The organism is Reinekea sp. G2M2-21, from assembly GCF_015687175.1.
Lineage (GTDB): Bacteria > Pseudomonadota > Gammaproteobacteria > Pseudomonadales > Natronospirillaceae > Reinekea.
This window is the reverse complement of sequence record NZ_JADPQG010000009.1, coordinates 115,344-173,014: the sequence shown is the minus strand read 5'-3', so window position 1 is coordinate 173,014 and position 57,671 is coordinate 115,344. Positions and strand designations below refer to the sequence as shown.

General features: G+C 48.1%; 49 protein-coding genes and 1 pseudogene (2 of these 50 cut by a window edge). 23 read left to right on the top strand and 27 right to left on the bottom strand.

Translation table 11 applies throughout. From position 1 onward, the window contains the following. Positions 1-345, top strand: partial view of a M3 family oligoendopeptidase gene (locus IYN85_RS23295; protein ID WP_196161366.1) — the final stretch only. The gene continues 1,413 nt to the left of window position 1, outside the view; only the last 345 of its 1,758 coding nucleotides appear in the window; its start codon lies off the left edge, out of view; its stop codon occupies positions 343-345. A gap of 1,148 nt (positions 346-1,493) precedes the next feature. On the opposite strand, the gene IYN85_RS23290 is transcribed toward IYN85_RS23295, so the two are convergent. From IYN85_RS23290 to IYN85_RS23280, 3 genes are all read right to left on the bottom strand, one after another. Continuing rightward, the gene (locus IYN85_RS23290; protein WP_196161365.1) at positions 1,494-3,170 is read right to left on the bottom strand and encodes a carbohydrate-binding protein; all 1,677 of its coding nucleotides are present in this window, start codon (positions 3,168-3,170) and stop codon (positions 1,494-1,496) included. A gap of 69 nt (positions 3,171-3,239) precedes the next feature. Then, the gene (locus IYN85_RS23285) at positions 3,240-6,065 is read right to left on the bottom strand and encodes a glycoside hydrolase family 9 protein (RefSeq protein WP_196161364.1); all 2,826 of its coding nucleotides are present in this window, start codon (positions 6,063-6,065) and stop codon (positions 3,240-3,242) included. Between the two features lie 368 nt (positions 6,066-6,433). Beyond that, the gene (locus IYN85_RS23280; protein WP_196161363.1) at positions 6,434-7,006 is read right to left on the bottom strand and encodes a PadR family transcriptional regulator; all 573 of its coding nucleotides are present in this window, start codon (positions 7,004-7,006) and stop codon (positions 6,434-6,436) included. Positions 7,007-7,716: 710 nt separating this feature from the next. Here IYN85_RS23280 and IYN85_RS23275 point away from each other — a divergent pair. Continuing rightward, positions 7,717-8,946, top strand: coding sequence for a cyanophycinase (locus IYN85_RS23275; protein ID WP_196161362.1), 1,230 nt, complete (start codon positions 7,717-7,719; stop codon positions 8,944-8,946). 401 nt (positions 8,947-9,347) lie between these two features. On the opposite strand, the gene IYN85_RS23270 is transcribed toward IYN85_RS23275, so the two are convergent. Then, the gene (locus tag IYN85_RS23270; protein WP_196161361.1) at positions 9,348-10,220 is read right to left on the bottom strand and encodes a hypothetical protein; all 873 of its coding nucleotides are present in this window, start codon (positions 10,218-10,220) and stop codon (positions 9,348-9,350) included. After that, positions 10,202-12,061, bottom strand: a complete 1,860-nt coding sequence (locus tag IYN85_RS26050) for a TIGR00341 family protein (RefSeq protein WP_196161360.1) — start codon at positions 12,059-12,061, stop codon at positions 10,202-10,204. Before IYN85_RS26050 ends, IYN85_RS23270 begins: the two co-directional genes overlap by 19 nt. Before the next feature lie 153 nt (positions 12,062-12,214). On the opposite strand from IYN85_RS26050, the gene IYN85_RS23260 reads away from it, so the two are divergent. From IYN85_RS23260 to IYN85_RS23220, 9 genes are all read left to right on the top strand, one after another. Beyond that, a complete protein-coding gene (locus tag IYN85_RS23260) occupies positions 12,215-13,966 on the top strand; it encodes a sensor histidine kinase (RefSeq protein ID WP_196161359.1) in 1,752 nt (583 codons plus the stop codon). Further along, the gene (locus tag IYN85_RS23255) at positions 13,950-15,311 is read left to right on the top strand and encodes a sigma-54 dependent transcriptional regulator (protein WP_196161358.1); all 1,362 of its coding nucleotides are present in this window, start codon (positions 13,950-13,952) and stop codon (positions 15,309-15,311) included. Before IYN85_RS23260 ends, IYN85_RS23255 begins: the two co-directional genes overlap by 17 nt. Before the next feature lie 317 nt (positions 15,312-15,628). After that, positions 15,629-16,618: a TRAP transporter substrate-binding protein gene (locus IYN85_RS23250; RefSeq protein WP_196161357.1), complete on the top strand. Its 990-nt coding sequence runs from the start codon at positions 15,629-15,631 to the stop codon at positions 16,616-16,618. 65 nt (positions 16,619-16,683) lie between these two features. After that, complete coding sequence (locus IYN85_RS23245; RefSeq protein ID WP_196161356.1) at positions 16,684-17,364, top strand: TRAP transporter small permease; 681 nt, start codon at positions 16,684-16,686, stop codon at positions 17,362-17,364. 7 nt (positions 17,365-17,371) lie between these two features. Next, positions 17,372-18,985, top strand: a complete 1,614-nt coding sequence (locus IYN85_RS23240) for a TRAP transporter large permease (protein ID WP_196161355.1) — start codon at positions 17,372-17,374, stop codon at positions 18,983-18,985. A gap of 202 nt (positions 18,986-19,187) precedes the next feature. Continuing rightward, positions 19,188-20,111 (top strand): hypothetical protein, encoded by a 924-nt coding sequence (locus IYN85_RS23235; protein ID WP_196161354.1) that lies wholly within the window; start codon positions 19,188-19,190, stop codon positions 20,109-20,111. Positions 20,112-20,158: 47 nt separating this feature from the next. Next, a complete protein-coding gene (locus tag IYN85_RS23230; protein WP_196161353.1) occupies positions 20,159-20,896 on the top strand; it encodes a 5-oxoprolinase subunit PxpA in 738 nt (245 codons plus the stop codon). Beyond that, complete coding sequence (gene pxpB, locus IYN85_RS23225; RefSeq protein WP_196161352.1) at positions 20,886-21,572, top strand: 5-oxoprolinase subunit PxpB; 687 nt, start codon at positions 20,886-20,888, stop codon at positions 21,570-21,572. The genes IYN85_RS23230 and pxpB overlap by 11 nt, the downstream gene beginning before the upstream one ends. Further along, positions 21,569-22,498, top strand: coding sequence for a biotin-dependent carboxyltransferase family protein (locus tag IYN85_RS23220; protein WP_196161351.1), 930 nt, complete (start codon positions 21,569-21,571; stop codon positions 22,496-22,498). Before pxpB ends, IYN85_RS23220 begins: the two co-directional genes overlap by 4 nt. Positions 22,499-22,584: 86 nt before the next feature. On the opposite strand, the gene IYN85_RS23215 is transcribed toward IYN85_RS23220, so the two are convergent. Beyond that, positions 22,585-23,913: a TolC family outer membrane protein gene (locus IYN85_RS23215; protein ID WP_196161350.1), complete on the bottom strand. Its 1,329-nt coding sequence runs from the start codon at positions 23,911-23,913 to the stop codon at positions 22,585-22,587. A 176-nt stretch (positions 23,914-24,089) separates the two neighbouring features. Here IYN85_RS23215 and IYN85_RS23210 point away from each other — a divergent pair, with 176 nt between their 5' ends. The 4 genes from IYN85_RS23210 (at position 24,090) to parE (ending at position 28,162) form a co-directional block, all read left to right on the top strand. Continuing rightward, positions 24,090-24,695 (top strand): NUDIX domain-containing protein, encoded by a 606-nt coding sequence (locus IYN85_RS23210; RefSeq protein ID WP_196161349.1) that lies wholly within the window; start codon positions 24,090-24,092, stop codon positions 24,693-24,695. Beyond that, positions 24,692-25,141, top strand: a complete 450-nt coding sequence (locus IYN85_RS23205; RefSeq protein WP_196161348.1) for a DUF1249 domain-containing protein — start codon at positions 24,692-24,694, stop codon at positions 25,139-25,141. Before IYN85_RS23210 ends, IYN85_RS23205 begins: the two co-directional genes overlap by 4 nt. Positions 25,142-25,284: 143 nt before the next feature. Further along, positions 25,285-26,076 carry a 3',5'-cyclic-AMP phosphodiesterase gene (gene cpdA / locus IYN85_RS23200; protein WP_196161347.1) on the top strand — a complete coding sequence of 264 codons (792 nt, stop codon included), beginning with the start codon at positions 25,285-25,287 and terminating at the stop codon, positions 26,074-26,076. 175 nt (positions 26,077-26,251) lie between these two features. Beyond that, on the top strand, positions 26,252-28,162 hold the full coding sequence (gene parE, locus IYN85_RS23195; protein ID WP_196161346.1) for a DNA topoisomerase IV subunit B: 1,911 nt from the start codon (positions 26,252-26,254) through the stop codon (positions 28,160-28,162). Between the two features lie 211 nt (positions 28,163-28,373). Here parE and IYN85_RS23190 read toward each other — a convergent pair whose 3' ends face one another. Beyond that, complete coding sequence (locus tag IYN85_RS23190) at positions 28,374-28,745, bottom strand: hypothetical protein (protein WP_196161345.1); 372 nt, start codon at positions 28,743-28,745, stop codon at positions 28,374-28,376. A gap of 183 nt (positions 28,746-28,928) precedes the next feature. On the opposite strand from IYN85_RS23190, the pseudogene IYN85_RS26535 reads away from it, so the two are divergent. From IYN85_RS26535 to IYN85_RS23170, 3 genes and pseudogenes are all read left to right on the top strand, one after another. Continuing rightward, positions 28,929-29,839: pseudogene (locus tag IYN85_RS26535) on the top strand (type ISP restriction/modification enzyme). Between the two features lie 498 nt (positions 29,840-30,337). Continuing rightward, complete coding sequence (locus IYN85_RS23175; RefSeq protein ID WP_196161342.1) at positions 30,338-31,243, top strand: alpha/beta fold hydrolase; 906 nt, start codon at positions 30,338-30,340, stop codon at positions 31,241-31,243. 204 nt (positions 31,244-31,447) lie between these two features. Further along, positions 31,448-32,535 (top strand): IS3 family transposase gene (locus tag IYN85_RS23170; RefSeq protein WP_230390932.1). Its coding sequence is split into 2 segments (ribosomal slippage): positions 31,448-31,703 and positions 31,703-32,535, totalling 1,089 coding nucleotides; the frame shifts between segments, so codons are not numbered across the junction. Between the two features lie 234 nt (positions 32,536-32,769). Here IYN85_RS23170 and IYN85_RS23165 read toward each other — a convergent pair. The 4 genes from IYN85_RS23165 to IYN85_RS23150 all read right to left on the bottom strand — a co-directional run bounded on the left by IYN85_RS23165 (position 32,770) and on the right by IYN85_RS23150 (position 38,648). Continuing rightward, positions 32,770-34,536, bottom strand: a complete 1,767-nt coding sequence (locus IYN85_RS23165) for an MAC/perforin domain-containing protein (RefSeq protein ID WP_196161341.1) — start codon at positions 34,534-34,536, stop codon at positions 32,770-32,772. A gap of 809 nt (positions 34,537-35,345) precedes the next feature. Continuing rightward, positions 35,346-36,287, bottom strand: coding sequence for a hypothetical protein (locus IYN85_RS23160; protein WP_196161340.1), 942 nt, complete (start codon positions 36,285-36,287; stop codon positions 35,346-35,348). 166 nt (positions 36,288-36,453) lie between these two features. Further along, complete coding sequence (locus IYN85_RS23155) at positions 36,454-37,374, bottom strand: pseudouridine synthase (RefSeq protein WP_196161339.1); 921 nt, start codon at positions 37,372-37,374, stop codon at positions 36,454-36,456. 29 nt (positions 37,375-37,403) lie between these two features. Beyond that, positions 37,404-38,648: a TIGR03862 family flavoprotein gene (locus IYN85_RS23150; protein ID WP_196161338.1), complete on the bottom strand. Its 1,245-nt coding sequence runs from the start codon at positions 38,646-38,648 to the stop codon at positions 37,404-37,406. A 637-nt stretch (positions 38,649-39,285) separates the two neighbouring features. Between IYN85_RS23150 and IYN85_RS23145 the strand changes: the two genes are divergently transcribed. After that, a complete protein-coding gene (locus IYN85_RS23145; protein WP_196161337.1) occupies positions 39,286-39,741 on the top strand; it encodes a hypothetical protein in 456 nt (151 codons plus the stop codon). 31 nt (positions 39,742-39,772) lie between these two features. Here the strand turns inward: IYN85_RS23145 and IYN85_RS23140 are convergent, their stop codons facing one another. Together IYN85_RS23140 and IYN85_RS23135 are read right to left on the bottom strand one after the other, a co-directional pair. Next, positions 39,773-40,330, bottom strand: coding sequence for a hypothetical protein (locus tag IYN85_RS23140; protein ID WP_196161336.1), 558 nt, complete (start codon positions 40,328-40,330; stop codon positions 39,773-39,775). A gap of 109 nt (positions 40,331-40,439) precedes the next feature. Beyond that, positions 40,440-41,897: an MFS transporter gene (locus IYN85_RS23135; RefSeq protein ID WP_196161335.1), complete on the bottom strand. Its 1,458-nt coding sequence runs from the start codon at positions 41,895-41,897 to the stop codon at positions 40,440-40,442. A gap of 291 nt (positions 41,898-42,188) precedes the next feature. Here IYN85_RS23135 and IYN85_RS23130 point away from each other — a divergent pair, with 291 nt between their 5' ends. Then, positions 42,189-42,737 (top strand): MarR family winged helix-turn-helix transcriptional regulator, encoded by a 549-nt coding sequence (locus IYN85_RS23130; RefSeq protein WP_230390931.1) that lies wholly within the window; start codon positions 42,189-42,191, stop codon positions 42,735-42,737. Between the two features lie 107 nt (positions 42,738-42,844). Continuing rightward, positions 42,845-44,158 carry a cytochrome P450 gene (locus tag IYN85_RS23125; RefSeq protein WP_196161334.1) on the top strand — a complete coding sequence of 438 codons (1,314 nt, stop codon included), beginning with the start codon at positions 42,845-42,847 and terminating at the stop codon, positions 44,156-44,158. Positions 44,159-44,292: 134 nt separating this feature from the next. Here the strand turns inward: IYN85_RS23125 and IYN85_RS23120 are convergent, their stop codons facing one another. The 14 genes from IYN85_RS23120 to IYN85_RS23055 form a co-directional block, all read right to left on the bottom strand. After that, positions 44,293-44,682, bottom strand: coding sequence for a VOC family protein (locus IYN85_RS23120; protein ID WP_196161333.1), 390 nt, complete (start codon positions 44,680-44,682; stop codon positions 44,293-44,295). Between the two features lie 45 nt (positions 44,683-44,727). Continuing rightward, positions 44,728-45,540: a helix-turn-helix domain-containing protein gene (locus IYN85_RS23115; protein ID WP_196161332.1), complete on the bottom strand. Its 813-nt coding sequence runs from the start codon at positions 45,538-45,540 to the stop codon at positions 44,728-44,730. 181 nt (positions 45,541-45,721) lie between these two features. Continuing rightward, on the bottom strand, positions 45,722-46,129 hold the full coding sequence (locus IYN85_RS23110) for a VOC family protein (RefSeq protein WP_196161331.1): 408 nt from the start codon (positions 46,127-46,129) through the stop codon (positions 45,722-45,724). 71 nt (positions 46,130-46,200) lie between these two features. Then, the gene (locus IYN85_RS23105; RefSeq protein ID WP_196161330.1) at positions 46,201-46,620 is read right to left on the bottom strand and encodes a helix-turn-helix domain-containing protein; all 420 of its coding nucleotides are present in this window, start codon (positions 46,618-46,620) and stop codon (positions 46,201-46,203) included. A gap of 705 nt (positions 46,621-47,325) precedes the next feature. Further along, complete coding sequence (locus IYN85_RS23100; protein WP_196161329.1) at positions 47,326-47,904, bottom strand: DUF4377 domain-containing protein; 579 nt, start codon at positions 47,902-47,904, stop codon at positions 47,326-47,328. 92 nt (positions 47,905-47,996) lie between these two features. Further along, positions 47,997-48,311 carry a hypothetical protein gene (locus IYN85_RS23095; RefSeq protein ID WP_196161328.1) on the bottom strand — a complete coding sequence of 105 codons (315 nt, stop codon included), beginning with the start codon at positions 48,309-48,311 and terminating at the stop codon, positions 47,997-47,999. A gap of 89 nt (positions 48,312-48,400) precedes the next feature. Next, on the bottom strand, positions 48,401-49,603 hold the full coding sequence (locus IYN85_RS23090; protein ID WP_196161327.1) for a hypothetical protein: 1,203 nt from the start codon (positions 49,601-49,603) through the stop codon (positions 48,401-48,403). Positions 49,604-50,063: 460 nt separating this feature from the next. Continuing rightward, positions 50,064-50,432, bottom strand: coding sequence for a hypothetical protein (locus IYN85_RS23085; protein WP_196161326.1), 369 nt, complete (start codon positions 50,430-50,432; stop codon positions 50,064-50,066). Between the two features lie 70 nt (positions 50,433-50,502). Further along, the gene (locus IYN85_RS23080) at positions 50,503-51,087 is read right to left on the bottom strand and encodes a hypothetical protein (RefSeq protein ID WP_196161325.1); all 585 of its coding nucleotides are present in this window, start codon (positions 51,085-51,087) and stop codon (positions 50,503-50,505) included. Between the two features lie 74 nt (positions 51,088-51,161). Continuing rightward, entirely contained in the window at positions 51,162-51,611 is a 450-nt protein-coding gene (locus IYN85_RS23075) for a hypothetical protein (RefSeq protein ID WP_196161324.1), read from the bottom strand. A 614-nt stretch (positions 51,612-52,225) separates the two neighbouring features. Further along, a complete protein-coding gene (locus IYN85_RS23070) occupies positions 52,226-53,452 on the bottom strand; it encodes a hypothetical protein (protein ID WP_196161323.1) in 1,227 nt (408 codons plus the stop codon). A gap of 580 nt (positions 53,453-54,032) precedes the next feature. After that, positions 54,033-54,521, bottom strand: coding sequence for a JAB domain-containing protein (locus tag IYN85_RS23065; RefSeq protein WP_196161322.1), 489 nt, complete (start codon positions 54,519-54,521; stop codon positions 54,033-54,035). Positions 54,522-54,637: 116 nt separating this feature from the next. Then, positions 54,638-54,976, bottom strand: coding sequence for a hypothetical protein (locus IYN85_RS23060; RefSeq protein ID WP_196161321.1), 339 nt, complete (start codon positions 54,974-54,976; stop codon positions 54,638-54,640). 1,431 nt (positions 54,977-56,407) lie between these two features. Next, the gene (locus IYN85_RS23055) at positions 56,408-56,950 is read right to left on the bottom strand and encodes a TetR/AcrR family transcriptional regulator (protein WP_196161320.1); all 543 of its coding nucleotides are present in this window, start codon (positions 56,948-56,950) and stop codon (positions 56,408-56,410) included. 131 nt (positions 56,951-57,081) lie between these two features. On the opposite strand from IYN85_RS23055, the gene IYN85_RS23050 reads away from it, so the two are divergent. Together IYN85_RS23050 and IYN85_RS23045 are read left to right on the top strand one after the other, a co-directional pair. Then, positions 57,082-57,534, top strand: a complete 453-nt coding sequence (locus IYN85_RS23050) for a DUF2269 family protein (RefSeq protein WP_196161319.1) — start codon at positions 57,082-57,084, stop codon at positions 57,532-57,534. A gap of 5 nt (positions 57,535-57,539) precedes the next feature. Continuing rightward, a protein-coding gene (locus IYN85_RS23045) for a DUF1295 domain-containing protein (RefSeq protein ID WP_196161318.1) crosses the window boundary here: on the top strand, positions 57,540-57,671 show its 5' portion. Its footprint extends 606 nt past the window's final position; the window shows 132 of its 738 coding nt (coding positions 1-132); it begins with the start codon at positions 57,540-57,542; the stop codon falls past the right edge of the window.

Sequence of the window (57,671 nt, the reverse complement as noted above, 5' to 3'; positions counted from 1 at the left end):
TCTTTAATGTCCGACGCATGGGCAGCCTGGTATGAAGACAGCGTCTCAGAATATGACGATATGTTTTGGGCCAGTAAACTGCATTTCTCCATCGCCGAAATTGGTTTTTATAATTATCCGTACCTGTTCGGTTATCTGTTTGCGCTGGGCGTGTATGCACAAAAAGACAAACAAGGCGAAAACTTCCGGCTCGCATACCGAGCGCTGCTGCAGGATACCGGCCGGATGACCGCCGAACAGTGCGTCGAAAAACACTTACAGCGTGACATTCGTGATGCCGATTTCTGGCGTGATTCCTTCGCGATAGTCGACAACGCCATGGAGGCTTTTGCGAAGGTTATTTGATGTCTTTTAGTCGTTGAACTTTTTCAGTTCAGTTGGAAATGTTAAAGCAGTAAGCAATGGAGAGTATACGTTTCAACAGGAGTCACTCGTGACTTCATTGTTTCTGCTTTGGCTGCAATGACAGATACATCGCAACGAATTCAAAGGCACTGTCCCGAGTCGCACTAACTAAGCGCTTGCGCTTATCTCTTCGGCACATGCACCATTCAGTGACTCGGTTTCAATGTGAATCTTTCACCGATACGGGCCGCACCAGTCCGACGATTCGGAATTAGCCCTTAACAACCAAAGCCACCTCAAAAAACAAACATTCACTCTCGTCAATGTCTTCTTCGACAGGTCGTTCTTGACAGACATGGTTATCTATAATTCTGTGTCACAAATAGTACAAACTAAACAATCGAAAGCCATTGCCGACGTTGGCGTATATAACCACTCCGTCGCATCTGTTTTGGCTGACTTAATTGGCACGTCGCAACGGGTTCAAGGGCATGGATGCCCTTGTAAGCGCCGCGCGTGCAGGGACGCACGCTCAAGCGACCGTTCGAAGAAAGTGACAATTAAGGAAGAGCACCAAAGCGGGCGACAGAAGGGGGGTTAAAATCGATTAAAAGCGAAGCCCCAATGGGCTTCGATTCGATTTTAACGACTTCACCTCTGGTGAAGGCCGGATCAAGGGGATCTCCCCTTGGAAAGAAAAATCCTCCAAGAAATCTTTTGGTTAACACGGAACCATGGTCTTCGAAACAGATTTAATACTTGAAGTAAAAAACTCAGCGAAACCAAGTCACACATTGATGCAAATTCCATTGAACAAGCTTAAGTAAGTACCATTCGGATCGCCCCTTGGGGGAAAATCCTCCATGAACTTTATTCGTCTGGCAGTAAAACCGGAATCGCGAGAGCGGACTAGCCCTTAACCACTTACGTTTTAATCTTCTGGCAAGACCAAACTTCAACATATGACATTCAGACCGCTCCTTAGAAAGAGCACCTGAAATAATTCAATAACCAATCATTAAAATTGCACCAACACATTCCCGATTCATTTCCAAAAACTAGACAATGAAATCATCGACATAAAAACGATCCTTTCATGTTCGCCCATAAAAAAAGGGAGCCGTTGCTCCCTTTCAAATCATGTCATATTAGTTTTGATACACCCGAACGTAATCGACATACATGCGTGTTGGACCAAAGTTAGCGTGATCCGGATCGCCAGGCCAGTTACCGCCGACCGCGAGATTCAACAAGAACCAGAACGGCTGATCGTAAACATATTCACCATACTGTTGAACCTGAGCTTTGGTGACGCTGTAGAAGTTGAGATTATCGACAAACCAACGTATACCATTGGCATCCCATTCTACCGCGTAGACATGGTAGTCCTGATCGATACTTGCAGCGTGGTCCAGATGGCCGGTAATGGGTGTATTACCTGAGTAGCCAGGACCGTGTAACGCGCCAGAGGTGATATTGTTGGTGTTGACATGCTCCATGATGTCAATCTCACCACCCTGTGGCCATCCCTGGGTATTGAAGTTATCACCTAACATCCAGAACGCTGGCCAGATGCCTTGCACACGTGGCAATTTCATACGAGCTTCCATCCGCCCATATTTGAAACTTTTATTAAATCGTGTGGTGATTTTTCCTGAGGTATAACCGCAGTTACCACCGTGCCAACATGGGCCGCCTTCTTCTTTGCGTGCTTCAATCACCAAGACATTACTTTGCGCTTGCGCATCGTACTGAATGCTCAGGTTCTGACCGTTGGAATACCATTGCAGTTCGTTATTACCAAAACCGTGGCCGCCGCTTTCAATGTTCCAAACGGAGGTGTTTAACGTGTCGAATTCGTCACTCCAGGTGACGGTCGGTGGTGGCGGCGGTGGCTGAACACCCGTGGATTCAATTTCAATCCAGTTCAGGTTAAAACCACCGGTCTGTGCAAACACACCCAGGGCGTAATCACCTGCCGCCAGGTTGGTCGTAATTTCCACGGTTTGCCAATTCTGCCAGCCTCCGGTGGCGGGAATAGTGACGGGGCCTACGGGCAGTGAACCTGCGTTGAAGTCGACACTGACGGTCGCACCCGCAGGGCTGGCGACGCGCAATTTAATAGTGTACTGACCCGCCGCCAATGACGTAGCAGGGTACGCCAACCATTCACCGGCTTCCCACCAACCGACGTTGTAACCGCCGTTGGTGTCGGTAGTGGCTTCAATATCGACCGCGTCTGAACGATACGCGCCACCCAAGTTCGCTGCAGTGGTGTCTTCAAAGTCGATATAGTCTTCGGCTTCCAGTTTGACAGCAGATCCCCCGGTTGAAACAGGTTCTACGCTCAGCCAGTTTATATTTACTCCGCCGGTCACCGCATAGACACCCAGGTCGTATACACCGGCATTCAGTTCAACGGTTTGCTCCAGCGTTTGCCATTGTTGCCAGCCCCCGGTCGCGGGCACATTGAAACTGCCAAGTACTTGTTCGCCGCCATTCAGGTCAACACTCAATTGTGCACCGGCACTACTGGCGACACGAAGACTGACTTTGTAGGTACCACTTTGAGCAATATTCAGCCCCGTATACGACAACCACTCTGATGTATCGATCCAACCGACATTGTAACCACCACCTACGTCGCTGGTCGCTTCAATATCCACATTGTCGTTTCGATAGGCACCGCCTGTATTACCGGCCGTGGTATCAAAATAGTTGCTGTAGTCCTCAGCCTGAAACGTTTGCGCACCGGCCAGTCCTGCGGTGAGAACACCGACAAGAACCAGACTCAGTCCTGGTTTCTTTGTTGTTTTTATTTTCATTGTTTTACCTTGTTGCTTTACGTTGGGAAGAAACGAGCAGCGACAACACAACACTGCCCGCAATAAAAACTACGGTATCGCTGTGCACTGCACCTCGCCAAACTGTCCACTGTGGTTACCCTGGAAACCAAAGGTAATGGATTGATTCGGCGCCAGTTGTTGGTTGTAACTAACGCCCGATGCCTGTACGGATAAGCCGGACGTCGCACTGCTAAACTCCGCATTCCAGCCATTGACGAAAATAACCGGCTGGCTAAAGGTGAGTTCTACGCGCCACTGCGTTACGGTGTCGGTACCGGTATTTGTCACAGTGATCGGGTTCAGCACAAAGCCTGAATTCCACACGTCCTGACCGGAAACTGCGCATTGAATATCACCACCCTCTACCGGTTCCTGAATATTTAGAACGATGGCATCCTGAACGCTCAGTTCATTGCCTTGATCGTCCAACGCCACCACAACAATGTTCATCACGCCTGGGACAGACGGTGCCGTCACCGGAATCATGGTTGCCGTGGAGCCAGCCACCACCAATGCTTGGTCAACATAAACGTTCACGGCGCTGATAAATCCGGTTTGCAGCACGAGTGTCACAGTCGCGTCGGTATTGACGTCACTGCCAGTCACGGGGGATGTAATCGACACGAACGGCACCTCAGGTGCCTCCACATTAACAGACGCCGTGGCTACATTGGATTGCGCGCCATCGTTGTCTATCGCGACAAACTTAAAGCTGTCGTTGCCGACATAATCCGTGTTCGGGGTATAGGTCGCTGTAGCGCCACTGACAACGACAGTCCCATTAGACGGTGCGTCGGTGACGGCAAAACCCACCACAGAACCATCACTGTCGGAGCCTGACAGAGTGATATCCACCACCGTATTGAACGATGTAGAGGCCGACACATCGCTGGCACTCGGTAAACAATTCACGTTGGTATCGCCACCACACCCGGCGGAAGGTTCCTGACCAAACACCAAACTGTCACCGTCGTATAACGCAATTTTTGGCGCGGTCACATGAGCGTTGCTGTAGTTATCCCAGGACGGGTCATTGCTGTTGTCCCACTCCGGTGCGTTTGAATTGGACGGCAAAGCCAACCGGAACTGCACTTCTTTTTTCGAGGCCGACTGACCACCAGGGTAAATGTCCACTCCGGAAAAGGAGACATCTGTGTAATAGAGGTTGTCTGTTGGATCGCCCCACACTTGCAATTGCGATGCCCCGCTACCCTGGTTGTAGGCGGTACTGACAGTGACGTCGGACAGCGAATAACCCGCCGCGAAGACTTCACTCAGATCAACCCAATAACGGAAATGCAGCTGATCACTCGATCGCGCAGGCCAAGCCGTGTGATTGTGCACGCGGGCGCTGATTTCAATATGACGGCTGCCTTGCGAGTTCACCTTGGCATCAACAAAGAACTCCTGGTCTTTTACTTCCGCTGCCGGAAATTGAGAATCCGGAATGGGTGTGCCACCGTATTCACCCGCCAAACGCGCCAGTGCTGACGTAAAGCCAGCGTTATAGTCAGTCGCGACTTCGTTTTTGGTGTAATCGCTGCGGCTGTCAGCGTAGGAGTCATCCGCACCTGGTCCGCCCACCAGCGCGCCGACCAGCAAGTGCCGGTTTTCAACGGGCGAGCTGATGCTGTCGTTCCAAGAACCATGTGCCGTGCGATGGTGAGGTTTGGTCGGATGGTTCGCACCATAACCGATCTGATAGCTAATGTTATTCGGGTTGTCCCCCAGAATATAATCGATCTGACGCTTAGCAAACTGATGATAGGTTTGCGCTTTGGCAGCTTTTTTACCGGCAGTCGTCAGATGGTCAGCGTATACCAGGGCCAGGAAAGCGGTATTCGCCGCGTATCGGTTAGCTCCCCAGGTATCCAGCCAGGCGAGCCCGCCTGGGGTATAGGTTATGCGCTGGCCTTGATAGCCAACGGTCCAATAATCCAGCCAACGTTCCGCGTCGGTTTCGTATTCAGCGCCCTCTGTTAATGCGGCCAGAAGAACATAACTGCCGTAGCTTTTGTCGTCCCAGGCCTGGCCCCATTTGTAAGACTTCAACGTCGATTGATTTTCAGTATTCAGGAATGCGTATTCGGATTTTGCTTTGTCCAAATAGGTACTGTTACCCGTTGCCCGATAAAGCCATATCGCGCCCCAGACCAACTCGTCCTGATAACCACTCCATGAATTATAAAAAGCCTGAGCATCGGTGATGGCATCCGAATACTTGCCCCGGTACTGATCGGCAAACGCATACAGCTGTTCGGCATGTTGACGTAATTGAGCAGCATAGGCAGGCTCGTCACCTGCAAACACCATCGAAATGGCGGCCAACGCGGCGGCGGTTTCTCCGGCCAGGTCCGAACCCGGGTTTTGTGCGTCGACTTTGTATGACGGACGCGCCATGCGCATCACTTCAGCAGATCCCCACCAGGAGTGATCGGTGGAACCTTTACCCACCTGGCCGTACAACTCGTTAGGACCGGTATGGGCCTTGAGAAAGTAATCCGCGACAAATCGCAGGTTATTCTTAATGTGGTCCAGTTGATTCGTTTGCAAATAGGCATCACGGTAGTCAACCACACCCCAAGCCAACATGGTGGCGCTGGCGGCCATCGGGAAGCCAAACTTCACGTGGTCGCCAGCGTCGTACCAGCCACCGGTCAGGTCAACTCCGTTGTCCTGTCCGTCTGACAACCCGGAAGGACCCCGCCACTCATTGCGGTTCCAATCCGGCAGTACACCCGATTGTTGAGCTTCGTAAAAGTAAATCGATTTTTGCAGAGCTTCTGCGTAATTTTCAGCGGCATGGACACCCAAAGCGGGCAGACAGCCAAGACACAGTGTAAGCGCTTTCATTTTGATGCTATATTGCTTCATCTTTTTTGTTTCCTAATGGCGTAGTTTTTATGGTTTATTAACATCGCAGATGGAGACAACTGAGCGGTATTCAGCCGGTTATTTTTATTAGTGCTAAATTACCTTTTTAAAATATTCGATCGCCAAAACCAATATTAAGGTCGACCTAATATTCTAAACTAGACTAAAATACCGATTAAGGAGTGAACAATAAATAAGCAAAGCTGAATTTTTTGAACTGCATCACAAGCCGGTTGTCAGGACACACGAAACTCGTTGGTCCCTGCTTCACTGAGCGCAGAAAAACGGGTTTATTTGATAATGGATAGCGAGGGGTATAGCAGGGGTCAAGCGCCCCTGTCAGAAAAGCCACTATGACACGCAGATAATCAGTTATTAATATCGAAGATATCCAAAAGTTGTTGGGCGCTGTCACTGTTCTCCAACACCTCGTATACCGCCTTCATATATTTCAGTTCAACTTTAATGTGGTCCAGAGACATATTGGATAAAATAGGTGAAAGATCATGCAACATAGGGTGCGTTTTCCTCTTTTCGCGAATGATCCTTCGTTGACGGGACACTTCCTTTTCCAGGTATTCAATGTGAGCGGCCAGCGTTTCTAGCGCCATTTCCCGCGGCAGTGCGTGCAAAAACGACAATCCCAACGTTCGCGGGTCATCATTAAATCCACTCAGAAAATCACGAATTTCCTGATGCAATAACTCGCGCCCCTTGTCGGTGATCGTGAAATTATTGCGGATCGGACGGTTACCGACTTGCTCTTCATTACCCCGAATAAAGTCGTACTTACTTAGCCAACCTAATCGGTTGTAAATGGAACTGACATTAATGTTCGCCCATTTATTCAGCTCATGTTCCTCAATAAACATTTTAATGTCGTAGCCATGCTGCGGATTTTTTTCGAGCAAACCTAAGATGATCAAGTCGTAGCGATTCATATGAGTCCAATTAGCCTTATAGTTTTTATGTTATTACTGCGTTGACGTAAAGCGTTCAAATCAATTTGGCGATATTAACACTCCTTGTCTCATGATTTCATCATCCTTCGTAACCCGTCACCACAAGCGTTGTGATGTATTCAACCATTACACCATGCAGAACAGATCATCGGCGATCACTGAATAGGCTGAACCGCCTGCATTGGAAATGACTGATCAACAGTAAGCAATGAAACCTGGAACAGATTCTGCTTTGTTTTTATCTCAGAACAAAATTAACCTTTGAATGAAATTTTTTGCACCAATAAGTCACTTTTAGTAGCAATGAATTTCCTTACGAGTGCAACTGTTACGACATGAAACGTAAACAACACGAGTCACATCATCATCTCGATGAGGGCCACACGCTCAGCGAGTGGTTCGACGAATAGCCTTCCCTTAGCGAAACTTCGGTTTCGATCTTCTGTTACTTTTGGTCCCGCTGACATTGAATGCCTGTTTTGCGTTCGACGTTTAAACGCGAAATGAATTCTCTTTCAGTCTGACCAAACTCAAAGTCTGCGCACAGCTTTTATATTCTCCAAACTATTTTTTTGGTGAATAGGTAGTGCCTGTGCGCTAACAAAAAAACAGCGTTGGCTGGATCGCGCTGATAAGAAAAAAAGTGCCAATACTGGCAACAGGTAAGAGAGAACACTATGAATCTATCTATGAAAAAAACAATTGCAGGAATCGGTTTAAGCATTGGCCTGGGTACGGCCATCGGAGCCGAGCCCACACTTTTATTGATCGGTGGTGCTTTGAATGAAAACGCCGATATCATTTCGCGATTTGTCAACCTCAGCGGCGGTAATGCCGGTGCCGTTGGCGTGATTACCGCCGGCTCTTATCCGTATGATCTGGACTGCCAACAATACGGCACCAGTACCAGCGGCGGGTGCAACGACCCTACTGTGAGCAATTCGAAAATGAACGCTAACTATTATGTCGATCTGTTTCAATCTTACGGTATCGATGCCTATTGGATCCCTGTGGATGCCGCCACCATTAACAACGCGAATGACCCCGCGGTGGTGAACCTGATTGCCAACGCGACCGGTTTGTTTTTCAGCGGTGGTGACCAAAGCCGTTACCTGGAGAGCTTCATCCACAATGGTCAAGACTCCGCCGCAATGACCAAAATCCGCCAACAATACAACAGTGGCAATGCCGTGATTGCCGGCTCCTCAGCGGGCACTGCCGTCATGGGCGATGTCATGATCACCGGGGGATTGTCATACAACGCATTGCGATATGGGGCCTATCAATTGGGCACAGAAGTCGACCCGGATGACCTCACTTACACGCAACCGGGCTTTGCTTTGTTTAACTATGGGCTGATCGACACACACTTTAGTGCGCGTGGACGCGCGGGTCGCATCGTTGAATTAGCCTATGATCGTAACATCGATACCGCCTGGGGCATCGATGAAGAAACCGCGTTGTTGATTGTCGGTGCCAATGGCACCGCAGCAGATGGCGAAGTGATCGGAGTGGGTGGTGTGCATCGTTTCGATCTGAGTCAATCCTATACCGGCAACAGCAACAGTTATGAACTGTACAACGTGGTCTGGACCCACGGGACGGATCAGGACCTTATCGATCTGCACACGGGGCTGCTGAGCAATACGCGCGCGCAACCGTCTGCAAGCGGTCGTGCATCCATTTCCCGCGATGTGTTTTCCAGTACTTCCCCGAGAGAAATGATCGGCATGGGAATCTCGCTCGCGCTGAGCAGCGACCGTAGTGTGATTGGTCAAACCAGAGAGCGCAGCCCGCGCTATGCGGTCCGCCTGTCGAAGAGTGCCGATTTTTATGCATTTGGTTCCAGCAATACTTCTTTCGATGGTATGCGACTGGATATGTACAACAAAAGCGTCACGCCGGTGTCACTGCCATAACGGATCTGGGGGCGCCCACATTGGGCGTCCTGTGTCGCCCAGGGCAAAGCGGAAAAGTGAAGGCGTCGTAGTACTGCGCCGAACATTTTTTAAACGACGGCTGCAGCGATTCGCTTCTTTGTTTTTTGCATGCCCCACTAGTGTCCTGAGTCTAAAGTTCGTATCGTTTCAGAGCTCATGGGAAGCGCTAGTACAAGGCGCTCTTTGTAGAGAATATCGAGATCTTTTCAAGAAGATCAACGCTGTAATCGTGTTTTCCATGAGCTCCATTTGGGCGCGTCATTCAAGCTCTCTAGCGTTGTTCTGTCTCTTGCCAATGGAATAACCATTAACTGCGAGACACGCCTAGCTATAGAACTTGAATGGCACGCTGAATTCATGCGAACTTCTGACTCAGGACACTAACTTGATTTGCGTTTCAACCAAATGCCCAACGCGATATGCAGCAGCCCCGTAAAATACAGAAAGCCAATAACCGGTAAGCCAACCGCGTAATTCGAAAACTGCGCTTTCAAATCCAGTTCGCTGAATGGCTCAGGTAGCGGATAGTTATGCGCCACCAGCAACACGAACAGAGTGATGGATGCACCAATCAAAAAGCTTAAGCCTGCCGCGAACCAACGCATGGACGTTGGATACAACCACAACGACACCAGATAACACAGCAGCACAGGCAGACCATAGGTTTGCATCATCGCGGCAATCATAAACAAGCCACTCACCTTCAAAAAGCAGGCAAAACTGACGATGTAAATCAAGACACCAAGTACGGTAAAACCGAGAATAGCGACACCTTTGCGGACACCGCCCGATTGAGCGACGGCATTGCGGGCTTGAATTTTTTCAATGTCCTCGGCGGTTAATTGATGCAGGAAAAAACGATGGGTAAGCGGTTGGTACAACGGCAAGATCATCAAACCGGTCAGCACCGCACTGGGGATGGCCGCTAACGGATGCGCGGTAAAAAAACAACTGATGACCATCACGGGTAGCAACCCATAGAGTAAAATTTGTCGTCCTGCGTTCTGCCCGCGCAACATCATCACACCCGACATGCCATACAATACCGCCGACAACAGAGTAACCGAGACAGACACCCAAACCGGAATACCATTATCCTGCAGCAATGCCAGCGCGCGTTCACTAAGCGCGAGATAAACACCTCCCGCCAGACTGAACAAACTGCTGACAACGAACAACCAGCTGATGATCGTAACCGCTCTTGGGCGAGGCATGACGTCTGTTTTAGCGATATTCAATAGAGCGTAATCCAATTCACTTCCAATTCAACGGCCATCTCTAACTCTTCCTCGATGGCCGATTTCAACCGTCGAATCTTCACATTATCCAACAACCCGGACGACACCACTTCCAAATAAATCCGCGCCGGTACCCGAGTGCCCAACACCTTGACAGAGCGGATTTCCAAATCGGATGTGGGCAAGTGTTCAATACCCCAAACAATCGACGCCTCTTTGGCAAGCTGGTGGAAACTGACAGCCAGCGGAATACTGACCAACGCAACCGAAATCAACGCAGTCACAATACCTTTGCGAGCACGTGAAAAAGGCGCAAAGCCGAGCAGCAAAAAGGTCGCGGATGCGGAAAATACGATACCAGCAAGGTTGGTCACAAACAGCAATAACGCCCCGCCGGCGACCCGAAAAGACAGCCAGCCCAGCCCGATGCCGACAACCGCCAGAGGCGGCACCAGCGCGACCGCAATGGCAACCCCGGCAAGACTTTTTGCTGCCTGTGCACGGGCATAGGCATAGGCACTGGCAATTCCGGAAATAATGGCGATCCCCAGGTCCAAAAGCGTTGGCCGCAAGCGTGCGGAAATTTCGCTGGTCTCTATTTGCAACGGCAACCAAAACGACAATAACATGGCAAAACCAACAGCCATGGCAAAACCAATAAACAGGGTTTTTGCGCTGGCCACCATCAGGTTTTCGTCTTGCCGCGTAAACGCCATGGCCAACGAAACAATGGGCGCCATCAGCGGCGCGAGAATCATGGCACCAATAATCACCGGTGCTGAATTCGCGTACAGACCAAAGCTGGCGAGCAAGGTCGACAGCACCATAAAGATCAGAAAGGTACTGCTCACTTTGGCATTTTCACGCAACTGCTGGTATAGCTCGCGGAAGTCTTCAGTGGCGGCGTGAGTAATCCACGGAAGCGGATCACCCGACAACGCGGTTACGGACTCCTGCGCCGATGGCAGCTGTTTAATCTTGCGGGTTTCTTTATGACGCGCACCGGTATTTAACAGGGGCGATGTGGCATCCACCGCCAGCCGCAGACTTTTCTCGTGTACCTCAAAAACCGCTCTGCGCTCAGTCAATGTCTGTTCGTCCAGACGGCATTCAAATTCAACCGGGCTTTCAACCAGCAACTGTTTCGAGCGTAACACGCCGATAAAGCCGGGTTGCTTAGTGGCACGGGAAAGCGATGCTAACACCACATGGTTCAGCATTTCCTGAATACTTTTTGGCGCAACGATCAGCGAATAAAACAGACCGTCATTTGCGTAATTTTCCGTCAGCAAATTTTTTGACAACCCAGAATTCAACACATGCGCCGTGGTCGTAATACCGACGGCAGCGGTTTCGATTTGTGTTTCGTTGGCGGTCGTCAGTTTAAAAGGCTGAGGGCGATAGTCCCGCAAGTGACGCAACTGATGCCACGTGCTTTGCAGCCGTTGCCAGAGGTTTTTACTGTGCCCCCCAGGTTGATAATTAAAGGCTTTACCGATCACGGCCTTATTCAGCACCAATTGATCGTTACAAAACAACAGGTCGACATTAACCACGGTCCGTTGTTGAAAATCGTCAGGCAGTGGGCCGCTTTTAGATGGCAAACAAAAACCCCGGCAACCGTGACGTGATTGCAGATGTGTCAACAGATGCACAACCGCTTCGGTCTGCCGGTTAGCGGTCAGCAGCGCCCTCAGTTCCGGGTCATCCAGGTACACCACCCAGTGGTCAAAATCAGCCAGAAACGACTGATCCTCCGGCCAGCGCAACACACATAGGGTGTGAGAATCGGGCAATAGCCGAGCCAGCAACTCACTGCTGGCGTCGGCAGAATTAATAATCAGGCAACAGTTCACACATCTTTCCTTGTGGTCTAAACAGCCCTAAGGATACCTCAGTTTTCGAACATGTTCCCATGTGCGATGCCGAAGGATATTAAAACCCTACGACTAATTATGGTCGACGGCGCCCCGGGGCGGTCTGCTATAGTGGTCAGAAAAAAGAAGATCATGGCAACAGACGCGATACGACAAATTGACAGCCGCCAGCAATATTGGCAACGCAATAAGGGCCTGTGGGTCATTGCATTTTGTTTGTGTGTGCTCACAATTTTGAGCCTGCATCAGGTGCTCTATCAGCGCGGCTTCCAACGCATTCTGAACTCCGCCGCCGAACAAGCACGCCAAGAGCTGGTGCTGCAAATTGAAATTCTCGAAAGCCACCTCGAAAAATACCGGCTGTTGCCGGTGTTAATGGCACGTCATGGCGAGAAAATCGACATTCAACGCACAGATGTGAGCACCACCTGGTTGAAGCAATTGGCCTATGTGACCGGCGCGCATGACGTTCTGATTCTGTCGGATGGCGGCGATTTGCTGCATTCGGCTCGGCATGATGTCCGCCACTACCCACAGCTGAGTGCCACCAACCTGGTGATCGCCCCCAAAGAAGCCCGACTCGGACGACAATACCTCTATCTCGATGCCGAAACCCAGCTATACGGTTTTTCCTCAACCCTGACCCGCAACACAACCGAGCGCTACATTTTGGTGTTTATGGTGGATCTCGCGCAGGTGTTTGAATCCTGGTCGTTGTCAGGCACCGCCATATTGGCGTTTGATGACGGCGGTGCCATAGCTTTGGCAAGCGAACGGAATTGGATTGGCCGCACCCGAACCGATGTCGACCGCTTTGGGCAAAACCCGGATTACGTAATGGCCGCGACCGATCTGGAAACCATGGGCTGGCATATATTGGCGTATCAACCCATTGAACGAATCTTCCTGGTGCGCCAGATGTGGTACGCCAGCGCCCTGGCGGTGCTGTCTATTGTGATCTTTTTTACACTGTTTATCCGGCGCCGAGAGCTGCAGGTGAAAGCTGTCTTGCGGGACCGCTTGTACGCCGCCGAACTGGAACGGCAAATTAATTTCCGTACTGCGGAATTGCAAAGCGCCAACGAGAACCTTACCGAAGAAGTCAGCGAACGTCGGCGTGCCGAGCAACAGCTAAAGGCCACCCAAAAGGAGCTCATACACTCGGCAAAACTCGCCACCATCGGGCAAATGAGCACCACCTTAAGTCACGAATACAACCAGCCGTTGGCCGCGATGCGCACCTACGCTGACAACGCCCTGCAATTCATTCAACGCGGCCGCACAGAACCCGTGGAGGAGAACCTTCAGCGCATTATTGCGCAGACCGATCGTCTCGGTGATTTATCTAAAACGCTGATGAGTTTTGCTCGCAAACCCGATGACGAATTTGATCAGGTCAACCTGTCGGCCTGCATCAGCGAAGCAATTATGCTGATCCAGCCGCGCCTGAGCAAAAGCGACATCCAGATTGACAATCAGGTGGCCGCGAACACACTGGTGACCGGTCGCACGGTTCAGGTCAGTCAGATTCTGGTCAATCTGCTGATCAACGCCATTGATGCAATACGGTCACGTTCGGGCATGGGTGGTGAACAACGTATCCGCATCCGCAGCCAGTCGGATACGAAATCGGTGTGCATCCAGATAGAAGATTCCGGACCAGGCATTGAACACGACAAACTCGACACGATATTTGACCCATTCGTCACCACTAAAGGCAATGGCCAGGGGCTTGGGTTAGGACTTTCCGTAGTCAAGGACATAGTGCGCGATCATCATGGGCAGTTAACCGTAACCCGTTCCGACCTCGGTGGTGCCAACTTTCAAATCACGTTGCCCCGCTGGCCGGGTACCCAGGGAGATGCCAATGACACTCAGTCTTGAACAGCTGCAACAGGACGCCACGCTCTGGTTAATCGATGATGATCCGGACTTGCTGCATGCGCTGCAGCAAGGGTTGGAGTTGAGCGGATTTCATGTGCAGGCATCGACCGAACCGGGTGATCTGCTGAACCGCGTTTCGACCGATACCTATGGCGTCATCATCTCGGATATTCAGATGCCCAACGCCAACGGCATGGAGCTGTTGTCCGCAATTGCGGAGCTCGATGCGGCACTGCCGACTATTTTAATGACAGGCCACGGCGACGTACCGCTTGCTGTAGAAGCCATTCAAAAAGGCGCCTATGACTTTTTGGAGAAACCCTTTCCGGTGCAGCGCCTGGTTGACGTGGTTAAGCGGGCTTTGGAAAAACGGCGCCTGGTGTTGGAGAACCGCAGTTTGCGGCAATCCCTGGACGACCATGACCCGCTCAGTCAGCGCTTGGTTGGTCGTTCCGAAGGTATTGTTTATTTGCGGGAACAGATTGAGGCATTATCAGACACCAATGTCGATGGTCTGATTATTGGCGAAACCGGCAGCGGCAAAGAAGTGGTCGCCCGCGCCATTCACGATTTTTCAGCGCGGAAAAAGGCGCCTTTTGTGGCCATCAACTGCGCCGCCATTCCGGCAGACATGATTGAAAGTGAACTATTCGGGCATGAAAGTGGCGCGTTTACCGGCGCCAGTAAAAAACGCATTGGCAAACTGGAACACGCGCAAGGCGGAACCGTGTTTCTCGATGAAATCGAATCCATGCCTTTGGAGCTGCAAGCGAAAATATTACGGGCCATTGAACAGCGCAGCATCGAACCTCTTGGCAGCAACAAAACCGTCCATCTGGACGTGACTTTTCTCGCCGCCACCAAAGAGGATCTGGACATTCTGGCGAGCGAACAGAAATTCCGCGCCGATCTGTATTACCGGCTGAACGTCGTGACCTTCACTATTCCGCCGCTGCGTGATCGTCGCGAAGACATACCACTGTTATTTTTTCATTTGGCGCGAATTGCGCGCAGTAAATACCGACGTGACATTCCAAACCTGTCGCCGGAGCTGGTGGAACAGCTCACGCAATACCATTGGCCCGGCAACGTTCGTGAATTACGCAATTATGCGGACCGTTTCGTGCTGGGCATGTGGAATGGGTTTGTGCAATCGACACCCACCTCCGCCAGCGGCGATCTGGCCACACGCCTGCACAACTTCGAACGGTCGGTCATCGAACAGGAACTGGTCCGCCAGGGTGGTTCGCTAAAAGCCACATACACGGCTCTCGGTTTATCGCGTAAAGGACTGTACGACAAAATTAAACGCCTTAACATTGAAGTGGATAATCTGGACGGCTAGTCCGGAAAATTCTTCATTGGTCGAGAGCGGTGGGATACCGCGCGAATCCGCATGGGTAGTTTGCTACCCATCGCCAAGCGATCGATGTGTTATTTGCTACCCATCGATGACGTTCAGGTAGCACCGCCGCACACGCGCACCCCTTGTTACCAAACCTTTTCAGCCATAAACCGCTCGCCTGGCACTCACTTTGCAATAACCGTCGCAGGCTAGTCCGGAATGTTCATGACAGTCAAGAGCTGCGGAAAGCAGTGATAGGGTGAAATTTCCGGGCTAGAGCCTCTTACACAACAATAAATACAAGAAGGGTAAATCCAATGCGTAAAATAAATTCAGTCCTGTCAGGGTTAGCAATGATCGCAAGTGCATCTTTTGTCAGTGCGAACTGCGATCCAGGCGAAATCGTCGCTAAATTAAGTCACGTCACCGGGGGGACAACACACCCTAAAGTCGTCGCGGCAAATAACTTTGCTGAACGGGTCAATAAAGAACTGAATGGCAAAATGTGCGTGGAAGTGTATCCAAACAGCACGTTATTCGGCGACAGCAAAGAATTGGAAGCGTTGCTGTTAGGGGATGTGCAACTACTCGCTCCGTCGCTGTCTAAGTTTGGCTCCTACACGGATAAATTTGGCGTGTTCGATCTGCCGTTTATCTTCAAAGACATTGATGCCGCGATTTCCTTCACGCAATCCAAAGAAGGCAAAAACCTGCTCAATGACATGGAAAATGTTGGCTTTGTCGGCCTGGGTTACTGGATGTCCGGCATGAAATATTTCTCAGCCAACAAACCTCTGATTTTACCGAGTGACGCGGCAGGTTTGAAATTCCGAGTACAAACGTCCGACGTTGCCAAAGCGATGATCAAAGCAATGGATGCCTCACCACAACCGATGGCCTTCGCGGAAGTGTACGGTGCGTTGCAGACCGGCGTGGTCGATGGTCAGGAAAACACCTGGTCCAACATCTACACGCAAAAATTCTATGAAGTTCAGGACAGCACCACAGAGACCAATCACCAGCTGCTGGCCTATTTGTTCATGACGTCAACCGAATTCCTGGACAGTCTCGACAAGCAAACGCGGGCAACCTTCATAAAAATTGCCGATGACGTGACGATGGAAGCCAACCTTGCGGTAAAAGCAGCTGAAGCGAAAAACCGTCAGAACATTCTCGACGCCGGTGGCAAAATCAACGTACTGACGCCGGAACAGCGCCAAAAGTGGGTTGATGCCATGAGCCCTGCCTGGAAGCAATTTGAGAAGCAAATTGGCGCGGATCTGATCAAAGCAGCCGCCAGCCACTAAGCCCTGACCTGGCCGGAATCTAATTGGATTCCGGCTTTCCTCATTTTTCTGTTAAGGAGCTGGCTATGGCGGCGTATTGGCCACATTTGTACCTACTCATTCTGGTCGCGGTTCTGTGGATTCTGGAACTGCGCTTTTATAAATTCATGCACCACATTGAAGAGCACTTTCTGATCACCATTGTCGCACTCATCACACTGGTGTCCTTCGGGCAGGTGATTGCCCGTTACGGTTTCAATACCGGTTGGTCGGCCGCCCTCGAATTCAATACGGTACTGTTTTCCTGGTTGATTCTGTTCGGCATGAGTTACGGCATAAAAACCAACCTGCACCTGGGTGTTGATATCGCGTTGAAAGCAATGCCCAAACGTCTGGAGAAAACTTTCAGTTTATTCGGCGCCGTTTGTGTCATGGCTTACGGCCTGATGTTACTCGACAGTGTCTGGCTGGAAATGCTGGGTGTCGATGTCCGCGGCGGTGCCATCGAATATTGGGCCAAGATGTACAAAATTGGTATCGGTGCCGAAGAATTACGCTACCCCGTGTGGGCGCAGGAAATTTTTGGCATTCAAGAACGCTTTCACCGCTGGGTTATCTTGCTGGCTCTGCCACTAGGGCTTGCCATGTTGGTGTTGCGCGGTGCGCAGGCTTTTGTCGATATCGCCACCGGCAAACGCGCGATGTTAATCAGCGCACACGAAGCGGAAGAACTCGTCGAAGAAAACAAAAACATCCTGTCAGACTGAGGTCATTATGGAAGCATTACTGTTATTTGCGCTGGTACTCGGTCTGCTGTTTGCCGGTGTACCGGTGGGTATTTCACTGGGCTTGTCGTCCATACTGTTTATCACGTTTATTTCTCACGACTCGTTGTCGTCCGTGGCCATTACTCTGTTTGGTGTTGGCCAACACTACACCCTGTTGGCGATTCCGTTTTTCGTATTGGCCTCGTCCTATATGTCGAACGGTGGTGTGGCCAAACGGTTAATCACCTTTGCTATCGCTTCAGTCGGGCATTTCCGTGGCGGATTGGCCATGGCGTCGGTTCTGGCCTGTATGATGTTTGCGGCGCTATCAGGTTCATCTCCGGCAACGGTGGTGGCGATTGGCAGTATCGCTATTGTCGGCATGCGCCAAGTCGGCTACAGCAAAGAATTCGCGGCGGGGGTCATTGCGAATGCCGGTACTCTCGGCATTCTGATCCCTCCGTCCATCGTCATGGTGGTATACGCTGCGGCCACCAACGTCTCAGTGGGACGTATGTTTCTGGCGGGAATTATCCCGGGCTTGATTGCCGGGACCATGCTGATGCTCGCCATTTACATCGTCGCCCGTCGGAAAAATCTTCCCGCCGAAGACTGGAAAGGTATTGTGCACTGGTTGAACTCAGCCAAGAACGCCGGCTGGGGACTGTTTCTGGTCGTGATTATCATGGGTGGCATTTACGGCGGCGTCTTCACGCCAACGGAAGCCGCAGCCGTTGCGGCCATCTATTCCATGTTGGTGGCGCTGTTTATTTACCGCGACATGGGACCACTGAAAGAACACCCCTGGGTTAACGAGAATGACAGCCCATTGGCGCAACATGGTTTCAAGGTGACTGTTTACGGCCTGTCTTTCTTTGGTCTTATCGCTATTCTGACGTTCTTTGCCACTGGCAACAGCGATGAGGGCTTTAAAACGCACTATTGGTTCGTTATTGGCGCACTGAGCCTCGCCATTGCGAGCAGTTATCACCTATGGCGCCGCACACCGAATGACTCACTGGCAACGGTGTTAGGCGGCGGTGCCACCATCTGGGCAAGAAACCTGTCGTTAATCTTCCGGAAGTTCATCCCAACCCTGTTCGCTGGCGAGTCCCGTCAAGTCATGATTGATGGCACCCGAACCACAATCATGCTGATGTTTATCATCGCCAATGCCCTGCTGTTTGCGCATACCTTATCGGCCGAACGGATTCCGCAGATAGTGACAGAATGGATGATCGGTATCGGTTTTAACTGGTTTACATTCCTGATAGCCGTCAACATCCTGTTGCTGATCGGAGGCCAATTTATGGAACCCTCCGGTTTACTGGTTATCGTAGCCCCAGTGGTATTCCCGATTGCCATGGAACTTGGCGTCGACCCAATTCACCTAGGCATCATCATGGTGGTGAACATGGAGATCGGTATGATCACCCCGCCCATCGGGCTAAACCTATTTGTCACGTCCGGTATTACCGGCATGAGCCTATCGCAGGTTGTACGCGCGGCCATGCCTTTTGTGGCGGTACTGATGCTGTTCCTGATTCTGGTCACTTACATTCAGCCCCTGTCTACCTGGCTGCCTTACTGGATGATGGGACCGGAAATCATCAACCGCTAACCCGCTGCTCAGATCAGCCCCATGCGCTCGGGGCTGGTCCGAGCCCCCCTCCTTCAGAGGTTCAAACCCTGTCTTTTACAAGCGCTCAACAATCGCGAAATCGGTAAGTGCTTTCGATTAAAATCAACTGGAAATCAGGCTATGACTTGGCCTGCGGGCGTTTTACCGCTATATTTCAGGTCAAATAACAAGATACTGGCTCATGAACGCTCCCGAATATGTTGCTGCCGTTGATTTAGGTTCCAACAGTTTTCATCTCGTGATTATGAAGAACGAGAACAATCGCCTGACGTCTGTCGATTGCCGCAGGGAATTGGTGCGCCTGGCTGCGGGTGTCGATTCTGGCCGAATCAATCACGAAACCAAAGGCCGAGCACTGCGCTGCTTGTCTCACTTCCACGATTATCTCAAATCATTCCCATCGGTTCAGGTTTCCGCCGTTGGTACCAGTGCGTTTCGCAAGTTGAACAACGATCAGAACTTTTTGCGCATGGCCGAAGCCGCTTTGGGCCAGCCTATCCGCATTCTCTCGGGTGATGATGAAGCCCGCTACATTTACCGGGGGGTGTCACAAGGTCAGCCAGAGCAGAAGCGATTTGTTTTGGATATTGGCGGCGGTAGCACAGAAATGATTTACGGTGAAGGGCGCGACCCGGTCGCCGTTGCCAGCCTGGAACTGGGTTGTGTGACCTTAACGTCAGAATTCCTCGATTACGACACGCTGCCACAAAGCCAGCTCAATGCCTGTATGCAGTACGTGGATGATCAATTGGACACCATCGCCGACCGATTCGAAGGGCTGCAATGGGACGACGCCATGGGTTCTTCTGGAACCATCAAGGCGGTCAGCTGGGCCATGCACAATCTCGGTATCGCAGAAGAGGGTATCATCGCCCGTAATCAACTCGACCGTCTGCTGCCGGTATTAACTCAAGCAGGCAATCAGCAGCAGCTGTCTCACCTGCTAGAACTGAATCCACGCCGAATTGCGGTATTTGGTGCCGGCTATATCATCATGCACCGCATCTTTCATAAATTTGATATTCAGAAAATGCGCATCTCCAATAAGGCGATCCGCGAAGGCCTGATCGAAGAACTCATTGCCCCACCCTACACCGTCGATTGACATAATCCTATGCGGGGGCACCGCTAACGCCAAACCAGGAAATGTCCATGAAACTCAATTGCGATCTCGGCGAAAGTTTTGGCCACTGGACCAAAGGTCTCGATGAACAGGCCATGGCTCAGATCGACCAGGCTAATATCGCCTGCGGTTTTCACGCCGGAGACCCTATCGTCCTGGCCAACACCCTGCGCCTGGCAAAACAATACAACGTTGAAGTGGGTGCGCACCCCAGTTACCCGGATTTAGCCGGTTTTGGTCGGCGCAGTATGGCGTTGTCGGCCAACGAACTGCGCCAGACACTGCACTATCAGATTGCCGCCATCATCGGCATGGCTTCGGTACAAGACCTCACAGTCAGTTATGTAAAACCGCACGGAGCGCTGTACAACGACATGATGAAAGACCGTGACATTCGCGCCACCGTTATGCGCGCAGTGGCCGATTACCCACAACCGCTAGCACTGATGCTACAGGGCACACCCAACTTTGAAGACCACCAGCAACAGGCACGGGAAGTGGGCGTGGAATTATTGTTTGAGGCTTTTGCCGATCGATGCTATGGCGATGATGGTTTGCTGCTGAACCGGCAGCAGCCCGGTGCGGTACTCGACGAATCGGCCATGTTAAAACAGGTCGACGGAATCGTTGCCCGCCAAGAAATTATCACTCAAAACCAACAGCGGCTATGCTTTCCCATAGACAGCTTATGCGTGCATGGTGACAACCCGACCGGTGTCGCCCAACTTACCCGAATACGCCAGGTGGTTCACCCTAATGACCATTAACATTGCGTCCGAAAATTCCGTCATTCTGTATCTCGATGATCCAACCGATCCTAAAAACATCACCCGATTAAAACAAATCAACCAAGCCATTCAGTTATCGTTGGGGCCCGACCTCACTACCAGTATCCCGTCCTATCATTCGATACTGGTTACCTTTAACGCCTTAACCACAGATCATGCTCAGATCATTCAAAAACTGAATACACTGCTCAACGACATACACCACCGACCAACGCCGTCGTTGAACAACAGCCAGCTCGTTCGTTTGCCTGTGTTCTACGATGCCACAACCGGTCCTGACTTACCTCTTATCGCCGAACATCACGGTATTGCCATTGAAGATGTCATTACCCGCCATTGCATGACGATTTATCAAGTCTATGCCATCGGCTTTGCACCGGGTTTCGCCTACCTTGGGCATGTGGATGAACAGATCGCGATGCCACGTTTGACCACTCCGCGTGCCACTGTGCCACAAGGGTCCGTTGGGATCGCGGATAGACAGACCGCCATTTATCCAGCCTCGTCGCCTGGCGGCTGGAATATTATCGGCCGTTGCCCTTCAATATTGTTTAATCCTGATGCTGATCCAGTCATGCCTTTTAATGTCGGTGACCGTGTGCAATTCATGCCTATTAACGAACAGGAATATCGTTATCTGGGAGGTGAATTATGAATACATTTCGAGTGAGTAAACCGGGGCCGTTAACCACCATTCAGGATCAAGGCCGTTTTGGTTACGCCCATCTGGGTTTAACTGAAGGCGGGCCAATGGACAAACGCTCCTTTGCACTGGCGAATCGATTAGTGGGCAATCCGGTAGATGCGGCCGCACTCGAAATCACTCTCGGCGGGCTAAAATTGGAATGTCTGCGTGACACCGCCATTGCAGTCACCGGCGCCTTTTGCCCTTTTTCTATCAATAACCAACCCAAAGCACTGTGGCAAAGCCATCCGGTCCGCAAAGGCGATGTCATCAGCATCGGATTTGCTGCCTTAGGTGTGCGGGCCTATTTGTCTGTGTGTGGTGGACTGCGTGAAGCCTCCTGGTTTAGCAGTCAGGCAACAGTTATACGGGAAGGACTTGGCCAGGCGCTTCTGAAAGAGCAGATTCTCGACGCGGAACCCTGCAGCTTGATGCCTCGCTTCAAGCTGGATTACCGCGCCCAGCCGAGCCTGCGTAAGTATGCTGTGATGCAGTTCGTACCCGGTTATCAATGGGCTGCTATCACCGAACAGGAACAACAAAGAATACTCAACTGTGAGTTCTTTGTTGGCAAACAAAACGATCGCATGGGCTATCGGCTCGAAGGTGAAAAGATCAACACACAGCTGCCCCAGTTAACATCGGAAGGCATCTGCATCGGTGCCATCCAAATTACCGGCGACGGCGATCCGATAATTCTAATGCGCGATAGACAAACCATTGGCGGGTATCCAAAAATCGGTTCGGTGATCAGCTCAAGTCTGGATACGCTGGCGCAGTTGACCCAAGGCGCCCGTATCCGCTTTGAAATTATCAACGCGGAACAATCTGTTCAGCAATACCGACAGTACTGCCACGACATGGAGCAACGACCGCTGCAAACTCTGCACTACTGACAATTCGCCACAACACATTCGCTGTTGCAAACAGGCACAAAAAAAGCCCGAGTGGTTCCCCATCGGGCTTTTTTAATGAAGGTCTGTTAGTCAACCAAGTATTTTTCAATGCTTTCCAGATCAGCCAACGATAACTGACCGGCTTGCTGTTTAAGCTTGAGCAAGTTCAACAGGTAATCGTAGCGGGCATTATTCAGTGCGTTCTGTGCATTAAACGCGGCCAACTGTGCATTCAACACTTCAACGATATTACGTGTGCCGACTTCATACCCAACGGTTGTTGCCTGCAACGCACTTTCACGAGATTTTAGGGCCTGCTTCTGTGCATCGACATTTTGCGCATCAGCGCGGACGGTTCGGTACAGGTTCGCCACCTGAACCGCGATACCTCGCTTGAGCATCTCAATGTTCTGCTCAGAAATGTTATTCGCAATACCCTGCTTGGCAATTCTGGCCTTGTTGGCACCGCCGTTATAGAGATCAGCATTAATCCGAATACCAAAACTGGCGCTCCAGTTGATTTCGTTTTCATTATCATACAGGGGGATATCCTGTCCAAAACCATCTGAGTAGTCGAAGCTAATGGAACCAGCGACAGAAGGCAGTAAGTTTTCTTTCTCAGCTTTTAAAGACAACTGGCCAACTTCCAAGCCGCGCTGGGCGATGATCACATCAGGGTGTTTGGCAACTGCATAGTCTATCCACTTCTGCTGTCCTTCCGCCGAAGGCGCTTCCACCGGTACATCCGCTGAAATACTCTTAACCCCGTCCGGAATAGAACCAGTCACGGTGTAAAGTTGCTGTAGTGCAATATCGTATTGCGACTCAGCTCGAATCAACCCAACGCGGGTTTGATCGAGTGTTGCGCTGGCATCCAGCACATCCGTAATGGTGACCAAGCCAACGTCATAACGTTGTTGCGTTTGTTCGTACTGACGCTCGACCGCTTCCAATTGCGCGGTGTAAACCGCTAGCGCATCTTTGGCGCGCAGAGCAGTGATGTACTTTTCGGCGACCGAGACCAACAGATTCTGTTCAGCCTGCACGGCCTGCAATTCTTTGATGGTCGCATTAACTTTGACAGCATCGTAGGCTGTAAAAGCAGCTAACACGAAGATGTTTTGATTTAAAGAAATGGAAGCCCCGACGCGTTGATTGTCAAAGTCAGGCAAGAAGGATTCCTTACTGGAATCACTGCCAACGCCATAAGTCGCACTGGCAGAGACTTTAGGCAGAACATTAGCAAAACCACTAATCACGTCCTGTTGTGCCGATTCCGCTTCAAATTGCGCAATCGCCAGCGACGGATCATTCGCCACTGCCTGTTCATAGGTTTCAATTAACGACTGTGAGGCTGCCGCGTGGGTCGTTACTGCTGCCAGGGCCAGGCTAGCGATCAAAGTTTTTTTCTGCATTTGTCCGTCTCGAAACTTGCAATACGTGGGGTAATGAACTCATTATGCCGGTGCCATATCACAGGCACTATAATTTGCACATTGTTTTACTAACTATTGACGGCGAATACTCGCCTATGCTGACTGGAAGCACCAGCGCCAAAAGTCACAACACCGAAACTAATGAGTAAGCATCTATGAAACGTGATACGGAAGGCTTTTCCTTCACGATTGAACATCAGGAACCTTTATACCGGGGTTTCTACCAAATGGATCAACTGACGATCCGGCATCAACGTTTCGATGGCGGACAGTTAACCATAAACCGCGAACTGATGGACAGGGCCGACGCCGTTTGTGTGTTATTGGTCGATTTACCGCAAAAGAAAGCCGTTTTCATTGAGCAGTTTCGAGTCGGAGCACTTCGTGACGGCAACCCTTGGCTCATTGAGTTGGTCGCCGGATTGATCGATAAAGATGAACAACCAGAGCAAGTCGCCAAGCGAGAAGCTTTCGAAGAAACCGGGCTCGAATTAGGTCGTTTGCGGAAAATCATGGAATACCTGCCATCTCCCGGCGGTACCAACGAACGTATTCATTTATATGTTGGGGAAGTTGACAGCGCTAAAGCCAGCGGTTTACATGGACTGGAAGAAGAAGGTGAAGATATCCGGGTATTCACAACCTCACTGCAAGAGGCTTATGAAATGATTAATGATGGCAGCATCCGAAACGCGGCCAGCATCATCGCACTGCAGTGGTTGCAGCTACACGAATCGACATTAAAAGATGAATGGGCATGAAGAGATACATTCCTGACATCGCCAAACATGGAGCGTTGTGCGAAGCCAATTTTGTACGTCTGCAACGGTTGTTGCAGGACTTCGCCAAACCCAGTTATCAATTCAGTTGGCTGGATCAGCACCACAATCGCATTGATGTCCAAATCGACGTACTGGAGCGGTTCAAGTACACCACCACCTTGAAACTGATAAAAACGTTGCACACCGTACCAAAACCCATGAACAGCGTTGAACTGACGGTGCGCCTCTATTCCGATGCACGCATGGCCGAGGTTGTGGAACTGAGTCAGGGTAAGCAATTGGCTGGCGTGTATCGTTACCCGAACGATCAAATGTACCAGATCGATGAGAAAGAACAGGCCAATCATTATCTGGCAGAATGGCTCAGTCACTTGCTGACACATGGCGCAACCCGAGACGAGTGGGTACCAGATTCCAGTCGATAACAGGTAACCGGCTAAATTTTCGTACAGTATTTTGAAGACTAGGTCACGAATAAGACTAAGATTTGTGCAGATTTGATGACTTTGGCTACACTCTTTTGTAATACTACCCGAACAACCTTTTTTGATATGGAACATTGGCAGTAATGCAAAAGGCCTTTACTCTGGTTCAGATCACCGACCCGCACCTTCATGCGACTCAAGAGGGTACTTTGCTCGGGATGAACACTGAAAACAGTCTCAAGTTAATTGTCGACCAGATTCGTCAGGAAGTTTCGGACATCGACCTCATCATTGCGACTGGCGATATCGCACAAGACAGCAGCGTTCAGGCATACAAGAATTTTTTGCGCTTTATCGACCCACTCAATGCCCCCATGCGCTGGATCCCCGGCAATCATGACTCTCGAGCCAATATGACCGAAGCGGTGCAAGGGCTGGACCACGCTGAGCCGGTGTATGTGTTAGGCGACTGGGTCGTTGTCATGCTCGATTCTATTGTGCCAGAGCGCGTTTACGGCAATCTCGCCAAAGACCAGCTGGACATCCTTGAGCAGGCACTAAGCCAATATCCCGATAAATACATACTGGTCACTCTGCACCACCATCCCATCTCAATGCACAGCCGCTGGATCGACCAGATCGGCGTACGCAACCGGGATGCATTAACCGACCTGCTGAAACAACACAGCAATGTGCGCGCCGTTGTCTGCGGGCATGTGCATCAGGAAAGCGACGAATTAGTTAATGGCGTGCGCTTCATGTCAACACCGTCGACCTGCGTTCAATTCAAGCCAAAAAGCCAAGATTTTGGTATCGACTCGCTTGGCCCGGGTTTCCGAAAACTGATACTGAACCCGGATGGCACAATAGACACCACGGTCAGCCGTATCGAAGGCGTGGACTTCGAAATAGATTACTCACAAAAAGGCTATTAAAGCTCGTTTTAACCGGCGGTTTGGCGCTCCCCAGCCTGCCGCCGGTGCTCCACGCTTCTGCAAGGGCCTGTTAACACTAAATTAATCAAGCGTTGTTACGACTTACTTAATCTCCCCCTTTCCGCTATCCTAACCACCTTGTTTTTATTAGTTTTTTTATAAGGCACCGTGGCCGATGAGCAAAAATAACTACTCCGCCGAAGCCATTGAGGTTCTCAGTGGTCTGGACCCAGTCCGTAAACGTCCTGGTATGTATACCGACACCACGCGCCCTAACCATCTGGCGCAGGAGGTCATCGATAACTCAGTCGATGAGGCCCTAGGCGGTTTTGCCAATCAAATTGACGTTGTCCTGTTTAAAGACGGCTCGCTCAGTGTGACCGATAATGGCCGGGGTATGCCGGTCGACATACACCCTGAACACGGCATTCCGGGTGTGGAACTGATCCTGACCCGCCTGCATTCCGGTGGCAAGTTTTCCGGTAAGAACTATCAGTTTTCCGGTGGTTTGCACGGTGTGGGTGTTTCCGTTGTAAACGCCTTGTCGCTCATGCTCGAAGTCACCGTGAAACGGGACGGCCAGATACACCGGATGGCGTTCAAAGACGGTAACAAAGCGACGGATATGGAAGTCATTGGCACTTGCGCCAAAAAAGACACCGGCACCACTGTCCGCTTCATGCCAGATGCCTCCTACTTCGATACGGGAAAATTCCTGGCCAGCCGCTTGCGTCACGTATTAAAAGCCAAAGCGGTACTCTGCCCGGGTTTACGCATCAACTTCCGCAACGAGGAAAAAGACGAAACCGAAACCTGGTACTACGAAGACGGCCTGCGCGATTATTTGCTGGCCAGTACGTCGGTGTTTGAGACCTTACCGGAAGATCCATTTGTCGGTTCGTTTTCCAGTCAAGAAGAGGCCGTAGACTGGGCCGTACAATGGTTGCCCGAAGGCGGTGAGGGTCTGTATGAAAGCTACGTCAACTTGATTCCGACCGCGCAAGGCGGTACCCACGTCAATGGATTGCGGCAGGGCTTGTTGGAAGCCATGCGTGAATTCTGCGAATACCGTAACCTGTTACCGCGGGGCGTTAAGCTGGGACCGGAAGACATCTGGGATAAGTGCTCTTACGTACTCAGTTTTAAAATGCAGGACCCGCAATTTGCTGGTCAAACCAAGGAACGTTTATCGTCTCGCCAGGCATCTGCTTTTATTTCTGGAGTGGTTAAAGACTCCTTCGCACTTTACCTGAATCAACATACTGACCTGGCTGAACAACTGGCCGAGCTGGCGATTTCAAACGCCAACGCGCGTATGCGTAAAGCCAAAAAGGTCGCTCGTAAAAAAGTGACAACCGGTCCGGCGCTGCCCGGCAAATTGGCTGACTGTTCCGGTAACGACGCGATGCGCGGCGAGTTATTTTTGGTGGAAGGTGACTCGGCAGGTGGTTCAGCCAAGCAAGCCCGAGACCGAGAATTCCAAGCTATTATGCCGTTGCGCGGTAAAATCCTGAATACCTGGGAAGTCGACAGCGGTGAATTGCTGGCCAGTGACGAAGTGCACAACATTGCCATCGCCCTAGGGGTTGACCCCGACAGCGATGACATTGAAGGGCTACGTTACGGCAAAGTCTGTATTCTTGCCGACGCCGACTCCGACGGTTTACACATCGCTACGTTACTGTGCGCTCTATTCGTCAGGCACTTCCGCAAACTGGTGGAAGAGGGACACGTCTATGTGGCTATGCCACCTTTGTTCCGTATCGATATCGGTAAAGAAGTCTTTTACGCCCTGGACGACGAAGAGCGCGAAGGCATTCTGAACAGACTGCAGGCAGAAAAGAAAAAAGGGAAAATCCAGATTCAACGCTTTAAGGGTCTCGGTGAAATGAACCCGCTACAATTGCGCGAAACCACCATGGACCCGAATACCCGTCGACTGGTCCAGCTGACGATTGAAGACCCGGAACAGACCATGGAAATGATGGACATGTTACTGGCAAAAAAACGCAGCGGAGACCGAAAAAATTGGCTCGAAAGCAAAGGCGACTTGGCGGATCTCGATTTAACGGTTGAGGTTGATTGATGTCGATTGCAGTCAAAGCTTGCACGATACGAACATACATTGGCCAGTGCGAATGAAGCTTGAACTATGCAAACGGACATTGAACAATGCGAATGAAGTTTGAACAAAGTGAGAAATAAAACTAAACAAATTGGCTAGGGTTTATAGCCGGCAATCTGAGCCAGAAACCTAGCCATTCTTTCGCGCAGTTTTTCAGAAGGAATACGGTTTATCAGTTCAAGGTGTAATGTGAATATGCTTGAATCCGCAAAAAGTTAGGATATGCCTCCTTGATACCCCCAATCGCGCTAGAAGACACTAACGCAATTAAAATACCTTTGCTTCCGACAGCCCTTTTTTCACAGTCAATAAACAAAAGCTCAGCATCTGCAACTTGATCTGATGGAAATAACGTTATCTGGACAACACCTATGTTCGCTTCGACTTCAACTAAGGCATACCCTTCAATTTTAGATTCTTGAATATGCTCGCTGGCGATTTTCAATGATTGCGCATAGGCTTCAAATTTCTCTCTCACAAATAGAAGCTTGGAAAGACTTTGGCATTCTATGCAAGCCGCCAATTCATCTTCACTTTTGATCACTCTCTTGATGAAGTTGATTTTTCAAAGTTACCAAATATCGCACCCATGTATTATATGGTTAAGACGGATTTTGAACTGGAAGTCAAATATAACCGAGGATTTTCGGTAAACGATTTATTTATTGAACAGAGTATGTGAATAACGAGCGGGAATGACTCTGAATTTATTGATTGCAGTGAAAATGTGCTCGCCCAAAAATTTGGTGAAGGTAAAATACAATGTATCGATTACAGAGTCTTTGATAAGAGGTTTATTAACTATGACAAGGAAATTCTCGCTAGAGCGAGATTTAATTTCATGCAAAACCTTATGTTCGAAAACTATGCAATATGTTTAGTAAGACGGTCTAGAAGTAACGATTTTGTCCTACCATACATAACAAATACTATTGTCGATAAGTGCATTTTGTCTACTCTAGACAATGCAAACATCTTCCCTCTGTATCTCTACAATGAATCTAAGGGGAAACAAGGTACAGATTGTGTTTATGATCGGAGACCAAATCTAAATCCACAGATCGTAATGAGAATCGCTGATGAGTTAGGTTTAGTATTCACTGAAGAAAAAGAGCCGTCAAAAGATACTTTTTCGCCTATTGATATACTTGATTACATATACGCAGTTTTACACTCTCCAAGTTACCGTTCAAAGTATATTAATTTTCTTAGAATAGATTTTCCTAAGGTCCCTTACCCTCATAAAAGGAAGTCTTCTTCAAATTGGTGAAATTTGGGACTCAGTTACGCCAGCTGCACTTGATGGGTGATGGAATAATGGAAAACTGTATTTCGTCATATCCTAATGTGGGTAGCAATCTAATTACGAGAAAAATTAATGCTAAGGATTGGGATATTTATGATAAAGAAAAGCAGTTAGGCCGAGTTTGGATAAATAACGAGCAGTATTTTGAGGGCATTCCAATAAAGGTATGGGAGTATTATATTGGTGGCTATCAGCCGGCGCAAAAGTGGTTAAAAGACCGAGCCGGTTGCATCTTAAATTATAGCGACATTATCCACTACCTAAAAATTATCGCCGCACTCCATGAAACTAAGCGCACAATCAGATCTATTGACAAGATAGATCTGGAGTGAAGTGTATACGCCATTGGATCATGCTGGTCTAGATACACGAAGGCATTAAAATATCGGCTTCAGGTCAGACCATCTGTAGATTTGCCCGATGCTTTATACGTCAATCGAGTTCATCAGAACAAGGGTTTTTCGAATGTTATTTGAAGTGGCGATAAGTTTACTCCTTAATCTAGTGACATTAGGCTTGATAATTATTTGAGTAGTGATAAAGAGGAGCGACAGGGGTTTTCTTTAGGGCAGTATTGAAGTTTTATGGATTCTTAATATCCATGATCTCTTTGGCTAATTAAGTGATTGATCAAAGAAATAAATCTCAGAGAAGCAAATAAATCCATCCTAATGCTTGGCTTTTCAGAAGAACTAAAAATAGCGATAATTTTAGAACTATTTGCCTTCATCAATATTAGGCCATGTTGATAACGTTCGGAAACTGTGACATATGAGCCAGGCTTTCGCGGTTAGGGCAAATTATCTCAGTTAGGCATCATAAGGATAGTCGTGATTAGTTTAGAAGAATACATTAGCGTGGGCTCGAGGCGCACACGAGTAGTCGTCACGGGTGCGGGTAACCCGGTTGTCTTCGAAGCAGGTGCCGGCGAGTGGAGTGCGCACTGGTCGTTGGTAACAGCAGCCATTGGCAATCGATTTCAATGCATTGCTTATGATAGAGCAGGTCTTGGGCTGAGCGAACCTGCTTCAGGTAGTCGGTCAGCAGCGGTGCTTGCTGAGGAATTAATCCAGGTTCTTGATGAATTAAAGATTGGCAAACCGGCTATATTGGTCGCGCACTCTTTCGGAGCGTCGGTGAGCAGACTCGCAGTGAACATGGCGCCTGAGCGGTTTTGTGGAATCGTTTTTGTCGATGGATGGCACGAATCGTTCGATGTATGGGAACGGCAAAATATTTCGAATTTGGCATCAAATAGCAGCAAATTGATTAATCTAGCTGAAAGGTTTGGTATCTTTCGTACAATCAATCGATTGTGGAATTTGGTGTCCCCACCTGTATGCCCTTGGCCACTCCCCGCGGAAATCTGGGCTTCTATATTGGCAATCTCGAACAGTGCTAAATTTGCAGCAACGACCAGTAGCGAGGCAAGTGCGTATGAGATGGGTGATATCGAGGTTGCTGCCGTAACAAACCTTAAAGTTCCAGTTGTTAACTTGGTTGCTAGTCGGACGATTTCACCTGAACAGGTGCCTCCTGATTATCCAGTTGACGCTCACAATCTTGCTTGGTGTATATCTAGTTCGAAGTTGTCCAACCTTTCGTCCAACTCTGTAACCAAAATTCTGGATGATACTGACCATATGGTTCAACTCGCTTGTCCGCAAGAAGTCGTGAAAGCAATTGTCCAACTTGAGCGAATGATTCAAAAGCATAGAGTGGTAGGCCATACCTAACAAAATGCAAAAGCATGACCCAAAATGCCGTACTTTTGGTACTCAACGAAGTATCATCTTCTTTACAGTGGGGCCGGCTCGATACTTTCTTCGTATGTTATGAGGAATCTGAATATGATTAAGAGAGGCCTTGGTAATCCCCCCGGAAATTAACAGGGGTCAAAAGTAGAGTTTTCTCGTAACCTATACGCAGGAGATTCTGCTATGAAAAAATCACGTTTTACCGACAGCCAGATCCTGGCCATTCTGAAACAAGCTGAAGCGGGCACGCCAGTACCAGAGCTGTGTCGGGAGCACGGCATGAGTAATGCCACATTCTATAAGTGGCGCGCCAAGTATGGCGGTATGGACGCATCGCTGATGGCTCGCCTCAAAGAACTTGAAGACGAAAACCGTCGCTTGAAAAAGATGTATGCCGAAGAACGCCTCATGTCTGAGATCCGCAAGGAAGCGCTTGAGGGAAAGTTATAAAGCCATCTCATCGCCGAGAGATGGCGCGTGCAGCAATTCAGCAACATGGCTTGACGATTCGAGAGGCGTGCAGGGCTCTGGGCATCAGTGAAACCTGTTTCCGTTATCAAGCCAAGTTATCGACTGAAAACGCCGAGATCGCTGACTGGCTCATTAGGTTGACCCATAACCAGAAGAACTGGGGCTTTGGTCTGTGCTTTCTGTTCCTGCGCAATGTGAAAGGCTATGGCTGGAACCACAAGCGTGTGTATCGGATCTACAGGGAGTTGGAGCTTAACCTGCGCATCAAACCGAAGAAACGGATCGTTCGAGAGAAGCCAGAGGCCCTAGCTGTGCCCGAGGCCATCAATCAGTGCTGGTCAATGGACTTTATGCATGATCAGCTCGAAGACGGCCGTACTTATCGCCTGTTCAATGTGCTGGATGATTTTAATCGCAAGGGGCTGACCATTGAAGTGGATTTGTCTTTGCCAGCTGAACGGGTTACAAGGGCACTGGACCAAGTGATTGAATGGCGAGGTAAGCCACGAGTGTGGCGTTGCGATAATGGTCCGGAATACATCAGTGGCACCTTGGCTATTTGGGCAGAAAAGCGAGGTATCCACCTGAGCTTTATCCAGCCGGGTAAACCACAGCAAAATGCCTATATCGAGCGCTACAATCGAACCGTACGTTATGACTGGCTGGGGCAATATCTGTTCGAGAGCATTGCGCAGGTTCAAGACCATGCCACACGATGGTTATGGACGTACAACAATGAGCGGCCTAATATGGCGCTCGGCGGCATAACTCCAAAAATGAAATTGGAGCGTGCTGCCTAATCCTCTACTTTTAACTCAGTTTAAAAATGGGGGGATTACCAGATCTTTTAGATTTGCCCCCACCAGAAAGCTAATTGCAGACTTAATTACCTTCTACACAAAAAATTCGCACTACAATGGTGGAAGAAATTCAGTTCCCTGATCTCTGATATTGTCACATCGTCTCACAATAAAACCTAAGCACTTAGGAAATGAAACCAATTCACTAACACCCTGATTTAATCCACTTGTAGCTTAACGATTTTTTGGCTCGAAGGCGTAACCTCTGTCCAACCCCACCCATGTATCAACCGCAAAGTTCACATACAGAGGATATGCTAATCCGTTGTCTTGAATTGCAGTCATGAGAATAGATGCGCATTTCCAAACATTTCCACTGCTGCTAGCATAGAGTTGACATTTCTGGATCTGCTCTATCTTGAAGTCGAAGTTGATACTTTCCGATTTTGGGTTCGAACTTACTTTCATATCTTCCGCTGGGATATAGAAAGCGTCCACTCTGTTTCGTCGAAAATCATCATTATTTGGGTGATCAAGAAAAATGTAAGCAGACTCAACTTTGCCGTCAATTAAACAACTCAATTCAAGATAGATTCTGCTATCAGTACCTGCCGTTTCATTACTTTCCGTACCGACAGTTATGTGAATACCTGAAATCGCTTCCGAGCCTTGAGGATCAATTTGCGCAGATCTTAACGTTTCCGAGATATTAACACTGTTACCCGCGCCATTTTTGGGCTTACGAAGGACAGTAGGATTATCTATCATGTATCCTAGGCACGACCAGTTCCCGTCTATATCCAATCCAAGCGCAACCATTGTATCGGGCTGCCAAGTATCTGGAGAATTATTTTTAAGGCTCAACTCTGCAGACATACTCCCGTAACCAAAGGCGTTCTGTTGCCCCTGACTTACCACTCGAATGATGTATGAGTTATTGGTAGCGAACGGTGAGTCTTCCCCTATTCGATTAATCATTTGCTTATCATAAGGGATACCTTCTCCCCAGGATGGATCAGATCCATTTGTCAATATAAACTCAACATCTTCACGATGACTGGTTCCTGCTGCTGTATGTGAAATAAAATACACTTCTTTGAGAAACTGCCCCTGTATTCCGATAGATTGATATTGTTGTTTAAGAAATGCATTCTTTATCTCAAGTTTTCGTTGAGATGTCGCTGCAAAATCCCAAATTGGCATTAAACCACCCGGAGCAATTTGAACCATAGAGGGATTCTTGTCTAAACTTTCAATCCAACTATTAAGCTTCTCCGGGCTTTCAATAGCAAGCTCCGTCGGCTGTAAACTTGAGTCACCACCATGGGTAACACATTTCACATCGCTTGATTGGTTTATTTTCTTGATTGCATTACTGTTGGTTGTCGATGAGTGACCGCTAAAGCCTTTATACGCAGCATGAATGTCGATATTAAACTCTGACATACTGTCGAAGTTAGCCTGTTCTGTGCTGATAAAAAATTCAGTTTTCCCACCAACCGTAAAGCTGGTAAGAAGATAAGCACCGTACTTGTCCAAAAGCTTTGTTGGATCAAGCGCTTCAATATCCTTATTAAACTCATCAGTCAGATAGTCACGGAATCCAGACTCCAGCGAGACAAGTGCTTTTTCCCAGTAAGCATTCATGTAAGCAAAGTAACTTGTCGTGCTCTCGGTAGTTTCCTTACTGTAGTTTGTTTTAATCGACCCTTGGAAGAACACACCGTCATAACTAATTTGATTCTTTGTTTTAAAGTTACTGGCAAAAGATTCGAAGGTACTACCAGAGGATGTGATGCAATTCAAAGTGTTATTAGATTGAACAGACCAACAGTGCTCAAGATTTTCAAAAATAGATTTGCGATCGATTTGAACGTGACTTACGTCACAGCTTTCGCCATGTGCTAAGTCGTACGCGCGTCCTAACAAAGGTCCAAATTCTTTTTTCAACGACTCCATAGCATCATCGAGTAAGATCTGATTCGAACGATTCGCTGTCATGAATGCCTTCCTTCTAGTAACTGCTCAATAGAGCTGGGAGGCTTAATATAGATCCTCAAAATGAACCACTTCCTTCTTCTTACATTTATTGTGATGGTCTTCTAAAAAATGAGCCAATATTGTTTGTGTATCTGTTTGAAATTGACAAACAGCCAAAGTCAAACTACTCGCTAACCTCGTTCCTTTGGCTTCAAGGCATTCATGTGAGGTGACTATGAAAGGAGGTCTCTTTTCCCGATTCAATACCGATCTATTAGTGCAAACTTCTCCAAACCGACGAACAGCTGCTCAGGACCCTTTGACATAAAGATTCTGTCTGCTGCTCTTTTAGAATGCTGTATATACTGAAAAAGAATTGATTAATATGAACCCTAATGGGTTAGCTGAATTAAACAGAGTTGCCCTAGTGTCCTGAGTCGGGAGTTCGTATAGTTTCTGAGCTTATGGGCATCACTGGTTCAAGGCGCACTTAGTGGAGAAAATCGAGATCTTTTCAAGAAGAGCAACGCCGTAATGGTGTTTTCCATTAGCTCCCTTCGTGTGCGACATTCAAGCTCTCTAGCCTCGTTCTGTCTCTTGTCAATGGAATAACCATTGAATGCGAGGCACACCTAGCTGTAGAACTTGAATGACACGCTGAATACATGCGAACTTCTGACTCAGGACACTAGGTGAGACTTTCTATTCAAGCGAGAGATTGCAGATAGGCAATACCCCAGATTTAAGGCTATTAACTGAGTGTCTTTGTAGACCGCTTCAGCAAGCAAAAGATAATCAGGTATAAATTCGGATTTCTTATCAATGTCACTTTAATCGCCAAACACCTTAATTACATTGCCTGGACCGGCAGGGGCATCTCCCTCACAGCCAATTCGTTCGGTACTGACCACAAAATTATCATAGTACCGAGCCTGATTCTGGGCTGGGCTGTCGGTTGAGTAGTTTTCCAGAAATATAGCGTTAAGCCCATAGCCTGTATAACTGCTACGCCAGTTCAATTGTGATCGCTGTGCTTCCAACGTGCCATCCACCCACAAGTCGAACACACCGTCGCCTTGGCCTGGCGTGTTCAGCTTAACGTGACTCTCGACACACACCCAGCGCTCTCGATAAGTTTCTGAAAAAACGGCGGAGGTGCCATCGTCCAGCCCCAACCAACGAAGATTACTGAAATCGTTATATCGGGTTGTGATTGGAACTGAACTGGATAAATCTGCGCCTACTCCTGACGCTGGATCGATCGAAAATGTCAGGTTATTTTCACTTCCCCACCACACGTGACCGATCATGGCTTGTGACCAGTTTGCCCCAGAGAAAATGATAATCCGACTGGTTTTTTCGGCGCCCCCCACCCAGCGACTGTCAATCATAGTGTAGAAACGCCAGTAGATTTCTTCAAAGTCGGTATCTGTGTATCGTTTTGGCGACACGGGCGTCCGCCCAAAACTCAGCTTTATACCACCAAACTCTGATGCATCTGTGGTCCATTCGCTGCGTAAGGCGCGTTCGCCGCCGAATGCGGACATACCGGAAATGGTTAACCGGCCATCGGCACGGTTTAAGTCAAAATAGCTTTCTTCAAGCTGAGCGTTGTCTTCGAAGTCATCACACCAAATCCAATTCGGGTGCTTGTTCTGCCAGTCGGTGCACTCTAAGGAAGCAGCCTGCGCATTAACGGCCATTAACATGCTGACCACTGCTACAGAACACTTAAAAGCACGAAGCGCAATGGAGGGTTTCTCACTACTCATGATAATAACCACCGTATATGAAGCATAATTTGCCTTCTCTAAAATCTATGACTGGACTAACAAATCGCGAATTGCAGGGTAGTCTTGATAGAAATAACTGTCGACCTTGGTGTATTGATTCTGTGATCCTATTCAAGCGCAAAAAGCAAAAAAAAACCGAACGACATCATTTATTAACATACTTCAACGTCTGCTTCGACTCGAACGAGAACGCTTTTCCGGTAACCGGGTCTGCAAATTCCAACCGGTGTGCTAACAGTTGCAAGGGCTCTTCAAAGTTATCGTCCTGCGGAGGGAACACAGTCGGGTACCAAAGATCATTCACAATCCCCGCGCCGAGATGCGCCATATGGCAGCGCAGTTGGTGCTGTTTTCCCGTGAGGGGCTCTAAACGATAGTAAGAATACGCCCCCCATTGTTCTAATAGAGTAACCTGCGTCTGTGAGTTCGGCTCTCCTTCTATAACGGACATAAATGGATTGTGATCATTTAACTTCAGTCGCAGATCTATCGTAAAACGTTCCGCCAAATCTTGCCGGGTATGACAAACCGCCAGGTACGTTTTCTTGGTTTGGCGTTGTTCAAAAAGCTGTTGATAAGGACGACGTAGTTCCGCTCGCTTGGTGAATAGTAAAACACCGGCTGTTGCACGATCCAATCGGTGTGCTGCGGTAATATCTAGGTTATTGGTGGCTGCCCTCAGCCGGATTAACGCAGTTTCATGCAAAGACCGCCCCACCGGTGCAGTCGCCAGAAAATGAGGCTTATCCACCACTATGATATTGTCATCTTCATGCAGGATTGACATATCAAACGGCACCGGTGTTTCATCCTGTACTTCGCGGTAATACCAAACCCGTTGCCCACTTTTTATAATGGACTCTGGTTGCAACGCCTCACCTGAGTCCAGAAAAAAACCACCTTGTCTGATTTTAGCAAGCAGTTTTTCCGGTGATAATTTATGAAAACGCTGCAGAAGATAATCGTCCACCCGCGTCACACCCACTTGCGTGGGCACTACAAAAAAACTGGGGGTCACACCGTTACGGTGTTGAAGTGCGTGAGAGATATGCAGTGGACGTTTCATGAATAGTCTGTGGCAACCTGATGAATGTTTTATTTGGCGTTTTGTTTTAACCAGGCGACGGCACCTTGCCCGCTGATCAAGCCACTGGCGAAACACGCTGTCAACAGGTAGCCTCCTGTCGGTGCTTCCCAGTCGAGCATTTCACCCGCGCAAAAAGTGCCTGGCATTTTGTTCAGCATTAACTCTTTCGTCAGCTCGTCAAAAGCGATACCACCGTCGGTGCTGATGGCTTCATCAATCGGGCGAATCGCGGTCAGGCTTAGCGGCAGCTGTTTAAGCAACCTTGGAAGATTACCGATATCGTGCATGGTTTCTTTTGTGGTCAATGCTTTTAACAGCGCCATTTTAACGGGTGAAAGTTTTAACCGTTTGCGCAAAAGGTTGCTGACGGATTCACCTTTACGGGCCTGCTTCAGCAATGACAGAATTTGATCATGGGTTTTATCCGGCAGTAAATCCCAGTGAACAACGCATTCGTTTTTTTGTTCCAACGTGTCGCGAATCATCGCAGATGCGGCGTAAACCAAACTGCCTTCTATACCGTAGTTGGATATGACGGCGTCGCCTTTCTTGCGCCAAACATCTCCGTTTGCCGTTGGCACGCAAAGCGCAACCGATTTCAACGGGGTACCGGCGAACCCCTGCTTAATGTCCGGTGACCAGACACATTCAAAACCACTGTTGCTGGCACGAAATGGGACGCAGTGAATCCCCTGATCGCAAAACGTGGTTAGCCATTGCCCTGTCGAACCCAGCTTCGCCCAACTGCCGCCACCTAACGCAAAAATCACCACATCCGCACGATAGCAGCACACGTTTTCACCCTGTTCAAATAGCAGTATTCCAGGTTCCTGCCAGCCAACCCAGCGTTGACGGGTGTGCAGCCGAGCCCCCTTCTCTTTAAGACGCTTTAACCAAGCTCGCAACAACGGCGCCGCTTTTTTTTCATTGGGGAACACTCTTCCGGAGCTGCCGACAAAGGTTTCTACACCCAACTCTCGTGCCCATTGCCTCAAATTGTTGGCATCAAACGCATCCAGCCAAGCCTCGATCTGCGCCTGCTTGGTACCATACCGGGTAATGAAGTCGGCCTTGGGTTCGGCATGAGTCAGGTTCAAGCCGCCAATGCCTGCGCGCAATAATTTACGGCCTGCCGTGGGCATGGCGTCGAAAATATCAACCTCAATACCCGCATGGGTCAATTGTTCTGCTGCCATCAGGCCAGCAGGGCCCGCACCGATCACGATGGCGGTCAGGTGTGTCGTTTGCGGCATGGGTTAAAATTACCTTGGCTGAAAGAGTCGGAAAAATAGCGCGCAAGAATACCATTTTCGATGGATTTTGTCGTCAGCCCCCAATGGGTAGGGTAGGGTCATGCATTCGCAACAGGGCCGGAGGCTGTGGCTGTGGCTGTGGCTGTGGCTGTGGCTGTGGCTGTGGCTGTGGCTGTGGCTGTCATCTGATTTCAATGGTTCCAGACCAAGTTTGGCAAACATAATGCCTGCTCGCATCTCCTGCATTACACTTCGAACGACGTGTTGGCGATCGTCCCAGTTTTCTTTCGATCTGCTCAGCACGATGCAATGTATGTTTAAGGGCACGGTATAGATCGCAAACGGTTCATCGGCCTAGGTGCTGCCCTGAAGTCTCCAGACCACTCTAAAACAGTTAAGAAGTATCTGTTTAACACTTGCATTCATCTACGTTCATCCTGTGCGTCACTTTTGAGTATTCGCCGAGCTTACCGTGCGCTACTTGATCCTACTTCTTCTTCTGAGAGTTACGCTTTAACTGTGCTGAATTGTGTTTAAAAAAGGACCGACAAGGAGCATGGCATGCTCGCGTATCATGTAGAACGAACCATTCTTATTGAAAAACCCATTAACGAAGTCAACCGTTACATAGCGAATTTTGACAACAGGCAACACTGGCCGCTACTACGGAGGCATTGCACGACAGAACAAAACAGCTGAACTACCCACCATTATTCCGCAAGATTTTCAGACCATTGCCGACGGGCTTAACAGCAATAACATTGAGTCCGCCGGGCCTCCGCTTACACTGTACTACGACATGGATATTCACACCACGGTGAACACCTTGCACAATGGTATTCTGGTTGTCTCACCTGTCGACGTAGCGGCGCTGTTTGTGTGTGAGCAGTTACTCACGGATCCGGTGTACAAGATCAAGCATACCGGTGATTATATGTTTATGGCCAACGCCTGGGCCTTTGCCATGTTCTTTGCCCGAAACTATAAAGTGAAACTGAAAAAGAAACCGGCGGGCTATGAAAACTACGTCAGTGACCCGACCACGACCGATGCAAAAGATCTGGTCACTGAAGTGGTGTTGCTTACCAAGTAAATCAACACAATGAAAACAGCAGAAATTGGACTCAGTTCGCTTCAGATACGAGTGTTTTGAGTCTGCCTTTCACTGTGTCTATGTCGCAAGTTCTGGAGTCCAGTGAACGGTCGCCAAGATAATGCGCTTGCCCTGCCTGACCACTGCGGCGCCCGGTAAACGCTATGCTGACTTCCAGCCACGAAGTGATACAGCGAATGGTAAAATCGGAATTGCGACTAAAGGTTGTTTTCTCAATTAACGATATGGGCTCTGAACCAACTTCAATTGCCCTGCCGGGTTGTAAGGCGGTGCCCTCGAACTCGTCAGGATTCACTACCTGAAAGGCATACAGCAGGTGGTTAAAAGGCTCAATGCCTTGACCGGGAACGACGGCCCCGTCGACAGACAGGGTCACACCTGTGACATCAACAATTTCATCGCTGATGTTTTTCACCTCAATGCGCATGTATTGGTCGAGCTTGTAGTTTTTTTGAATGGACAGGGCGGCGGGTTGATAGTCCGGCTCTAACCCTAAAACATCGAAATACGTTCCCAGAACTAATGCAACAACAACGAACCCCGCTGCGGCAAACCATTTGTTATCCATTCAGAACACTCTAGTTACTTTATGAGCGTCATTCTGGTCGTATCGGTTTTACATTGTCAACCGAACGACCGAATCCAACAAGTAAATGTGCCGCAGACAACCGGTTATGTCACTTCGACGCAGAACGACGCATAAACACGGACAACCCAATGCCACTCAGAGCGATGACCAAAAGCACCGCGAAACTCACACTGAAGCTGCTTTGTACAGAAACGCCAAGCCCGGACACCAACCAGAACTGCAACGCAGCCAAGGTATTTACCCCCAGCGCCGCACCCAGGTTACGAAACAGTTGAATAGCGCTGGTCATCACCCCCATACGCGCGTGACCGGCCGCATTTTGCGCTTGCAGTAATGACGCTGTCGCCACAAAACCAATACCAAGACCAATACAGAACTGCGCCAACATGTACCACGCCAACGCGGAACCCGTTGACGTGAGACTCAACACAAACGCGCCTGTAGCCAATAACGCAAACCCCATGACACAACAGACGCGCGCACCCCAATTGCCTGCTTTCAAGCCGCAAACTGTTGCGCCAACTGTCCAACCTAACGACGCCATCACCACCGTGAGACCCGCGGCCAACACCGAACGACCCACGACATCGACCAGATACAGCGGCAACAATGTCATCGCCGCGTACACCACCAAACTGGCCAACACGGTGGCAACACCGGCTACGCTCAACCGAGAGCTGAAAAATTCGTAGGCCAGGAAACTGGTCAGCGTTTTTCGGCGCATCAAAAACCCCAATGCGCCGTAGCTGCCAACCATTGCAACGGTTAAACCGACAAACCAACGACTGTTTAATTGCAAAGCACCGGCCATCACCAGCAACAGCGCCGACAAAGTGCCAACCGCGAACGTTACAAACCCCAATGCGTCGAACCGTTGCGTGTGCGGCGAAACAGCAGTTTTTGGGTAAAGCAGCGCCAATAACACCAGAAATGTAGCCCCTAATGGCAAGTTCAGTAAAAACGCCCAGCGCCAACTAAAATAAGCATGGAATAACGCCCCTAACATAGGACCACTGACGGCCGCCAAACCCCACATGGCACTGAGCACGCCCTGCATCTTGCCGCGTTCTTCGTTCGAATAAAGCTTACCGACCATGACATAGGCCAACACGATAATGCCGCCCGCACCAACGCCCTGAAGCACTCGTGCTGCAATCAGCGCCTGCATCGATGTTGCAACCGCCACCAGCAACGAAGACCCCATAAACGCCAGTAAAGCCGCCAGCATCGTGCGCTTCTCCCCAACCCGATCCGCCAACAACCCCATTAATGGAATCGATAACACCGAACTGAACAGGAAACCTGAAATCAACCAAGGGTACAGCTCAGGCTGCGCAAACTCGGCTTTTAACACAGGCACAAGCGTGCCCATAACGGTGGCGTCCATGGCGGCCAGAAACAACACCAGCATAACGGCACTGGTGACCCAAATTCGGTGCCTGGTTGGCAAGGCAGGCAACGCGTCTGAGTCGGTACTGCCCGGCTTTGACAGGCTATTAAGGTTACTGACGGTATCGTCAGTCGGAAGATGGGTGGCCGTGGTCATTACTCACCTCCATGAAAACGGGACAGGCCCTGGCCTGAGTTACAAACATGCATATCAACTCCTTTGCGTTTCAAGAACGGCTCTGTTTTTTGGTGTGTTGGTGCGTAACGTTTACAGCGTCGCTTCTGCAACAGGCAGGAGTATCGCTCAAAATATATCTTTAAATAAAGATACTTTATGTAAAGTTATTATGAAAAAGATAGTTTAACTGGAAGACAGAGCTCAAACCTACGCGTTGAATGGCACAATAAAACGCGCCACAACGCAGACGACGAGCGGATTCTCGGTATAATGGCCGCAGATTTCACACCGCAGGCACGCCACAGGATGTACGACCGAGCAGACAAATTGCTGGAGCAATGGACCCGGGAAAAGCCCGAACTGGAACATCTGGACACCGCCGCCCTGATCGGGCGCTTCGCCTTGATAGGCGCGCATCTGGACAAACACATTCAGGCGCACCATAAAACCGCCGGTTTGGCTAAGGGTGAGTTTGACGTTCTCGCCAGTCTGCGCCGCGCAGGCAGCCCCTTTGTGCTCTCACCGACGGAACTCTACAAAACCGTCATGCTGACCTCGGGCGCGATGACCAACCGCTTGGACCGCTTGGAAAACAAAGGGCTTATCGCTCGCATTCGCCATGAGTCCGACCGGCGCAGTACGCTCGTCCAACTCACCCCGGAAGGCGTCGCGTTAATCGACACCCTGTTGCAATCTCATCTCGATTGCGAACACGAACTGATCCACGCCCTAAACGAAGAAGAACGGCAACAACTGGATGCGCTATTGAAAAAGTGGCTGGCGCAATTCGAAGCACCGAGTAGCAGCTCCCAAGACTGAGCAACGAGCAGGCATGGTTTGGCAAGGTGCAAGCCTGACAAGATTGCAGTATCTTGATCGTTGGAGACGCCGTAAAAGCACCGCAAACCCAACACAAGGACCTGCCCATGAAAGCCTATCAAGACATACCCATCGACCCATGGCATCAGCGCTTATTGCACACCCTTGAATTTGTGTCAGATGCGCCCGCGTTCTTTGCCAAGCAAATGCGCAAACATGGCGACACCTATCGCTGCATGATTCTGGGCAAAGAGTATGTTCGAGCACACGGGCCCGACGTTGTGCAGCTTATTTTTAAAAACAGCGACGACGCCATTCAAACCGGTGTAGGCTGGCAACCGGTACTGAATAACTTTTTTCCGAACGGTTTGTTGCTAAAAGACGGTAAGAACCACATAACCCATCGCCGCATAATGCAGCACGCTTTCAACAAACCCGCCATGCTCAGCTATTTCGACCAAATACAGGTGTGGGCGAATGCCGTTACAGATGATTTGCGCAACGGTCAAGAGATAGACTTCTTCCCATACATCAAAGAACGCACCCTCGACCTCGCGCTTTCCATGTTTTTAGGGCTCGATTACAAAGCGGAATTTGGCCAACAGATTGCCAAAGCCTTCAGCGATTGTGTGGCCGGCACCCTGGGTCTGGTTCGCATACCTGCGTTTAACACCACGTACCACGAAGGCATAAAAGGGCGGCAAACCCTGGTGAACGCCTTTACTCAATTGGTGCAGCAACGCCGAACGGAACCGAAGGACGACCTGATCAGTTTTATGATTACCGCCAAAGATGAAGACGGTTCTGAATTCTCTGACGAACAGATTGTTGACCACCTCATCTTCACTATGATGGCCGCGCACGACACCACCGCCAGTTCCATTTCGTCGCTCATCTATCAGGTCACCAAAGCGCCCCAGTGGCAAACCGAACTGCAACAAGACGCGGACGCCGCGACCGACCTGCAATACGACAGTTTGAATCAACTGGAGCGCACTGAGCAGATATTCAAAGAAACCTTGCGGCTGAACCCACCGTTGGTCAGCATCCCTCGTTACCTGTCAAAAGACATTGAATTGAGCGGCTATGCCATACCCGCAGGCACGCGCACTGGCGTGAATATTTATGACACGCACCGCGACCCGGATTACTGGCAGAACCCAGAGCAGTTTGACCCGGACCGCTTTGCCCGCAAAGAAGACAAAAAACACCCATATATGTTTGTCCCCTTTGGCGGCGGCGTGCACAAATGCATTGGCATGCACCTCTCGCTCATGGAAGCGAAAATACTGTTACGTGCCATATTCCGACAACTCAGTGTGGAACGAACAGAACCCGAAAAAGACATCGCCGTGGCGACGGTGCCGATCTGGCACCCGAAAGTGCCCATGCGGGTTCGGTTTAAAACAAGACAAGCCTGAGCTAAGTCTTTACCACAACCGAGGGGAGCACCCGGCCCTGTGAAAACGGAAAGCCGACCTTTAACGAGCGTTGATAAAAGGGCGGCTTTTTGAATAAGCATCTCAGAAGGTTACTGTGGTTCCGAGCAACAGAGTTACGTGTTTAAATGCTGAACGACGTCGATTCGAACACCCACTGGATCTTCCAATATAAAATGTAACTGACCCCATACCTCTTCTTTCAATTCCATCACAATAGTCAAATTCATCCTTTGCGCTTCAGCGTATGCCAATGCAGCATCTTTAACCTCCAATGATAAAACGTAACCATTGGAAGACATAAGCGATTGGAGAAACTCAGGTTGGCTCGCATGTTCTGGCACCAAAAAGCCGAGCTGGACCCCGCTACTTGGCGATACTAGGTGCAGGTAGAAGCTAGCGTCAAAGAATACCGCATTAAACCCAAATACGGACTCATAAAACGCCTTAACGGCCTCTAGATTAGCCGTAACCATGACAGGGAACATCGCATCTATTTCAATCATGTTATCCACTCCTTAATTTGTCGAATAAGCGAGTGGCAGTATGCGTCACCCTTCAGGCTTGGGATTGTATAAAACGGACATTTTCACAAACTGACTTGGCGTTAAACCAGACAAGCGCTTAAATTCACGAATAAAGTGAGGCTGATCGTAGTAGTGTTCTAACCATGCGTTGTGAGGCTGCGGTGTATACAACGCTTTCAGCACATGCTGAAAGCGACACACTCTGGCGAAGTCTTTTGGCATCATCCCGAGGTGCTCTTTGGCTAACCTTCTGAGCTGGCGAGAAGACACGCCGAACTCGACACACTGGCGATCGGACAGGTCGAGGTTCGTCCCTAAATTTTTGCAACAGTATCGGATATAGCGCGCCAGGCGGGGGTCAACATCCGGAAGCTTAATTCTTGCAAGCAGCACCGCAGTAATGGCAGTACAGCGTTCGCTAAAGCTCCTGGCTTTTTCCATGGACTCAAATACGTGATACACAAGATCGGCTGGTAATAGATCCACCGCGAGCACACTATCCAGGGCGCCCCACTCGCCTAACGGAGTATGGATCAACCCTTTATGGCCGAGAACTCGAAATCGTATACCGTAAAAAGACACCGGGCCATTTAATTGGAACAGATTGGAAGAAAGAAAAGGTGGGATAAGAAAATTATCGTTAAAGTTTCGGAGGTTGATTATCCAATCAACACAATTGTCCGGCACACTATGATACAAAAACTGACCATGAGGAACATCGAGCTGCCAAAAGGACTGAACCCAACGATTCAATGGCGGCGGTGCGGGAAACGTCTCGTACAAACCCGCGCCAGCTACTTCACCCTGTATCGGGTTGTAATCTATGTCTAATAACATGATGTTTTATTAGCTATACCTTTTGCAAACAAATGCGTATCCAAATACGGAATTCACCTGCTTATCAAAGTAGGCCTTACCGAATTGGGACCTATTTCAACATTAAAACGATTGGATTCACAACGCCCAATGCAGCAGTGCCGCTCACGGCGACCTGCTGACGTGAATTTCACTATTTTAACTACCGTTGAACCAAACTGAACCAGTTACCCGAGTTGTCCACACCCATCGCTTCAACACCGTAAAGCTGCTCTGTGGGTGGTTGGATAAACTTAACGCCCTTCGCCACCAACTCCTCGTATGTTTTTTGGCAATTTTCAGTTTCGAAAACGCCCGCGCCAAAAGCGCCTTCTTCAATTAAACCCCGTATTTTCTCGGCAGAGTCTTTGGAGAACATCGGTCCCTCTTTTGGCTCTGCCAAGACCAACTGTAGCTGTGGTTTCGATTTTGGATGTACTGTTAGCCAGCGAAAATCACCCTCCACCTTCATGTCATCACCGACTTCGAAACCCAGTTTATTCTTATAAAAATCGAGCGCTTCGTCCTGATTCAGTACATATATGGTGGCATGCGCTATGGATGTAATCATCTGTGTATTCCCTGTTGTGAGTTCTGTTCTATTTTATACAAAGAATAGAAGGAGCATTTCTCCAATATTGCTCATTTCGTCAATTTCCCCAAAAAACGGTAGGCAAAGCATGCCGGTATGGCTTGCGCGGGAAAACGGTATAACTCAGTCGACATAGCCCAAAGCTTACGGCGGTATAGCGTAGGTGCCATCCCCACCTGCTTTAAAAACAATGAAGAGAAGCTGCCCAGGCTTATATAACCCACTTTTTCGCAGACTTCCGAGACACTGTAATTTTCTGTAATAAGCATGCCCTTTGCTTTTTCGATTCTTAACCGCATCAAGAACTCATTGGGCGTTTCTCCATAGGTATCCTTAAAAACGCGCAAAAAATGATACGGCGACATACATGAGTAACTGGCGATATCGGGTAGGTTGAGCGGAGCTTGGTAGTTATCCGCAATATAGTCCCTGCCAGCATTTAACTTTCTGATTCTGTTGTTCATCGCCATACCATTACATTCTTGATTCAGTTAAAAATAACGGGGGAGAATCCATTTAGCGTTAGGACTCAACGTCCACATGTTGCGGCGAGTTTACGGCCCCAAAGCTCTCTTACGATACAGGAAATATTGGTTTAAACATCAACCGACTATAAAGCGTTTCAACATAGTCAACCCAATACACAATTCTTACCGGTTTTTTGTTATTTAAATAGAATTATAGATACGCATCTGTACAGTAGTTTTCAACACAGAACTGATAGCTATTGATTCAGTATAAAAATTTTCTAGGGCGACCAAATAGTAGCACTAATTCCTCAAGGCGACCTCCAATTCAACCCCAACATTTCTGCCTCAATTCAAAACGCAATCAAGATCAAAAAATGTGTTGCTCCTCTAGGGAAATTAGAAGCCCATTGTCATCTACAATCCAATAATCTATATGTGAATGGTCTTAGACACCCAAGTACTTAATTGCACTAGGGTTCACCTATTTCAATATTTCGCTTACTCCGGTTGTTATAAATATATCTCGTACGGATAATTGCGAAACCAAAACCCTACCAGACTCATTTTCCACTGAGAATTCAGGTATAACAAGCAACCAAAATGCAATAGTGTTGTTTTTCATTTCTTAGTCATTATCGACCGCTACAACTGCACGTTTGCAACGTAGCAGAACACCAGTTCGAAAACATGCGTTCGTTATTTGTCTTAGAGGCACGAATTGTGAAATGATTCTCTAGAGTCACTACACTTGATTTGACTAAGTCGCATCGGCTCACTCAGTATTGAATTATGTTTGAACTCAAACAATATTGCTAGATCCTGAGAAATGAGTGATTCTACGATCGAACATTCTGCTGGAACGCATGAGAATTCTTTTTCACCATATAGTTCATATACCCCTGTAGTTTTGTTAACAACTACCCCAGACGAAAATCTTCCTGCAGACATATCAAACGCAGTCTCGCTATGTTCCGAAACCTCATCTACTATTTCAACTAACGAATATATAACTGATGACGCATCTTGTGGTGGACTTTCTAAATTAGATAGCTTTACCCTTAACTTATAACTATAGCCCCACTTATAATTAAAACCCTCTATTTGATCGTAAAAAAGACTCCAGTCATCATCTGAGCTTAACTTAGTCCGCAGACAGAGAAGTACCATCTCACCTTCACATTCTGACTTGTAGTGGTCTATATATAATTCTTGGTCATAGTCCTTATCAGATTCATAGTTACAAGCTGTCAAACCGATAATTAACGCCAGTAGTAATTTTTTCATAAAAATAGCACCCGATTTGGAGCCGCGAGACGGAGGAAAGTCGGTCGCTGAGAAGCGGTTTCCAAGCCTCGCCAACATTGCTTCGTCAACTCTCATATAATCCGAGGAACACCTTTTTTTCTATCACTAGCTGCTTCACCAATGACCATTAGTTCAAGCAGATAGATAAACTTACTCGCTAACTCGTTGTTTCCCGCGGCCTCTAGGGAATTAGAGGCATCTAGAATTGCCTTAATCACTTGTTTAGAAATGGCACTATTATTATTAATGGATTCAGATTTCGCTTCTAAGAAAGCCAGCAAGGCACCAAACGAATCAGTATCTAGTGACTGCTGCTTCAACCACTTACCTATAGATCTATCAGTCAAATCTTCGAGTTCAGTGTCGAAATGGTTCGAATTACGCATTTGCATCCTTAAGAGTTAACGTAGAGCTTAGCGACGCTCGGTAGTAACTCAAATGCCATCTGCGAAAGGGGCAATTTAGGGCTGTGTTATTACAGTGCATTATTAATTTTTTGCTTAAAGAGTTCGTTTGCCTTTGTCGTGTATAGGTCAGGCTGCCAATTTTCACCACCTAACTCTTCGGAGCTTACATACCCCAAAAATCCACTATCATCGTCTAAACAAAGACTATCACTAACCTTGATAAATGGTGCGCCTGTTCGAACCAGTAAACCTGATACCTGGAGTTTTCTTGCGCTAAAATAAAATCTAAAACCGGGCTTATAAGAGCAAGTACAATTTCCTATCTCTTTAATCTGATTCGATTGAGATACCCTCTCGGGCCAAGGGCTTTCAAACGCACCCAAATTAATGTGATCAAGATAGTCCTTGGGCTCTCCATTTATTGTATAGCCTAACTGAGTATCAGTTAACCAGCCTTCATTAATTAGCTTTAGCTGGCTTTTTAACGTTCCTTCTTCGAGAATCCGTATGCCATTTTCGATTGAAGTAGAGTGTACACAAATATCGGGTTCGTAATTTCGAAGGCCACTCACGGTCTCGGTCTTGAAAGGCAGTAAAGGATTACTTTGGGAACATAGGCCATCTTCATCAAGTATTACAGGTAAGCGGAAGTGACTGTTTTCATATCTAATGAAGTCTTCAATTCGCTTTAAAACAGATTCGTTAAAAAAATTCACTTCATAAGTAAAGAATCCGTGTTTTAAAGAACCACTATTTATAAAGCCTGATCGGTTAATCTCAAACACAGTAACAACACTGGCTTTTCGTTGGGCAAATAATTCAAGATCCGACAACGAAGTAAAATATTTAAATTCATGTCTGGAGGCTTGGCTATTTGACACGTTTTGCCCCCAGAAAACTCTGTATTTATCGAGTTTACGCAATTCGTTTATGGTAGTTATCTCCGCAACTTCGTTATGCTTGGCGAGATGGATCAGATCTTCACCACCCAAAGAAACTGCCATATGAGCGCCATACGGATCGGATGTGCTGTTAAACAACAATAAATCTAGGGGCTTTAAGTCACCTTCTACTTTGATTGTATATTTACGATCTTCCCATATATTACTCGATCTAAGATTTGGTGCTTGCACACCATTAACAGCTAACAGTTCATAAGAAAATACTTGGCAATTTGCTCCCTTAGAAAAGTTTGACTGATCCTCAACTCCAGGGAACCGGTCATAATTGTATTTTACGTTATGAAATTTCTCTGGGATGTAAATACTCATGAGGTTCCTTGAAATTAACGCCATTATTTTGCGTTGAATTTACGAGTCCGAAGCCCACTTGCGAAGCAAGGCTTTTGGGCTTGCGTAACAATTATTTGTTAAATGCAGAATGCCACAGATTTAAGAGAGAAACAGGGACAAGCTGGAAAACTAGATTTATTGGTAACAAATAAAGAATCGACTCTATAACCTGACCCTCAGTATCTTCGCTCGGGAAATTAAACTCAATCAAAACAGATATTAAACCAACAACGAGCCCAATCACGGCTAAATCGAATTTATCAATCCAGATCTTCAATCTTAATACCAACATTAAAATCACACATATTGCGATAGTCAGGCCTAGCCAGCTCAATGTTCCTATATTCATCCTACTCAACACTTAACGCTTAACGCATGCGCCAGTTGCCAAATGCAGCGAAGCGGAAAGATAATCAACTGCGTGTACTTGTTATGCATTTCACTTACTCTGTTCCAAAGCAATTCGGTTTGAGTCTTTTTGGACTTTTAATGATTCCCATGTAATCCAAGTATACACAGCCGTAGAAAGAGCAATTACAACTGTTAGCGCAATTGTAATAGCATTCATCTTTCCTTGAGCTTCAGATGCGCTTTTTTGAGATTGCTCAACTGACTTAAGTCTTTCCTCGGCTTTATCACCGACTATGTGAATCGTTTTCTGCAATTCAAATAGTCCTGCTCTTAATTCTGATAGAGCCTGTATATTTTTAAACTCCATGATCCGTTGATACCGAGCGATATCTGCGGTCTGAGCTCCATGAAAATTTAATATGTCATCAGTTTCAATTTCATTCCAATTTTTAGGCACTGTATCCTCCGGATGCATAACAGTGCGATATACGGATCCAACTGCAAAAGACGAGTCCGTATATCACTATTTATCTTTGCCTAGCATTAGCTTTCTTCCAACTATTTATTGTAACTAGCCGCTTTGTTAAATACTTAATATACCTTTTATCTTTTTGAACTTCGGGATCTGAAAGTAATTGATTAATACTCCGTTCAATTCGCCAGCCATGCCCCTTCGATGTTACAGATTCAAGTGTGTCATAAAAGTATTCCAAGACTTTTAAATCTGATTTTATCGTATTTACAACGCTGACGGCACACCAACGACTGACGGGGTCTTTATCACTATTAAGCTGGCTTATGCACTCATCTAAGAATGCTTTTGCCAGTGAAGTCTTTCCACTATGCAAAGAAACTTTAATCGGCCAACATGCGACTGAGACTCTACGATTTTCGTCATGGCATTTCATGGCGCTGTCGAAAGACTCTAATAACAAAGATTCAATAGATGAACTTGAAGCAAATTCGGAAACTTTAGATAAGGACTGACATTTATACCAAGGGTGTCTTATCGAGCGAGCCACTTTGTATGCTTGGTTAAAATCTGATTCGACAAGAATTTCTACTTTTCGGCGAAGTTGAACCCCTTCAAGTGTAATTTTATCAATAGCCATTTCGATATTCAGTTAACGCTTGCAGCAGTTGGGCGGAACTTTTCGCGCCGACTACCTGTGATTGTTAGGTCGGGTCATGTGTCTATCCCAACGTGAATTAGATTTCCGCTCTCAAAGTAGCAATTAAAAAGGTATCCGTAGTTATCTTTTACAAGTTCAAAGGTAATGTCCCAATCTGAAGATCTTTTGCCATCGCAGGGTATACCGATACCAGCAAATACCAATACTTCTCGCCAGCTATCGGGAAATTTAGCATTTAGCACACTCTCGTATTCAGGGACTAGTTTTCCTCTGACAAGATCAAATGCTTGGTCTAGATCAGAAACAATTTCCTTATAAAAATCTACTTGGGCCTCTGATGGAGGTTCACTAGATAATACGTCTATAGTTATCGTCGGGTCATCGCAGGAGTAGGATTCATGAATCCAATATGGTCCTTTCTTACCGTTCTCCAAAATAAGTCGACCAAAGACATTATGTTCAATAGAAGGTTTTGCCTTAAAGAGACTTTTGAGTAGCTTCATATATGACCTAACGTTCCTAAACTGAGGCGCAATGAAGCGCAGCGTATTTGAATCCTATACCCGCCGCGCCGGCGGCAAATTTAGGGCCGATCCAACACCACTTGTTAAACGAAGACTGCGTAAATAGCAATAGTGTGATTGCTCCTCCTGCTGCCAATGATGACAAGTCATAGATTGCGGCGGAATAAGCATGCTCCACAGTGGGACCCAAAGTAGGAGCAAGTAAGTAACCGAATGCGGCTGATCCTAAGTAAATGTATTTGCCCCATATCTTGGTTCTCAAAATACCTACCAAACCAGCTATGAGAGCAATAAGCATTAAAATTCCAACAACTAAATTACTGTATCACCAGTCGTCCATTCGGCATTAGCTTCGGCGATTAGGAACTCTTGCAATTGTATAGGGAGAAACTTTTCAAGAGAAAAAGTTAGTACTAGATAAATTGCTGCCAGTACAAACTCTATAATCACTAAGTTTTTAATTAGTTTAGTTGTGTCCATGGTCTTCCTTGTCATTTAACGTCTTTGTTTAAGGGCGAGCGAATGCGAGTCTAAAGGCCGCCGCGAAGCTGTTAAATAAGGGCTGTATTGCGACAGCGTTTTGTAATTTTTGTTTAGTCGCATGACTCAAGTTTTATATCTCCAGCCAATAATCTCTCTGAGTCTAATATATATCCCTTTGTGTAACCATACTCCGGTTCAATTTCGAGAGTTTTGTTTAAATAAACAATTGAATCCTCGGGTCTACATTGCGTATATAAAAACCTTCCAAATGTATTATAAACAGCTGCGTGATTTAGTTTCTGTTCTTCACTTAATTCAATTGCTCGACTGAACGAATCATTTGCTTCTTCAACTAAGCCCTGTGATCTATATGCTAAAGCTAAATCATACCAAGCAAGGTAAAAATCGGGATTAGTCTCAATAATGTTATTCAGAATGTTTATAGCAGGAAAGGATTTCTCAGCCTTACGAAGAATTCTTGCATCTTGATATAGTAAATATGTTTCGCTCCCGTATTTCGCTTCGGCTTGGCTAAATAATTCTCTTATTTTTTCTATCCTGGGACCGTCGTGTAAACCCCAAGGTTTATATCTGTAAAACTGCTCTCTAGAGAAATTCACAATATCTTGTAATGTTTCTGCGTATTCCCAAATATCCGACTTAACTTCTAAATCAAAATTACTTCGAATATCTGCGTAAATAAAAGCCAAATCAACTTTACTTATTCCAATATCGGAAAACGTCTTTTCTAGGTCAGTTGCTTCGACTAATCGATTCAATCGTTGTGAAGCAGATTTTAGTATTGCATCATCAATATTATCTACAGTTTTTTCTGATACAGTCTGGCCCGTTAGATTGGCTTCTACATCCGCGAAAGCACTTGGAACAATACTAAAGAGTGCACTGACATCTTCTTTTAGATAAAATACATTACGAGTCTTTTCTGACTCATCATACTCGAGCAAAATTTCCTTACCAAAGAATTTGAAATATTTAACGCTAGTTTCATAGTATCCTTCCTTAATTCCGGATGGGTAATATCTAATGTTAACAGATCCTAATGGCTGCTTGATCGGCGTTGGCAGAGTAAATCTTCCATCTGTCGCTGTATGCAATCTGACCCATCTGCCGGGACTGACATTTACTTCTATAATCGAACTTGGAATGGGCTTCGTTCTAGAATCACTACTTGCAACGAGAAGCTCACCATCAATGAATTTTGGAGATATCAAGAGATAAACAAATAGAAATAGAATGATTACAAATGTCGGGATTTGTATCCAAATTGGCATTTTCTCATATGCATCTTTAATAAACTCCCAAAGATTTTTCTCCATGTGACACTCCTCCTTTAAATTTAACAGTTTTTTATGCCGCCACTGCGGTTTTTTCCGGCGCCGCATATGCAGAATTGGTTTCTGTTCATATTCGGCTCAGTGCCAGTCATATTCGGCGGTGTGGACATTATTGTCAATCTGATCACCCTAAAAAACCACACGAGCGGTTTTTACCGAAATACTCGTGCGCCTGATACGCCCTATTCATGGTGGGTAGTCTAATAAACGTGGAATGGATATTCCGTTATCGACTGGGCTTTGCGGCGCGTGCATAAGTATTTAATCAATTTCCCGAAAATGCGGCGCAAAGACTTTTTTGGCGCGAAGCATAGGGTGGTTGCGGTGATGACTATGCATTTGAAGTTAAATTGTGAGTTTGAAGATCTGCGTTGATGTCGCATTACCCTGGAGCAAGTGCCGTTTAATCGGGGCTAAAGCCCTCTCACACAGGGTTTGCGATTGTCTGGCTAAAGTCGCGACCTACAAAAAAAAGCTTTGGAATAAGTTGTGGGTCGGGCTGAAGCCCGACCCACACAAATATCGCCTCTCCGCGTTGCTCCGAAGGCTCCTACAAAAAATATTACACCAAACCCAGTCTAGCGAGTGAGGTGGTGTTCATCCGGTTGTAGCCGCTGCTGTTAGCGGTATCCGCTTTGGTGATGAGGAAGAAGTCGTCTAGCCAGATTGAGTATTCCAATAATCTGTCTTTGATGCGCGTGGCTTCCAGCAAGTGTTTGTCTTTGATCGATAAGTTTCCTTTAGGGTTGTGGTGGATGAGTATTAACCGCGTAGCGTTGGCTTGAATGATGTGGCTGATGAGTAAATTGGTGGTGAGTTCTTTCAATGAAAATTTACCGGTGAGAATGGGTCGGCTTTCCAATAACACGCTGCGGGTGCTGAGCATGAGTGCGTGAATGGCTTCGTGTTTTAAATGTATGAAGGTGTTTGCTATGTACAGCTCGGCGCGGGCGATGCTGTCGAGTATCACGGGGTTGGGTTTTTCCAATTCACGTTGATGGGCGTGGGTAAACAGCAGTTCGTCGTCTATGTTGGTGATTTTTTTGTACATGGTTTGTCTCGCTTTTTAAATTCGTTTTCTGTTTTTAAAGCATCAGAAACCTTGCCTGCGTGCGCAGGCAAGATGTGCGGCTAAGCAATGTGTTCTGTGTTTTTTACTGCGTGCGTTCAGCGGCTGTTGTTACTTCGGTACTGCTTTAACAGTTGCTGATAACTCACGAATGTCACGGAACACGGCTTTAGCCGCATCGAATTTGGAAAAGCTCCGGTGTACAACGCCAGGGCGATACGAAAACGCCACCAGTGTAGGGCGCGTAAGTACGCGGGGTCGGTTTCTATCTGTGGGTTTCGGTGCCGGTTGGCAATTGACTGCTTTACTGCGGGGTCACAAGGAGGTTTCGCTTCAACGGGGTGTTGAAGGTCGCTTTTAGTTGCGCTTAGTTTCCCTTGTGGGGAGATTTTTTCTTGGAACGAGCGGTGCTCTAGCTTACCATTGAACTTAGCCATAATTGATACTCATACTATCGGTTTTGGTTAGCTGCCCTTGAGTGTTCCACCACTCTTGGGTAGCGCTTAGTTTTACGCTACTTTCTTTCCGTTATTTGCCTCCTGAATTTTCTGAAAAGCCAACCTGTATAAAACACTGGGTGATGAGTGAACACAATTTATTTTATGTGTGAGGTGAGGTTATTGTGATGGGCGTCTAAAAAATCGGTTTATTCAATGTGTAGATGTGGTTTTTTCGTCAGATTGATGGCCTTGGGTTTTCATCGTTTTATCGAGTTTTTAATTTAAATTTGTGGCATTTGGATAGTTCAAGACGTGGTTTAATTGGGTGTTTTCCTTTTCAAGGGGGCAACCCCGAGTGGCACGCATTTAAGCATATCTACTTTGTATCTGAGGCTTTAGCATCATTCAGTGACTTGGTTTCACTGGAAGATTCTTTTCGTCAAGGGCCACAACAGCTTGGCCCTTAACAATCCCAGCCGCCGCCACAAACGACTGGTCACACTTCTCAATTTCGTCTTCGACAGGTCGTTCGCGACGGCCATCCTTGGCCGGCTCACTTGTTCTAGCATCCCTGCTTGAACAACCTGTGAGACGAGAATTGCTCCGCGCGGTCGTTTGAAAGGCGGTGAAACAACGGCATGAATCACTCTCTCGATAGATAAAACAAACCTCCAAATTCTATTTACCAAGAACAGGAGTAAATAATCGCTCCGTCGCATCTGCTTTGGCTGGCTTAATTGGCACGTCGCAACGGGCTCAAGGGCATGGATGCCCTTGGAAGCGCCGCGCGTGCAGGGACGCACGCTCAAGCGACCGTTCGAAGAAAGTGACAATTAAGGAAGATCACCAAAGCGGGCGACAAAAGGGGGTTCAAGGGGATCGCCCCTTGGAAAGAAAAAACTGATTTTTTTAACCGCACAAACACCAATAACAAGGTCCAAAAAATATATCGCAACCGCCCTCGTGCCTCGGTTGTTCACTTCTACAAAACGAATAAATAACCGCTTTGGGTACAGGCGTAAATAACCGCTCCGTCGCATCTGCTTTGGCTGACTTAATTGGCACGTCGCAACGGGTTCAAGGGCATGGATGCCCTTGGAAGCGCCGCGCGTGCAGGGACGCACGCTCAAGCGACCGTTCGAAGAAAGTGACAATTAAGGAAGATCACCAAAGCGGGCGACAAAAGGGGGTTCAAGGGGATCGCCCCTTGGAAAGAAAAAACTGATTTTTTTAACCGCACAAACACCAATAACAAGGTCCAAAAAAAATATCGCAACCGCCCTCGTGCCTCGGTTGTTCACTTCTACAAAACGAATAAATAACCGTTTTCGACATCGGCGTAAATAACCATTCCATAGCATCTGCTTTGGCTGACTAAATTGGCACGTCGCAACGGGTCCAGGGCGTGGATGCCCGTGGAAGCGCCGCTTACAACGCCTTACGTAACCAGGCTTCCAGGGTGTCGAAGTCGGTTTGTCCGCCGTCAAAAAAGCGCATCAGTAAGGCGCCTAGCATTAAACACAACACTGGGCTGGCATGTTTTTCATCAACGTAGTTTGCAATTAACTGGCGGTACCGTTCGTTGGCGAGTTGCATGCTGGGGTCGGTGGCGATGTCGCTTTGGCTGCGGCCTCGGAGGTAGTCCACCAGCAATGAGAGTTCACTGGCGAAGCTGGGTTCGAGGTTTTTTATTTGCGCAATCAGTTCGTGTATGGAGTCTGATTTTTTGCGAGTTCGCGCTTTCACGGTGGTGTCGGTCTGAGGGGCGTCGAACTGCGTGACCAGTTCGGTACAGGCGTGAAACAGGGCTTTTTTGGTGGGGAAGTAGTGATACAGCGCGCTTTTGGAAACACCGAGTTCGGTGGCGATCTGGCGCATGCCAAGTCCGGTGTAGCCGTGTTTGGAAAACAGCTCGGCGGCTTGCTGGGCGAGTTGTTGGCGATGGGCGTCGTGGTCCACTTGCTTTGGCATGGTCTGATTCTTTAATTCGTCCAAGTGGACTAAATTATATTGACACTGCTGTTGCGTGTCGACTAGTCTTTAAATAGTCCAACTGGACTAAAAAGATTTTTATCGTTCCACTCATGCAAGGGAGGCTCCGTATGGCTTGGTATTTGTTGGCAAAGTGGTTCCACATTTTTGGGGTGTGCGGCATGGTCGGTACAACACTGTGCAATGGTTTGCTGCACCGCATGGCCTTGCAGGCGCCAAACGCGGCAGCCCGCCAAACCACACTGAGCCAGATTCTGTTGTTGAACCGCTGGGTGATGGCACCGTCGTTTGTGGCGCTGATTGGGGGTGGTCTTGCCATGGTTTCGGCCCTGTCATTACCTGCTCTACCGGGTTGGCTGAGTACTTCCATGGTGCTGACGGCGGTTCTGGTGCTGGCCTTCATTGTGGGTTATGGGTTGGAGCATCGGTTGTGGCGGCTCGCTGGCCAACCTGACACGGAACATCGTTACCGGCGGGTGTTTTTGCTGGCCGTTCCGGTAGGGCTGCTGGCAACGCTGCTCAGTGGGGTGGTGATCTATTTAATGATACGTAAAGCGGGGTAAGCAACATGACTGAACACACACAAACGGCGAATACGCCCAAAACCGGCGGCGTGGACCGCAGCCACGCGACATCGTTCGCACAAAAACTCACCTTTGCGGGTTTGCATTTTACAGTCATTGCTTGGTGTTTTTGGTTG

Excerpts from the sequence above, each read along its gene's own strand:
- IYN85_RS23275 (WP_196161362.1), top strand. The coding sequence starts at position 7,717 with ATGAAAAAAACAATTGCAGGAATCGGTTTAAGCATTGGCCTGGGTACG.
- IYN85_RS23050 (WP_196161319.1), top strand. The coding sequence starts at position 57,082 with ATGGCTTGGTATTTGTTGGCAAAGTGGTTCCACATTTTTGGGGTGTGC.
- IYN85_RS23080 (WP_196161325.1), bottom strand. The coding sequence starts at position 51,087 with ATGGCTATTGATAAAATTACACTTGAAGGGGTTCAACTTCGCCGAAAA.
- IYN85_RS23140 (WP_196161336.1), bottom strand. The coding sequence starts at position 40,330 with ATGGATAACAAATGGTTTGCCGCAGCGGGGTTCGTTGTTGTTGCATTA.
- IYN85_RS23060 (WP_196161321.1), bottom strand. The coding sequence starts at position 54,976 with ATGGCTAAGTTCAATGGTAAGCTAGAGCACCGCTCGTTCCAAGAAAAA.
- IYN85_RS23290 (WP_196161365.1), bottom strand. The coding sequence starts at position 3,170 with ATGAAAATAAAAACAACAAAGAAACCAGGACTGAGTCTGGTTCTTGTC.
- IYN85_RS23125 (WP_196161334.1), top strand. The coding sequence starts at position 42,845 with ATGAAAGCCTATCAAGACATACCCATCGACCCATGGCATCAGCGCTTA.
- IYN85_RS23205 (WP_196161348.1), top strand. The coding sequence starts at position 24,692 with ATGAAGAGATACATTCCTGACATCGCCAAACATGGAGCGTTGTGCGAA.
- IYN85_RS23255 (WP_196161358.1), top strand. The coding sequence starts at position 13,950 with ATGACACTCAGTCTTGAACAGCTGCAACAGGACGCCACGCTCTGGTTA.
- IYN85_RS23115 (WP_196161332.1), bottom strand. The coding sequence starts at position 45,540 with ATGTTATTAGACATAGATTACAACCCGATACAGGGTGAAGTAGCTGGC.
- IYN85_RS23260 (WP_196161359.1), top strand. The coding sequence starts at position 12,215 with ATGGCAACAGACGCGATACGACAAATTGACAGCCGCCAGCAATATTGG.
- IYN85_RS23150 (WP_196161338.1), bottom strand. The coding sequence starts at position 38,648 with ATGCCGCAAACGACACACCTGACCGCCATCGTGATCGGTGCGGGCCCT.
- IYN85_RS23135 (WP_196161335.1), bottom strand. The coding sequence starts at position 41,897 with ATGACCACGGCCACCCATCTTCCGACTGACGATACCGTCAGTAACCTT.
- cpdA (WP_196161347.1), top strand. The coding sequence starts at position 25,285 with ATGCAAAAGGCCTTTACTCTGGTTCAGATCACCGACCCGCACCTTCAT.
- IYN85_RS23075 (WP_196161324.1), bottom strand. The coding sequence starts at position 51,611 with ATGAAGCTACTCAAAAGTCTCTTTAAGGCAAAACCTTCTATTGAACAT.
- IYN85_RS23070 (WP_196161323.1), bottom strand. The coding sequence starts at position 53,452 with ATGGAGAAAAATCTTTGGGAGTTTATTAAAGATGCATATGAGAAAATG.
- IYN85_RS23250 (WP_196161357.1), top strand. The coding sequence starts at position 15,629 with ATGCGTAAAATAAATTCAGTCCTGTCAGGGTTAGCAATGATCGCAAGT.
- IYN85_RS23120 (WP_196161333.1), bottom strand. The coding sequence starts at position 44,682 with ATGATTGAAATAGATGCGATGTTCCCTGTCATGGTTACGGCTAATCTA.
- pxpB (WP_196161352.1), top strand. The coding sequence starts at position 20,886 with ATGACCATTAACATTGCGTCCGAAAATTCCGTCATTCTGTATCTCGAT.
- IYN85_RS23100 (WP_196161329.1), bottom strand. The coding sequence starts at position 47,904 with ATGAAAAAATTACTACTGGCGTTAATTATCGGTTTGACAGCTTGTAAC.
- IYN85_RS23245 (WP_196161356.1), top strand. The coding sequence starts at position 16,684 with ATGGCGGCGTATTGGCCACATTTGTACCTACTCATTCTGGTCGCGGTT.
- IYN85_RS23285 (WP_196161364.1), bottom strand. The coding sequence starts at position 6,065 with ATGAAGCAATATAGCATCAAAATGAAAGCGCTTACACTGTGTCTTGGC.
- parE (WP_196161346.1), top strand. The coding sequence starts at position 26,252 with ATGAGCAAAAATAACTACTCCGCCGAAGCCATTGAGGTTCTCAGTGGT.
- IYN85_RS23155 (WP_196161339.1), bottom strand. The coding sequence starts at position 37,374 with ATGAAACGTCCACTGCATATCTCTCACGCACTTCAACACCGTAACGGT.
- IYN85_RS23235 (WP_196161354.1), top strand. The coding sequence starts at position 19,188 with ATGAACGCTCCCGAATATGTTGCTGCCGTTGATTTAGGTTCCAACAGT.
- IYN85_RS23160 (WP_196161340.1), bottom strand. The coding sequence starts at position 36,287 with ATGAGTAGTGAGAAACCCTCCATTGCGCTTCGTGCTTTTAAGTGTTCT.
- IYN85_RS23230 (WP_196161353.1), top strand. The coding sequence starts at position 20,159 with ATGAAACTCAATTGCGATCTCGGCGAAAGTTTTGGCCACTGGACCAAA.
- IYN85_RS23095 (WP_196161328.1), bottom strand. The coding sequence starts at position 48,311 with ATGCGTAATTCGAACCATTTCGACACTGAACTCGAAGATTTGACTGAT.
- IYN85_RS23210 (WP_196161349.1), top strand. The coding sequence starts at position 24,090 with ATGAAACGTGATACGGAAGGCTTTTCCTTCACGATTGAACATCAGGAA.
- IYN85_RS23165 (WP_196161341.1), bottom strand. The coding sequence starts at position 34,536 with ATGACAGCGAATCGTTCGAATCAGATCTTACTCGATGATGCTATGGAG.
- IYN85_RS23220 (WP_196161351.1), top strand. The coding sequence starts at position 21,569 with ATGAATACATTTCGAGTGAGTAAACCGGGGCCGTTAACCACCATTCAG.
- IYN85_RS23090 (WP_196161327.1), bottom strand. The coding sequence starts at position 49,603 with ATGAGTATTTACATCCCAGAGAAATTTCATAACGTAAAATACAATTAT.
- IYN85_RS23065 (WP_196161322.1), bottom strand. The coding sequence starts at position 54,521 with ATGTACAAAAAAATCACCAACATAGACGACGAACTGCTGTTTACCCAC.
- IYN85_RS23110 (WP_196161331.1), bottom strand. The coding sequence starts at position 46,129 with ATGATTACATCCATAGCGCATGCCACCATATATGTACTGAATCAGGAC.
- IYN85_RS23215 (WP_196161350.1), bottom strand. The coding sequence starts at position 23,913 with ATGCAGAAAAAAACTTTGATCGCTAGCCTGGCCCTGGCAGCAGTAACG.
- IYN85_RS23130 (WP_230390931.1), top strand. The coding sequence starts at position 42,189 with ATGGCCGCAGATTTCACACCGCAGGCACGCCACAGGATGTACGACCGA.
- IYN85_RS23240 (WP_196161355.1), top strand. The coding sequence starts at position 17,372 with ATGGAAGCATTACTGTTATTTGCGCTGGTACTCGGTCTGCTGTTTGCC.
- IYN85_RS23280 (WP_196161363.1), bottom strand. The coding sequence starts at position 7,006 with ATGAATCGCTACGACTTGATCATCTTAGGTTTGCTCGAAAAAAATCCG.
- IYN85_RS23105 (WP_196161330.1), bottom strand. The coding sequence starts at position 46,620 with ATGGCGATGAACAACAGAATCAGAAAGTTAAATGCTGGCAGGGACTAT.
- IYN85_RS23055 (WP_196161320.1), bottom strand. The coding sequence starts at position 56,950 with ATGCCAAAGCAAGTGGACCACGACGCCCATCGCCAACAACTCGCCCAG.